The organism is Mesorhizobium sp. M2A.F.Ca.ET.046.03.2.1, assembly GCF_003952425.1.
GTDB lineage: Bacteria > Pseudomonadota > Alphaproteobacteria > Rhizobiales > Rhizobiaceae > Mesorhizobium.
The window spans coordinates 7,312,586-7,365,227 of the sequence record NZ_CP034449.1 but is presented as its reverse complement, the minus strand read 5'-3'; the positions used below and the strand labels follow the sequence as shown (position 1 = coordinate 7,365,227).

The 52,642-nt window shown below is 63.8% G+C and carries 60 protein-coding genes, 2 pseudogenes and 1 riboswitch (2 of these 63 cut by a window edge); of the genes and pseudogenes, 32 read left to right on the top strand and 30 right to left on the bottom strand.

Features of this window, described 5'->3' with window-relative positions; all coding sequences use genetic code 11:
• Both EJ072_RS35685 and EJ072_RS35680 read right to left on the bottom strand, forming a co-directional pair.
• On the bottom strand, positions 1–552 hold the 5' portion of the coding sequence (locus EJ072_RS35685; protein ID WP_245463250.1) for an OsmC family protein. Its footprint begins 27 nt before the window's first position; only the first 552 of its 579 coding nucleotides appear in the window; its start codon is at positions 550–552; its stop codon lies beyond the left edge, outside the window.
• Positions 553–796: 244 nt separating this feature from the next.
• Positions 797–1,045, bottom strand: a complete 249-nt coding sequence (locus EJ072_RS35680; RefSeq protein WP_189343174.1) for a DUF1127 domain-containing protein — start codon at positions 1,043–1,045, stop codon at positions 797–799.
• A gap of 459 nt (positions 1,046–1,504) precedes the next feature.
• On the opposite strand from EJ072_RS35680, the gene EJ072_RS35675 reads away from it, so the two are divergent.
• The gene (locus EJ072_RS35675) at positions 1,505–1,717 is read left to right on the top strand and encodes a hypothetical protein (protein WP_126083426.1); all 213 of its coding nucleotides are present in this window, start codon (positions 1,505–1,507) and stop codon (positions 1,715–1,717) included.
• Between the two features lie 98 nt (positions 1,718–1,815).
• Here EJ072_RS35675 and EJ072_RS35670 read toward each other — a convergent pair whose 3' ends face one another.
• The 3 genes from EJ072_RS35670 to EJ072_RS35660 are packed head-to-tail and all read right to left on the bottom strand — an operon-like array spanning position 1,816 to position 6,318.
• Positions 1,816–3,135, bottom strand: coding sequence for an HlyD family type I secretion periplasmic adaptor subunit (locus EJ072_RS35670; protein WP_126083425.1), 1,320 nt, complete (start codon positions 3,133–3,135; stop codon positions 1,816–1,818).
• Positions 3,136–3,138: 3 nt separating this feature from the next.
• The gene (locus EJ072_RS35665; protein WP_126083424.1) at positions 3,139–4,878 is read right to left on the bottom strand and encodes a type I secretion system permease/ATPase; all 1,740 of its coding nucleotides are present in this window, start codon (positions 4,876–4,878) and stop codon (positions 3,139–3,141) included.
• A 12-nt stretch (positions 4,879–4,890) separates the two neighbouring features.
• Complete coding sequence (locus EJ072_RS35660) at positions 4,891–6,318, bottom strand: family 16 glycosylhydrolase (protein WP_126083423.1); 1,428 nt, start codon at positions 6,316–6,318, stop codon at positions 4,891–4,893.
• Between the two features lie 460 nt (positions 6,319–6,778).
• Here EJ072_RS35660 and EJ072_RS35655 point away from each other — a divergent pair, with 460 nt between their 5' ends.
• Positions 6,779–7,222, top strand: a complete 444-nt coding sequence (locus EJ072_RS35655) for an SRPBCC family protein (RefSeq protein WP_126061566.1) — start codon at positions 6,779–6,781, stop codon at positions 7,220–7,222.
• 139 nt (positions 7,223–7,361) lie between these two features.
• Positions 7,362–7,601, top strand: coding sequence for a hypothetical protein (locus EJ072_RS35650; RefSeq protein WP_126083422.1), 240 nt, complete (start codon positions 7,362–7,364; stop codon positions 7,599–7,601).
• Positions 7,602–7,625: 24 nt separating this feature from the next.
• Here EJ072_RS35650 and EJ072_RS35645 read toward each other — a convergent pair whose 3' ends face one another.
• The 8 genes from EJ072_RS35645 to EJ072_RS36440 all read right to left on the bottom strand — a co-directional run bounded on the left by EJ072_RS35645 (position 7,626) and on the right by EJ072_RS36440 (position 15,337).
• The gene (locus tag EJ072_RS35645) at positions 7,626–8,330 is read right to left on the bottom strand and encodes an SDR family oxidoreductase (RefSeq protein WP_126083421.1); all 705 of its coding nucleotides are present in this window, start codon (positions 8,328–8,330) and stop codon (positions 7,626–7,628) included.
• A 314-nt stretch (positions 8,331–8,644) separates the two neighbouring features.
• The gene (locus EJ072_RS35640; RefSeq protein ID WP_126083420.1) at positions 8,645–9,898 is read right to left on the bottom strand and encodes a patatin-like phospholipase family protein; all 1,254 of its coding nucleotides are present in this window, start codon (positions 9,896–9,898) and stop codon (positions 8,645–8,647) included.
• Positions 9,899–10,142: 244 nt separating this feature from the next.
• Positions 10,143–11,405: a DNA polymerase IV gene (dinB, locus tag EJ072_RS35635; RefSeq protein ID WP_126083419.1), complete on the bottom strand. Its 1,263-nt coding sequence runs from the start codon at positions 11,403–11,405 to the stop codon at positions 10,143–10,145.
• 299 nt (positions 11,406–11,704) lie between these two features.
• Positions 11,705–12,265: a GNAT family N-acetyltransferase gene (locus EJ072_RS35630; RefSeq protein WP_126083418.1), complete on the bottom strand. Its 561-nt coding sequence runs from the start codon at positions 12,263–12,265 to the stop codon at positions 11,705–11,707.
• 159 nt (positions 12,266–12,424) lie between these two features.
• The gene (locus tag EJ072_RS35625) at positions 12,425–13,564 is read right to left on the bottom strand and encodes an epoxide hydrolase family protein (protein ID WP_126083417.1); all 1,140 of its coding nucleotides are present in this window, start codon (positions 13,562–13,564) and stop codon (positions 12,425–12,427) included.
• Between the two features lie 282 nt (positions 13,565–13,846).
• Positions 13,847–14,218 carry a hypothetical protein gene (locus EJ072_RS35620; RefSeq protein ID WP_126083416.1) on the bottom strand — a complete coding sequence of 124 codons (372 nt, stop codon included), beginning with the start codon at positions 14,216–14,218 and terminating at the stop codon, positions 13,847–13,849.
• 12 nt (positions 14,219–14,230) lie between these two features.
• Positions 14,231–15,031: an NAD(P)H-dependent oxidoreductase gene (locus EJ072_RS35615; protein WP_245463252.1), complete on the bottom strand. Its 801-nt coding sequence runs from the start codon at positions 15,029–15,031 to the stop codon at positions 14,231–14,233.
• 36 nt (positions 15,032–15,067) lie between these two features.
• Positions 15,068–15,337, bottom strand: a complete 270-nt coding sequence (locus tag EJ072_RS36440) for a hypothetical protein (protein ID WP_210211621.1) — start codon at positions 15,335–15,337, stop codon at positions 15,068–15,070.
• A 106-nt stretch (positions 15,338–15,443) separates the two neighbouring features.
• Between EJ072_RS36440 and EJ072_RS35605 the strand changes: the two genes are divergently transcribed.
• Positions 15,444–16,370 carry a LysR family transcriptional regulator gene (locus EJ072_RS35605; protein ID WP_245467126.1) on the top strand — a complete coding sequence of 309 codons (927 nt, stop codon included), beginning with the start codon at positions 15,444–15,446 and terminating at the stop codon, positions 16,368–16,370.
• A 1-nt stretch (position 16,371) separates the two neighbouring features.
• Here the strand turns inward: EJ072_RS35605 and EJ072_RS35600 are convergent.
• Together EJ072_RS35600 and EJ072_RS36435 are read right to left on the bottom strand one after the other, a co-directional pair.
• Positions 16,372–16,641 (bottom strand): annotated as a pseudogene (locus EJ072_RS35600) (helix-turn-helix domain-containing protein); the annotation flags it as partial.
• A 158-nt stretch (positions 16,642–16,799) separates the two neighbouring features.
• Complete coding sequence (locus EJ072_RS36435) at positions 16,800–17,531, bottom strand: tyrosine-type recombinase/integrase (RefSeq protein ID WP_210211620.1); 732 nt, start codon at positions 17,529–17,531, stop codon at positions 16,800–16,802.
• Positions 17,532–18,512: 981 nt separating this feature from the next.
• Here EJ072_RS36435 and EJ072_RS35590 point away from each other — a divergent pair.
• Positions 18,513–18,704 (top strand): hypothetical protein, encoded by a 192-nt coding sequence (locus EJ072_RS35590; protein ID WP_126083413.1) that lies wholly within the window; start codon positions 18,513–18,515, stop codon positions 18,702–18,704.
• A gap of 653 nt (positions 18,705–19,357) precedes the next feature.
• A complete protein-coding gene (locus tag EJ072_RS35585; RefSeq protein ID WP_126061553.1) occupies positions 19,358–19,588 on the top strand; it encodes a hypothetical protein in 231 nt (76 codons plus the stop codon).
• A gap of 80 nt (positions 19,589–19,668) precedes the next feature.
• Here the strand turns inward: EJ072_RS35585 and EJ072_RS35580 are convergent, their stop codons facing one another.
• Entirely contained in the window at positions 19,669–20,886 is a 1,218-nt protein-coding gene (locus EJ072_RS35580) for a pilus assembly protein TadG-related protein (protein WP_126083412.1), read from the bottom strand.
• A gap of 251 nt (positions 20,887–21,137) precedes the next feature.
• On the opposite strand from EJ072_RS35580, the gene EJ072_RS35575 reads away from it, so the two are divergent.
• The 5 genes from EJ072_RS35575 to EJ072_RS35555 all read left to right on the top strand — a co-directional run bounded on the left by EJ072_RS35575 (position 21,138) and on the right by EJ072_RS35555 (position 24,112).
• A complete protein-coding gene (locus EJ072_RS35575) occupies positions 21,138–22,433 on the top strand; it encodes a pilus assembly protein TadG-related protein (protein ID WP_245467124.1) in 1,296 nt (431 codons plus the stop codon).
• Between the two features lie 5 nt (positions 22,434–22,438).
• The gene (locus tag EJ072_RS35570; RefSeq protein WP_126083411.1) at positions 22,439–22,882 is read left to right on the top strand and encodes a TadE/TadG family type IV pilus assembly protein; all 444 of its coding nucleotides are present in this window, start codon (positions 22,439–22,441) and stop codon (positions 22,880–22,882) included.
• On the top strand, positions 22,872–23,303 hold the full coding sequence (locus tag EJ072_RS35565) for a TadE/TadG family type IV pilus assembly protein (protein WP_126083410.1): 432 nt from the start codon (positions 22,872–22,874) through the stop codon (positions 23,301–23,303). Before EJ072_RS35570 ends, EJ072_RS35565 begins: the two co-directional genes overlap by 11 nt.
• Before the next feature lie 23 nt (positions 23,304–23,326).
• Entirely contained in the window at positions 23,327–23,527 is a 201-nt protein-coding gene (locus tag EJ072_RS35560; protein WP_126083409.1) for a hypothetical protein, read from the top strand.
• 300 nt (positions 23,528–23,827) lie between these two features.
• The gene (locus tag EJ072_RS35555) at positions 23,828–24,112 is read left to right on the top strand and encodes a hypothetical protein (RefSeq protein WP_126083408.1); all 285 of its coding nucleotides are present in this window, start codon (positions 23,828–23,830) and stop codon (positions 24,110–24,112) included.
• Positions 24,113–24,182: 70 nt separating this feature from the next.
• Here the strand turns inward: EJ072_RS35555 and EJ072_RS35550 are convergent, their stop codons facing one another.
• Positions 24,183–24,476: a hypothetical protein gene (locus EJ072_RS35550; RefSeq protein WP_126083407.1), complete on the bottom strand. Its 294-nt coding sequence runs from the start codon at positions 24,474–24,476 to the stop codon at positions 24,183–24,185.
• 365 nt (positions 24,477–24,841) lie between these two features.
• On the opposite strand from EJ072_RS35550, the gene EJ072_RS35545 reads away from it, so the two are divergent.
• Positions 24,842–25,612: a hypothetical protein gene (locus EJ072_RS35545; protein ID WP_126083406.1), complete on the top strand. Its 771-nt coding sequence runs from the start codon at positions 24,842–24,844 to the stop codon at positions 25,610–25,612.
• A gap of 480 nt (positions 25,613–26,092) precedes the next feature.
• Here the strand turns inward: EJ072_RS35545 and EJ072_RS35540 are convergent, their stop codons facing one another.
• Positions 26,093–26,635, bottom strand: coding sequence for a J domain-containing protein (locus tag EJ072_RS35540; protein ID WP_126083405.1), 543 nt, complete (start codon positions 26,633–26,635; stop codon positions 26,093–26,095).
• Between the two features lie 637 nt (positions 26,636–27,272).
• Here EJ072_RS35540 and EJ072_RS35535 point away from each other — a divergent pair.
• A complete protein-coding gene (locus tag EJ072_RS35535; RefSeq protein WP_126083404.1) occupies positions 27,273–27,680 on the top strand; it encodes a hypothetical protein in 408 nt (135 codons plus the stop codon).
• A 274-nt stretch (positions 27,681–27,954) separates the two neighbouring features.
• Here the strand turns inward: EJ072_RS35535 and EJ072_RS35530 are convergent, their stop codons facing one another.
• Together EJ072_RS35530 and EJ072_RS35525 are read right to left on the bottom strand one after the other, a co-directional pair.
• Complete coding sequence (locus EJ072_RS35530; RefSeq protein WP_245463256.1) at positions 27,955–28,320, bottom strand: exopolysaccharide production repressor protein; 366 nt, start codon at positions 28,318–28,320, stop codon at positions 27,955–27,957.
• 265 nt (positions 28,321–28,585) lie between these two features.
• Positions 28,586–29,470 (bottom strand): DUF1236 domain-containing protein, encoded by an 885-nt coding sequence (locus tag EJ072_RS35525; protein ID WP_126083403.1) that lies wholly within the window; start codon positions 29,468–29,470, stop codon positions 28,586–28,588.
• Between the two features lie 223 nt (positions 29,471–29,693).
• Here EJ072_RS35525 and EJ072_RS35520 point away from each other — a divergent pair, with 223 nt between their 5' ends.
• Both EJ072_RS35520 and EJ072_RS35515 read left to right on the top strand, forming a co-directional pair.
• Positions 29,694–29,999, top strand: a complete 306-nt coding sequence (locus tag EJ072_RS35520) for a DUF1236 domain-containing protein (protein WP_126083402.1) — start codon at positions 29,694–29,696, stop codon at positions 29,997–29,999.
• 210 nt (positions 30,000–30,209) lie between these two features.
• The gene (locus EJ072_RS35515) at positions 30,210–30,431 is read left to right on the top strand and encodes a hypothetical protein (protein ID WP_126083401.1); all 222 of its coding nucleotides are present in this window, start codon (positions 30,210–30,212) and stop codon (positions 30,429–30,431) included.
• A gap of 167 nt (positions 30,432–30,598) precedes the next feature.
• On the opposite strand, the gene EJ072_RS35510 is transcribed toward EJ072_RS35515, so the two are convergent.
• Positions 30,599–30,946 (bottom strand): DUF982 domain-containing protein, encoded by a 348-nt coding sequence (locus tag EJ072_RS35510; RefSeq protein WP_126083400.1) that lies wholly within the window; start codon positions 30,944–30,946, stop codon positions 30,599–30,601.
• Between the two features lie 271 nt (positions 30,947–31,217).
• Here EJ072_RS35510 and EJ072_RS35505 point away from each other — a divergent pair, with 271 nt between their 5' ends.
• The 5 genes from EJ072_RS35505 to EJ072_RS35485 all read left to right on the top strand — a co-directional run bounded on the left by EJ072_RS35505 (position 31,218) and on the right by EJ072_RS35485 (position 33,565).
• Positions 31,218–31,517: a DUF1236 domain-containing protein gene (locus EJ072_RS35505; protein ID WP_126083399.1), complete on the top strand. Its 300-nt coding sequence runs from the start codon at positions 31,218–31,220 to the stop codon at positions 31,515–31,517.
• A gap of 128 nt (positions 31,518–31,645) precedes the next feature.
• A complete protein-coding gene (locus EJ072_RS35500) occupies positions 31,646–31,855 on the top strand; it encodes a hypothetical protein (RefSeq protein ID WP_126083398.1) in 210 nt (69 codons plus the stop codon).
• A gap of 108 nt (positions 31,856–31,963) precedes the next feature.
• On the top strand, positions 31,964–32,215 hold the full coding sequence (locus EJ072_RS35495) for a DUF2934 domain-containing protein (protein ID WP_126083397.1): 252 nt from the start codon (positions 31,964–31,966) through the stop codon (positions 32,213–32,215).
• Between the two features lie 385 nt (positions 32,216–32,600).
• Positions 32,601–33,050 carry a porin gene (locus EJ072_RS35490; RefSeq protein ID WP_245467122.1) on the top strand — a complete coding sequence of 150 codons (450 nt, stop codon included), beginning with the start codon at positions 32,601–32,603 and terminating at the stop codon, positions 33,048–33,050.
• A gap of 17 nt (positions 33,051–33,067) precedes the next feature.
• Positions 33,068–33,565, top strand: a complete 498-nt coding sequence (locus EJ072_RS35485; RefSeq protein WP_126083395.1) for a porin — start codon at positions 33,068–33,070, stop codon at positions 33,563–33,565.
• Between the two features lie 33 nt (positions 33,566–33,598).
• Here the strand turns inward: EJ072_RS35485 and EJ072_RS35480 are convergent, their stop codons facing one another.
• The 3 genes from EJ072_RS35480 to EJ072_RS35470 form a co-directional block, all read right to left on the bottom strand.
• A complete protein-coding gene (locus EJ072_RS35480) occupies positions 33,599–33,808 on the bottom strand; it encodes a hypothetical protein (RefSeq protein WP_126083394.1) in 210 nt (69 codons plus the stop codon).
• Positions 33,809–34,008: 200 nt separating this feature from the next.
• Entirely contained in the window at positions 34,009–34,353 is a 345-nt protein-coding gene (locus tag EJ072_RS35475; RefSeq protein ID WP_126083393.1) for a hypothetical protein, read from the bottom strand.
• Between the two features lie 97 nt (positions 34,354–34,450).
• Entirely contained in the window at positions 34,451–35,539 is a 1,089-nt protein-coding gene (locus tag EJ072_RS35470) for a GSU2403 family nucleotidyltransferase fold protein (RefSeq protein WP_126083392.1), read from the bottom strand.
• A 196-nt stretch (positions 35,540–35,735) separates the two neighbouring features.
• A riboswitch (TPP riboswitch) is annotated at positions 35,736–35,848 on the top strand.
• Between EJ072_RS35470 and EJ072_RS35465 the strand changes: the two genes are divergently transcribed.
• The 4 genes from EJ072_RS35465 (at position 35,839) to EJ072_RS35450 (ending at position 39,331) form a co-directional block, all read left to right on the top strand.
• A complete protein-coding gene (locus tag EJ072_RS35465; protein ID WP_126083391.1) occupies positions 35,839–36,447 on the top strand; it encodes a YkoF family thiamine/hydroxymethylpyrimidine-binding protein in 609 nt (202 codons plus the stop codon). It overlaps the preceding riboswitch by 10 nt.
• Before the next feature lie 238 nt (positions 36,448–36,685).
• Complete coding sequence (locus tag EJ072_RS35460; protein ID WP_126083390.1) at positions 36,686–37,555, top strand: ABC transporter permease; 870 nt, start codon at positions 36,686–36,688, stop codon at positions 37,553–37,555.
• Positions 37,552–38,319 (top strand): ABC transporter ATP-binding protein, encoded by a 768-nt coding sequence (locus tag EJ072_RS35455; protein ID WP_126083389.1) that lies wholly within the window; start codon positions 37,552–37,554, stop codon positions 38,317–38,319. The genes EJ072_RS35460 and EJ072_RS35455 overlap by 4 nt, the downstream gene beginning before the upstream one ends.
• A 1-nt stretch (position 38,320) precedes the next feature.
• The gene (locus EJ072_RS35450; protein WP_126083388.1) at positions 38,321–39,331 is read left to right on the top strand and encodes an ABC transporter substrate-binding protein; all 1,011 of its coding nucleotides are present in this window, start codon (positions 38,321–38,323) and stop codon (positions 39,329–39,331) included.
• A 61-nt stretch (positions 39,332–39,392) separates the two neighbouring features.
• Here EJ072_RS35450 and EJ072_RS35445 read toward each other — a convergent pair whose 3' ends face one another.
• From EJ072_RS35445 to EJ072_RS35435, 3 genes are read right to left on the bottom strand one after another with little or no spacing between them, the layout of a single operon-like run.
• Positions 39,393–40,160, bottom strand: a complete 768-nt coding sequence (locus EJ072_RS35445; RefSeq protein WP_126083387.1) for a hypothetical protein — start codon at positions 40,158–40,160, stop codon at positions 39,393–39,395.
• 23 nt (positions 40,161–40,183) lie between these two features.
• Positions 40,184–44,551: a tetratricopeptide repeat protein gene (locus tag EJ072_RS35440; RefSeq protein ID WP_126083386.1), complete on the bottom strand. Its 4,368-nt coding sequence runs from the start codon at positions 44,549–44,551 to the stop codon at positions 40,184–40,186.
• A 52-nt stretch (positions 44,552–44,603) separates the two neighbouring features.
• On the bottom strand, positions 44,604–45,248 hold the full coding sequence (locus EJ072_RS35435) for a S24 family peptidase (RefSeq protein ID WP_126083385.1): 645 nt from the start codon (positions 45,246–45,248) through the stop codon (positions 44,604–44,606).
• Between the two features lie 80 nt (positions 45,249–45,328).
• On the opposite strand from EJ072_RS35435, the gene EJ072_RS35430 reads away from it, so the two are divergent.
• From EJ072_RS35430 to EJ072_RS35400, 7 genes are all read left to right on the top strand, one after another.
• A complete protein-coding gene (locus EJ072_RS35430; RefSeq protein WP_245467121.1) occupies positions 45,329–45,640 on the top strand; it encodes a hypothetical protein in 312 nt (103 codons plus the stop codon).
• Positions 45,637–45,939 (top strand): hypothetical protein, encoded by a 303-nt coding sequence (locus EJ072_RS35425; RefSeq protein WP_126083384.1) that lies wholly within the window; start codon positions 45,637–45,639, stop codon positions 45,937–45,939. The genes EJ072_RS35430 and EJ072_RS35425 overlap by 4 nt, the downstream gene beginning before the upstream one ends.
• Positions 45,940–46,050: 111 nt before the next feature.
• A complete protein-coding gene (locus tag EJ072_RS35420) occupies positions 46,051–46,851 on the top strand; it encodes a GcrA cell cycle regulator (protein ID WP_126083383.1) in 801 nt (266 codons plus the stop codon).
• A 241-nt stretch (positions 46,852–47,092) separates the two neighbouring features.
• Positions 47,093–47,785 (top strand): hypothetical protein, encoded by a 693-nt coding sequence (locus EJ072_RS35415; protein ID WP_126083382.1) that lies wholly within the window; start codon positions 47,093–47,095, stop codon positions 47,783–47,785.
• Positions 47,706–48,083: a hypothetical protein gene (locus EJ072_RS35410; RefSeq protein WP_126083381.1), complete on the top strand. Its 378-nt coding sequence runs from the start codon at positions 47,706–47,708 to the stop codon at positions 48,081–48,083. The genes EJ072_RS35415 and EJ072_RS35410 overlap by 80 nt, the downstream gene beginning before the upstream one ends.
• A 172-nt stretch (positions 48,084–48,255) precedes the next feature.
• A complete protein-coding gene (locus tag EJ072_RS35405) occupies positions 48,256–48,852 on the top strand; it encodes a DUF6456 domain-containing protein (RefSeq protein ID WP_126083380.1) in 597 nt (198 codons plus the stop codon).
• 43 nt (positions 48,853–48,895) lie between these two features.
• A complete protein-coding gene (locus EJ072_RS35400) occupies positions 48,896–49,411 on the top strand; it encodes a hypothetical protein (RefSeq protein ID WP_126083379.1) in 516 nt (171 codons plus the stop codon).
• Between the two features lie 49 nt (positions 49,412–49,460).
• Here EJ072_RS35400 and EJ072_RS35395 read toward each other — a convergent pair whose 3' ends face one another.
• The 3 genes from EJ072_RS35395 to EJ072_RS35385 all read right to left on the bottom strand — a co-directional run bounded on the left by EJ072_RS35395 (position 49,461) and on the right by EJ072_RS35385 (position 51,877).
• Entirely contained in the window at positions 49,461–50,708 is a 1,248-nt protein-coding gene (locus EJ072_RS35395; RefSeq protein ID WP_126083378.1) for a DUF763 domain-containing protein, read from the bottom strand.
• A gap of 305 nt (positions 50,709–51,013) precedes the next feature.
• Positions 51,014–51,328: a hypothetical protein gene (locus tag EJ072_RS35390; protein WP_126083377.1), complete on the bottom strand. Its 315-nt coding sequence runs from the start codon at positions 51,326–51,328 to the stop codon at positions 51,014–51,016.
• Between the two features lie 228 nt (positions 51,329–51,556).
• Positions 51,557–51,877: a hypothetical protein gene (locus tag EJ072_RS35385; RefSeq protein ID WP_126083376.1), complete on the bottom strand. Its 321-nt coding sequence runs from the start codon at positions 51,875–51,877 to the stop codon at positions 51,557–51,559.
• Between the two features lie 260 nt (positions 51,878–52,137).
• On the opposite strand from EJ072_RS35385, the pseudogene EJ072_RS35380 reads away from it, so the two are divergent.
• Positions 52,138–52,642, top strand: a pseudogene (locus tag EJ072_RS35380) (AI-2E family transporter) (it continues 1,537 nt past the right edge of the window).

Sequence of the window (52,642 nt, the reverse complement as noted above, 5' to 3'; positions counted from 1 at the left end):
GACCGGCACGCCCTTGGTCAGCACGTCGAAGACGGCCGAACGGGCACGCGACTGCTCGACCAGCTGCTGGAGCTTTTCGGCCGGCGCGTCGCCTTCGATCTCGAACGACACATGGATGTTCTGGAAGCCGTTGCGGACCTCATCGGAGATGCCGAGGATGCCGCGCAGGTCGATGTCGCCGTCCACCGAGCACTTTACCTTGGTGAGCTTAATGCCGCGCGCGGCGGCGATGTTGGCGACGCCGGCCATCAGGCAGCCAGCCAGCCCGTGCAGAAGCCACTCGACCGGGGTCGGCGCATTGTCGGCGCCGCACAGAATCGCCGGATGGTCGGCGTCGGCATAATGCGGCTTCTCGTGCTTCTGCTCGTTGCCAGCGCCGAAGAAGCCATGCATGACGGTCTTGCTGTGCGTGCCCTCGATCCACTCATTGTGGGCGCGGAACTGGAACTTGGCGAGCTCCGGCTGCCCGGCGACGAAATTGATCGTCGCCATCAGGTTCGGCGTGTCGACGCCATTGAGAGGAAGCCGTGCAGGTTTGGTGTTGGGTTGCATCATCATCTCCAAAGGTTGCTTTGCGGCTTGGTTGCCGTGACGGCCTCTGTTTGCCGTTGGAGCGTTTGAACGAGAGTGGATGCGACCGTGGAATTTTTCATACGCGCACCGTGGAAATTGGCATGGACGTATCGTTTGAAACGAGGTGGCTCACCGCTTGAGCCGATGCGCCGGAACGCAAAACCCCGGGCGTTGGGAAGCGCCCGGGGCTTGTCGACGGCGTGGCCGCGATCGCTATTGGCGGTTAGCCGATGGTGCGGATGTCCATCCCGCCGGTGCCGGAGGCAGCGCGGCCCGTCGAGGTGTAGTAGTCGATTCCCGAACGCGTGATGCCCATGTCCTTGAGCAGATAGTCAGGCATGGCATGCAAGGCGGCGCGGTCGCTGCGCATCCTCATCGCATGATAGAAAAGCCGCAGCGCCCGGCTGGCAAAGCCGATCGGGCCGACGCCCGACCGGCCGGTTTCATAGGCGGTATGCTCCAAACTCGTCATCGTCGTCTCCATTTTTGCGGCGCGACCATTTCGCGTCGGCGATGGCAGGACTGTCGCTGACGACCGGGGGAGCCAGCGTTGGAGCGGGCGTCGAAACTGCCGTGGAATCTGGCGATTTCTCAGTTTGAAATATCGTTCTTGGCACGGAGCACGTCCGCCTCGAAGCCTGGCGCGATCGCTTCGTCTTCGCGGGGCCTGCGGCCCGCGACCGGATCGAGGGGTGGCTTTGCGGGCCCGCAAACGAAGACACGGGCGGACATCGGCAATGAGGCTGGCGGTTCGCACCCTCGCGTATCGCCGAAACCCATGCCGGCAGGCAAGCCGCCCCTAGAACCGGTTCAGCAGCGAAAACAGACGGGAGGAGCAACCAGATGCCTGTCCCGGCGTTGAGTGACAGCAGCCGGCTCACGAGGCCGCAAGCCGTGGGCCGCCGCGAAATGCTCTTTGGGAGCCGCGCTCATGCCTCCACTGGTGCTCTTTGTTATCAAGAACCTCGCCATCGGGGCGATCATCGGGTTGGCCGTGGCGTGCTGGCTCCTGGCTTTCGGCACACTCGGCAGCCATCTGTCGTCGGGCGCGGGCGACTATGTGGCTGCCGGGATGATCGCCTATTCGATGGCGTCTTGCTTCGGGATGGGATTCCTGGCCACGGCCTTGATGTTTCTGGAGTAAGCCGTCTGCCCAACGCCGATGCCCCGAGGGCAACTACCCGGCGCCTGGCCATAGGCCTGCCGCTCACCGCAACGGCCGCCGGTAACTGCCCTCCGCCCCTACCTTTCCGCAAACGCCCTTGCGAACGAATCCATCATCGGCCGCACCAGATATTCGAAGAAGGTCCGGTCGCCAGTGCTGATGAAGGTATCGACCGGGGCGCCGGGATAAAGCTGTTCTCTCTTCACGCCGGGCGGCAAGGCATCGGCGATCTTCAGCCTGGCGCGGAAATAGGGCTCGTGGGTGGTGTCGTCGATCAGCCGGTCGGCTGAGATCTCGCTCACCGTGGCCGGCACCTCTGGCGTGAGCCGCGTGTTGAGCGCCGACAGCCTGAGCTTCGCCTTCTGGCCGACATGCACCTGGTCGATGTCCCTCGGCCTGAGCTTTGCGTCCACCACCAGACCCGATGACGTGGGCAGGATCTCCATGATCTTCTCGCCGGGCGCGACCACGCTGCCTTGCGAATTATAGGTGGAGGACACGACGATGCCCGCCGCCGGCGCGGTGATCGTCGTGCGCTTCAGCACGGCTTGCGCCGCGCGCATCTGCTCGTCGATGTCGGCAAGGTTGGTGCGCACGTCGTCGAGCTTGGTCAGCGCCTCCTCGACGCGCTGCGTGGTGGCGCGCTCGGTCTGCGCTTCGGCCTCCGCGATCTGCGTGTTGGCGGAGGCAAGGTACGCCGCCAGCGCGCCGGCCTGGCCGACAAGGTCGGCCTCCGAGCGCAGCAGCTGCGAATATTCGGTGCGGTTGGTCAGGCCCTTGCTGAGAAGGTCGGTCTTGATACCGAGTTCCTTCTTCACCACCTCGGTCTGCTGCTCGATGGCCGCCTTCTGCGCGTTCAGGCCCTTGACCGACTCGCGATGCATGGCGACCCGCTGCGCCAGGATCGACTGCTCCGAGCGGAAGCGCGCAAGCCTTGCGTCGAACTCCTTCTGCTGTTCGCGGATCAGGTTCTGGAACTCCGGCTGGAACGGCGCCGGCGCGGGCTCGCTGATCGGCGCCAGCCGGTCCAGCCCGTCGCGCTCGGCCTCCAGCCGCGCGGCATTCGCCTTGAGCGCGATCCACTGCCTCGTTAGCCGGTTGAGATCGGCCTCCGGGGCGGTCCGGTCGAGCAGGATGAGTTCCTGGCCTTCGCGCACGCGGTCGCCTTCATGCACAAGCAATTGCCTGATGATGCCGCCCTCGCGATGCTGGATCAGGATGTTGCCGCCGGTCGCCGCGATCGTGCCTTGCGTGATCACCGCGCCCGCCAGCGGCGCGCTCGCTGCCCAAGTGCCGAAGCCGCCGGCAAGAAGCGCGATCGCCGCGTAGCCGGCAAAGGCCGTGCGCCGGAAATCGGTGCGCGGGCGGTCGTGGAAGCTGAGGCTTGGCGCGGACATCGCCTACGACCCGCGGCGGATGGTCTGCGAGGCGCGGATGACCGGGGCGAACGATCCCGTCACCACCGTGCTCCGCTGCGCGCCTGGTTGCCGCAGCACCTCGGCGCTCGGTCCGAACGCCTCGATGACGCCGCCGCGCAGGACCATCACGCGGTCGCAGGCCGCTGCGATCGAAGGGCGATGCGTGATGACGATCGTGGTGACGCCCGCCGCGCGCGCGGCCGCCAGTACCGCTTCGAGCGCCGTTTCGCCGGCGCCATCGAGATGCGTGCTCGGCTCGTCCAGCACCAGGATGCGCGGATTGCCGTAGAAGGCGCGCGCCAGCCCGATCCGCTGCCGCTCGCCGCCCGACAGCGTCCCGGCGACCATCGTCTGGTAGCCGTCGCGCAGCGAAAGGATCAGCTCATGCGCCTCGGCGCGTCTTGCCGCCTCGATGATCGCCGCGTCGTCCGCGCCTGCCTCGAAGCGGGCAATATTCTCGCTGACCGAGCCGGGGAAAAGCTCCACCTCCTGCGCCAGATAGCCGATATGCCGGCCAAGCTGGCTCTCGTCCCAGGTCCTGAGCTCGGCGCCGTCGATCCGGACCGAGCCGCCGCTCGGCTGGGTCGCCCCGACAAGCAGCCGCGCCAGCGTCGATTTGCCGGCGCCGCTCGGGCCGACGATCGCCACTGCTTCGCCGGGCTGAATCGCGAAGCTCAGCCGCTTCAGGATCGGCTCGGCGCCGAACGTCGCATTCGGCCCGATGAAGAAAAGATCCTGCGCGGCAATCGCGCCGGCCGGATCGGGCAAGGTTAGTTTGCTTGCTTGTGCCGGCTGCGCCGCAAGCGCGACCTGCAGCCGCGTCCAGGCGCGCCTGGCCTCGCCGATCTGTCGCCACGAACCGATCAGCTGGTCGAGCGGCTGCAGCGCGCGCGACGACACCAGCGAGGAGGCGAAGATCATGCCGGCCGTCATCTCGCCCTTCAGCACCAGCCAGGCGCCGGCGCCGAGGATCGCCAGCTGCAGAATCATGCGCAGCGCCCTGGAAGTGCCGCTGAAGATCGCGTTGGCGCTGGCCGAGCGGTCATGCAGCACGAGCGCCTCCGCCACATGCCGTCCCCATGCGCGCGCGGCGTTTTCCACCATCCCCATGGCGCGCAGCGTCTCGGCGTTGCGGGCAAAGGCCTGCTCGGCCCGGCTGGCCAGAGCCGAGCGCTCCGCGGAGAGCGCATCGTTCCTGCCGATGGCAAGCTGGTTGGCCACGACCAGCACGACCAGCAGCGCGGTGCCGCCGAGCGTCACCCAGAACAGCACCGGATGGATGAGGTAGAGCAGGCCGAGGAAGACCGGCGCGAAGGGCAGGTCGAACAGCACCGCCACACCGCGCGAGCGGATGAAGGCGCAGACCGCGGCGAGGTCGGCGAGCGGCGACGGCCCGCTCCGGTCGCCGAGCGAAGCGGCGAAAACCGTCGCGCCCAACCTGTCATTGACGGTGGCGGCGATGCGCTGCGTGTAGACGGCGCGGACGGCGTCGAGAAAGCCGAGGAAGCCGAGCGCCGCGACTGCGATGACCGACAGATAGACCAGCGTTTCGACGCTGGAGGAGGGCAGCACCCGGTCATAGACCTGGAGCAGGTAAAGCGGGACCACCAGCAGCAGCAGGTTGATCAGCAGCGAGAACAGGCCGACATCGCTGACCGCGCGCAGGAACACGCCGCGCAGGGAAACGGGCCGCAAGCTGGTCGGAGGGCGCTCTCGCGACATTGCCCTGGACGCCTAGGCTGTGTGTTCGGCCGTGACGTTCAAATGGCTCTGCTGCAGTTCGTCCAGCGTGTAGGCGTGAATGTAGTCGATCTTCATCTGGGCCGGCGTGGCGAGATGATCCGGCGGCGCGCCGGCCTGGCCGCCGACCGCGAGATCGACCAGCATGTACATCGGCTTGTTCATGTCCGACGGGGTTGCCGCTTGCGCGACCTGCACGCCGTCATAGGTCCAGACCAGCTTGTCCGGCGTCCACAACAGGCCGTAGGTGTGGAAGCCGGCGGTATCCATGACGTTCACCGTGGATCCGACCGTCGTGTGCTGGCCCGTCTCGAGGGTATGCCCCGTCATCAGCAGCGAATTCGGCTTTTGGCCATACATCTCCACCACGTCGAGTTCCGGCGGCCACGAACCGTCTTCCGGCAGCAGCCAGAAGGCCGGCCAGGCGCCGGCGTTTTCCGGCAGGTCGGCGCGCATTTCGAAATAGCCATAGGTCTGCGAGAACGAGTCATGCGTGGTGAGCAAGCCGGAGGTGTATTCGTAATTGTTGATCAGCGGCTTGATGTCGGCCGGCGCCTGCGCCGCGGTGATGGTGAGCACGCCATTGTCGATGCTGAACGGATGCACCGAGCTGGTCGGCGCGTAATTGGCGTCGATATACCATTGCAGCTCGTTGTTCCGGGTCAGCGTGCTGCCGTTCGCCGCGCCCCACCAGAAGTTGGTGTCCCAAGTGCCGCCCTGGCTATTGTTGAGGTTCAGCGTGTTGAACTCGTCGCTGAAGGACAGCGTCATGCCGGACTTGTCGATCGGCAGCTGGAACTGGCTGGGCTGGAACTTGTCGATGGTCGTGTTCTTGAATTCGAGGATCTCGCCCGATCCGAGGTTCAGCACCACATTCGGCCCCGCCTGGATCATGCTGTCGTGGATGGCGGCGAAGGTAGTGAAGCCGTAGCCATCGAGCCGCACGGTGTCGTTCGCGGCGAAATTGACGATGGAGTCGCTGCCATTGCCCTTGGCGATGATGAAAGTGTCGGCGCCGCCGCCGCCGCCATCGATCAGCACATCGTTGCCCGCGCCGCCGTCCAGGGTCTGGCCGCCGCCCTTGGCGGTGATGATATTGTCCAGCGCATTGCCGAAGGCATAGTTGTGGGCGTTGGTGACGACGAGGTTCTCGACATTGTTGGGCAGCGTGTAGCTCATCCATGTGTTGATGGTGTCGACGCCCTGGCCGGCGTACTCGACCACTTTGTTGCTCGCCGAATAGAGGTAATAGATGTCGTCGCCTTGGCCGCCATACATGGTGACGTTGACGCCGCTGGAGGCCCAGATGGAGTCGTTGCCGCTGCTGCCGTTGAACGTCCCGGGCGAGGACGCCGAAAACCAATGGTTGGAAGCGCCGCTATAATAAAGAGGAACGCCTATCGCGTTGACGACGAAGCTCATCGGACACTCCTTCCTGGGTGGTGGCTGACTTTCAGGCCAACCTGCAAAGCCGGCCTATGGTTCCAAGGAATCGCGTCACAGTACAGTAAAAATTGCCATTCATCGATTAATGATTAGAAATGATTATGATAAGGTGTATCTAATGCAATTTAAGCGCGATAATTACACCTCGAATTACCCAATTTTACTCAATATTGCGAGACTCATGCCAAAATATTGGGCAGAATGCTGCTCGTGATCGCAATTGACCAGCGCGGCGCCCGCGATGAACGAGGGTTGAGTCGCCAAGCGCGACGGTGGACATTCGAGCCGGAAACCCGATCGCAGCACCAACGTCCTATCCCCGTCACAAAGCGGCACGGTAGCCGCGGGGCGAAAAATTTGACAGTCTCTGTCGGATCGGCTGGAGGTCGCCCGTCCTTAGGGCATCGATCAACGAAACCAGAGAGGATATCGAGACATGCCGAGCACCATCCACCTGCACCGCGTCCTGGCGACCAAGCCGGAGAAGGTCTACCGCGCATTCGTCGAGGCCGACGCGCTGGCCAAGTGGCTGCCGCCGAACGGCTTCACCTGCACGGTGCATGAGTTCGAGGGCAAGGTCGGCGGCGCCTACAAGATGTCCTTCCGCAACTTCACCACCGGCGGCAGCCATTCCTTCGGCGGCGAATTCGTCGAACTCGTCCCAGGCGAGCGCCTGCGCTACACCGACCGCTTCGACGATCCCAACCTTCCGGGCCAGATCGAGGTGACGGTGACCTTGAAGAAAGTGTTGGTCGGCACTGAGATCAACATCACCCAGGCCGGCATCCCGGACGCCATTCCCGCCGAGGCCTGCTATCTCGGCTGGCAGGAATCGCTGCGCAATCTGGCCAAGCTCGTCGAGCCGGAGATCAATCAATAGTCTCGGGCAAACCGGCGCGGTTGCCGTGATCCTCCCGCCTGGAATTGCGTCAAACCGAAAAACGTGGCGGCCGGGTTCCCGGCCGCCGCGTTCCCCAAGGTAAGCAATATTTCACCAAGCGCTGATAAAAGCCGCTGCCATGGATCGCAACAAGAACAACGACCTCTTTGTCCTGATGGCCGCGCTTGCCGCCATCGCGATCTACAACATTGCCTGCGGCATCAAGATGGGCGAAGTCCGAGGCAAGCTGCACTGGGTCGCGCTCTCGGATGATCCGACACGGTTCTGGAATATCGTGGTCGGCAATTCGATCGTCCTGGTGGGCTCGATAGCCTTCCTATGCGTTCTGTGGGTGATCAATTCACGCAAGCCGGGATGATCTGAGGCGGCGTCCTCGCCACCCTCATATCGCCCTTGTGATGCCCCCATCCACGCGAATGTTCTGTCCCGTGATGTAGGCCGCCCCGTCCGAAGCCAGGAACGAGATCGTCGCGGCGATCTCTTCCGACGTGCCGTAGCGCTTCATCGGCACACTGTCGCGGCGCTCGTTCGTCGTCGGCAGGCTGTCGATCCAGCCGGGCAGCACATTGTTCATGCGGATGTTGTCGGCCGCATAGGTGTCGGCGAAGATCTTGGCGAAGGCGGCAAGCCCGGCGCGCGCCACGGCCGAGGTTGGGAACATCGGGCTCGGCTCGAACGCCCAGGCGGTCGAGATGTTGATGATGACGCCTGATTTCTGCTTCTGCATCACCGGCGTCACCAGCCGGGTCGGGCGCACGGCGTTGAGGAAATAGGTGTCGATGCCCTTGTGCCAGTCCTCGTCGCTGATCTCGATGATCTGCGCGCGCGGCCCGTGGCCGGCGCTGTTGACCAGCACGTCGATGCGGCCCCAGCGCTCCAGCGCGCCGTCCGTGAGGCGCTTCAGGTCGTCATTCGACTGGTTGGAGCCGGTGACGCCGAAGCCGCCGAGTTCCTTGCCCAGCGCCTCGCCCTTGCCGGAGGAAGAGAGCACGCCGACCTTGAACCCGTCGGCCGCCAGGCGCTTCGCCGCCGCCGCCCCCATGCCGCTGCCGCCCGCCGTCACCAGAGCTACTTTTTCGCCTGCCATGTCGCTGTCCACTCGTTGGAATTGTTGAAAGCGATCCTGTTAGCATGCGCGGGGCAGGTGATGAACCGGATTGGATTGCGCCAAGGCGATTAGCGAAAGCCGCGGAGCGCCTAATCTCCCTCCTTGTGGGGGAGATGGTCGGCAGACCAGAGGGGGGCGCTGTCCCGCCAGCGTATCAGCGGTATCCATGTCTCCACTACCAATAGGTGGGCGTCCAGGCATTGCCAGCGCCGCGTTCCTTCGCGCCCCCTCTGTCCTGCCGGACATCTCCCCCACAAGGGGGGAGATCAGCAGCTTCGGCGCCTCGCTCAAACCTAAAAAACACCCATCAGCGCCTTCGAAACCCTCGCGCAGCGCCCCGGCGTCACATCGCCCGGCTTCAAGGGCACGCCTTTTCCCGGCGCCACCGCCGGCTCGTACCAGCTCCGCAGCGCCTGGTCGGCTGCGCAATAGCCCCAGTTCACCAGGTCGACCGTCTCTTCGCTACCTAGGAAATGCAGTGAGGTGCCGATATCCGCCGGCGCGGTCGCGGCGGTCTGCACGAAATTCGGCTCGCTCGCGTCCGGCTTGCTGGCGATCGACCAGAAGACGCCGCGCGTTGCCGCATAGTCGGGCCGGGTCGTGTCTTCGGGCAGGCCGCGATCGTCGGCGTCCTTGGCCGCCTGGAAGCGCGCCACCAGGTCCCGTCGCCGCAGTGAGCGCACCTGGTTGTCGGTGGTGTCGAGCACGCGTTTGAGCTGCGAGAACCAGTTCCAGTAGCCCGCCTTCGAAGCCTGCCAGGGCGCGCCGGCGTCGCTCACCAGCAGCCAGCGGCAGCGCTTCAGCGCCGGCTCGATGCCGTGATTGTCGTAGACGCCGCCATCGGTGAGCACGGCGCGGGAAGGCGGAACCGGCGCGCCGACCGAAGGGTCGAGCTTATCGTTCTTCCACACGAAGGGCGTGAGGTCGAGCCGAAGCGGCGACAGGAAAGGCGGGAAAGCCGAGGAGGCAGCCACCGCGAGAGCCACCGGCAGGTCGGCGTTGTACGCGACGCCAATGCGATAGTCGGCCACGTAGCGCCGCGACAGGCGAAACAGCGAGCCGGTGCCGAGATTGCTCGAGCAGAACACGAACCAGGGCTTTTCCGGCAGGCTCTTCAACATCGGCCTGGAGCCAGCGAACAGGCGCCGCTCATAGCAGGCGGCGACTTCTCGCGCCGCGCTCGAAAACGGGTTGAGCAAGCCCTTGAAGATCGACGGCGCATCGACGAAGACCTGCGAGAACTCCAGGATCCTGTGCAGATAGATATCGAAATTGCTGGCGACGCCGGCCGCGAAGACGAAGCGTGGCCAGAGCACCGCCAAGAGCCCGGCCGCAATCGAGCCGCCCGAAACCGAGCTCACCATGTCGAGCTTCTGGAGCAGTCCCGCCTCGTTGAGACGGCAGAGCGCGCCGGCGTGGAACAGCATGGCCCGGTAGCCGCCGCCCGACAGGCAGAGGCCGAGGTCGTAGCGCTCGGCCTTGCCATCGATGCTGGCCGCGCCGCCTGGCGCCGCCCCGGTACCGCGCGCTGCCGTCACACTGGCCATGAATGCTCCCCTCGTTCAGGCGCGGCTGTTCCGGCGCCTAATCCAGCCCAGCGCGGCCATTCTGGCAAGCGGCGGAATCGCGGAATTTCGGGGTTGGGAAGCTTGGGGTTCCTCGCCTCCACGAAGTGGGGGAGAGGTGTCCGCGAAGCGGACGGAGAGGGGGACTTCGTAGGGCGCTCCCCCTCTCCGTCTCGGCTTCGCCGAGCCACCTCTCCCCCACTTCGTGGAGGCGAGGTACTCTCCCTCACAGCTCCTTCTCGGCCAGTTCCCTGAATCCATCCGGCACCGAGCGCGGGCCTTCCAGCGCCACCGTGCCGTAGCCGACGGCTTCCTTGCCGAAGCGCTGGCGGATCTTGTCGATGGCGCGGTCGGCGCCGAAGCGGGCGAGACCCTTGCGGCTGCCGGGCTTCCTCTTCTCATCCATCAGGCCAAGCGGCAGTTCGAGCTGCAGCTCGGCATGCTCCTCCAGATGCGAGACGGAGATGGCGAGCAGCGATATGTCGCGCTCGCCGGGATTGGCGGCGAGCACGCCGCGCACCAGCTCCTCGGCGATCTCGGCCAGCATCACTGTCGCCTGGATCGGCTGCTCCAGCGTCACCGAGCGGGTGACGGCGCGCAGATCGGCGAAGCGCACCCGCACCGTCACCGTGCGGCCGGGCCGGTCCTTGGCGCGCAGGCGGCTCGCCACGCGGTCGGCCAGATGCAGAAGCGTCGGCACGAAGACGCGCGGCACCGCCGGCTTCCTGCCAAGCGCCGATTGCGCGCCGGCCGAATGCGCGCGGCGATGCGTCTCGAGCTTGCGCGGGTCGCGGTTCCAGGCGAGCGCGGCGAGCTTCTGGCCGGCGGCGTGGCCGATCAGCCGCTCCAACGCGCCGCTATGGGTGCGCGCCAATTGCCCGATGGTCTCGACGCCGATCTCGGCCAGCCTCGCCTTGGTCGCCGGGCCGACACCCCACATCAGCGTGACGGGCAGGTCGTGCAGGAAGGCGAGCTCGGTGCCGGGCTCGACCACCACCAGCCCGTCGGGCTTGGCCACCTGCGAGGCGATCTTGGCGAGGTGCTTTGTCTGCGCCACGCCGATCGAGATCGGCAGGCCGAGCTCGGCCTTCACGCGCTCCCGGATTTTCCGCGCGATCTCCTGCGGCGGCCCGAACAGATGCGTGCAGCCGGCGACGTCGGCGAAGGCCTCGTCGATCGAGATGCGCTCGACCACCGGCGTGAAATCGTCGAGCACCTTGATCGCGGCGTCGCCGAGGCGCTGGTACTCGGAAAAATGACCGCCGACGAAGATGAGCTGCGGGCAGAGCTCGCGCGCCTTGCGGCCGGGCATGCCGCCGCGCACGCCAAACACCTTGGCCTCATAGGAAGCCGCCAGGACCACGCCGCCGCCGACGGCGATCGGCTTGCCGCGCAGCGAGGGATCGAGCAGCTGCTCGACGGAGGCGTAGAAGGCGTCGAGATCGGCATGCAGAATGGTGGCGGCCGCGGCGTTATTCGTGGCGGCCATCGCGCGCTCCCGTGGCCATTTGTGTGGCATTGCAGCATTAGCTGCGTCTTTTGTAAGGGGAATTAATAGAACATAAAGAGAACAAAAGAAGATCGCTGTCAAGCCGCCACGCTTGAGCGTGCAAGTTTCCACAACCAGAAGCCACAGCCGCCGATAGAGCTCAGCTTGCACGATCGCCCGTGAAGGAAATCGTGCGAACGGGAAGGATTGTAGGTGCTCTGCGACCGCCCGAGCTTCGGGAATAGAGATTTGATCTGATGTTTGCGACAAGCCGGCAAGCGCATGAATGTGGCTGACACTCAGCCAACGGTGGAGTTCAACTGCTTTTCCATAACAACAAGTTCCAGGTCGGGGCGCAGCGGACGACCGACCGAAGGGTCGTCGTAGGGGAATGCTAGAGTTTCGCCCGTCAGCTCGTATCCACGCCGGCGATGCCAAGCGATCAATGCCTCACGCTGCCGGATCACCTCCATTCGCATCCGTGGCGCCCCAGCCGCCGCGGCCTGTCGCTCGACCTCCTGCTTGATCAACTTTCCGATGCCAGCGGTCTGCTCGTCCGGAGCCACGGCGAGCATCGACGTATGCCACGCGCCATCGTCGTCTATCGCGATGTTGATGCAGCCGGAGATCGCGCCATCGGTCAACCGGCGCAGCAGAAGAATGCGTCCCCGCGCGATGAGCGCACGAACGCCCTCCTCGCCGATGCGCGGTCCATCAAGCAACCCACGCTCGTTGGTCCATCCCTCAACTGCGCCATTGGCTCTGTATGCCCGGTTCACGACTGACACTATTGCAGCGGCATCGCCCGTCACGGCATCAATGAAACGCAATTTTTCTACTCCTGTCGAAACGTTCGTCATTGCAACTGCGATCACCGTTGGGGCGCCCCAGCATCCGGTTTTGGGGTCACGCCGTCTTCGCACCAGCAGGAGCCGGCGACGTGATCGACGCCTACCTCGCTTGTTCGCCCGTCGTAAAGCCTCGGTTACGATGAATTTGGTTCGGAGATATCTCCACCTTCAGGAGCGCGCTCCCGACACCGTCGCGATAAAGGCGCGCAGGTCGGCCAGCATCAGTTCCGGCTCTTCCAGCGCGGCGAAATGGCCGCCCCGCGGCATGTCGGTCCAATGCACGATGTTGTAGGTCTTCTCCGCGAACGAGCGCGGCGGCGGCAAGAACACCGGATCGGGGAGGGCCGCAACGCCGGTCGGCACCTGGATGCGGGTGCCGGCCGGAAGCATTAGCGACTTCTCAAGCCGGCTGCCGTAGTAGATCCAGGTTGCAGTCACGAACGATGCCGGCGCGATGTAGAGCATGATGTTGGTGAGGAGTTCCTCCTCGGAAAACTTGCTCCAGATGTCGGGGTCGCCATTGGCGGTTGTCGGAAGATCGGCCCACTTGCCGAACTTTTCGAGTATCCAGCCCGCCGCTCCGACCGGGCTGTCGGCCATCGCGATGCCGAGCGTCTGCGGACGGGTTTCCTGCTCGTGAAAGTAGGCGCTCTCCTGATCGGCAATCGCGGCCCGCTTGGCGGCGAAGGACTTCTCCTCGCCGGTCGTCGGAGCGGCGTCCTCCGCACGCACGGTCATCATGTTAATATGGATGCCGAGCAGAGCGTCCGGGCGATCATGCGCTGCCCAGGCCGCGATGCCGTGGCCCCAATCGCCCCCTTGAATGAAATACCGCGCGTCGCCGAACAGTTGAATCATCAGCCCATGCACGAGCGCAGCAGCCCGCCGCGGGCCGATCGGGCGCGTGATCGGGTTGGAGAACGCGAAGCCCGGAAGCGAGGGGACGACAACATCGTGCCCGTCCGCTGCGAGCGGCTCCAACAGCCGCTCGAACTCGAGATACGAGCCCGGCCAGCCGTGGAGAAGCAGGACGGGCGGCTTGGAGTCGTCGCCTTTCACATGAATGAAGTGGAGGTGCTCGCCTTCCACGTCGGCCGTGAAGTTGGGCAGCGCGTTGAGGCGCCGTTCGACCGCACGCCAGTCATAGCTGTCCCGCCAATAAGCGGCGAGTCGCTTGAGGTCATCAACCCTGACCCCCGCCGACCAGCCTCCCGCATCCGGCAGCTGGCTCCAGTCATAAGCCTCGACCTTGGCTCTGATCGTGGCGAGCCGTTCGTCAGGGACGTTTATTGTGTAGGGTGAAATCATGATGTTCTCCGCTTAAGCTGGGATGCGGTTCCAGGAAGAGGGTGTCCACGAATCCGATATTGTCGATCGATGTTCTGAGAGCCGAAGACTACTCGGCATACTGCTCGGTATGTAGCCGAGGTTGAAATCGAACCTTCTGATCTCCGTTTCCGAAGCGCGGTGCGTGGCGCTGGCGACGCATAGCCTTTGACCGCAGCCTGTGGACGAGCCGCTGGTCGCCGGAAGCCAGTACGTGCCATTTCGCTATCACCGCAGCTCTCACCGCCGCCTTCCTGTTCTGGCCTACACGGTCGAAACCACAATACTGAGATACCAGTGCGAGGGCTTTCCCGATTGGGAAGGCCCAGCGGGACGATGATGCGTCCCGCCAGCATCGCGCCATAGCCGGACGCGAAGCCGCTCAAGAGATTGCCGAGCGCGAACAGCAGCATCAATCCAACCGCTAGCGGCCGGCGCGGCAGATGCCCCGACTGACGCCGTGACCGTGGGGGCACCGGCCGTCACGGCGAGGGCATAGCCGGAAACGAGCAGACCAGCCGCCGGGAGCGTTATCCCGAGATCGCGCCCGATCCCGGGAACCAGGCCGATGATCACGAACTCAGTCGTGCCAATGGCAAATGCTCCCGCGGCCAGCGCGATCAGCGAAGGCTTCATGATCGTCGTGCCTCACGCGTCAACCGTCTCGACCACCCTTTCGACATGCGCGACGATGCCGGTCTGGCCCGGCGCGACGTCATCCGCCATGGTGTGGCGATCGGGGAAATCGCCTCCGTTCTGCGCACGGAACGGGATTGGCGCGTCCGTGAACAGCCCGGCGAGTCGCGCGCGCCAGCCCGCCTTGATCGCCTCGACCTCTTCGGCGGTGGAGACATGGCCGGCGCTGTAGACAGCGTGCGTGGGCAGCACATCCATGCCCGGATAGAAGAGCGCGCCGTGGGTCAGCGGAAAGAGCAGCTGCTCAATCGGCGCGTTGATCCCGCGCGGGCCATAGTCCACCACAGGTCCACCGGCCTGAACATTTACCAGCGCGCGCTTGCCCTTCAGGATGCCGTTCCCGAAGCGAAACTCGTTGGTGCCGTTCTGGTAGCCATAAGCGAAACCAAAGGCATAGACGCGTTCGATCCAGCCCTTCAGGATCGCGGGCACGCTGTACCACCACAGCGGGAACTGCAGGATGACCGCGTCCGCGGCAAGGAGTTTGGCCTGTTCGGCGACAACATCCGGCGTCTGGTTGCCGGTCGCATAGGCATGGCCGGATTCCATGATGAACGACAGCCGGTCGGGATTGGTGCGGACGGGAAAGTCGTCGGCGTCGAACACTGCTTTCCACTTCATGCCGTAAAGTTCGGATTGCACGATCTCGTGTCCGGCGGCGCCAAGCGTCTCGACAGTAACATCGACCAACTGCCGGGTGAGCGAGGTTGGTTCGGGGTGCGCAGATACAATCAGGATATTCTTCATCATCATGCTTCTCTGTCTCTATCGTGGAGTGGGGGGTGCGCTTCAGCGCTCGCTGGGATGTACCCAAGCCAGCGGCTTCACCCGATCATAAAGCTCGGTATGGGCCAGCGCGTTGGTGAAGTTGGAGATGAGCTTGGCGGCAAGCCCTATCAGCACGTCGAGCGCCTGACGCTTGGTGTAGCCGGCATCGATGAATGCCTCTGACGGCGCCGCCAAGCAGGCCCGGGGCCAAGGGCACATGTTTCTCGACATGATGGGCAGCATCGAAGCGTGCTTGCTCAGTATTGGATAAAGAAAACTGACGATGACCATCCTTGCCTCCCGCGGGAGAGATTGGTGAAGCTCCCGCGTCGATGCTTGCAGGATGGAGGCTTTCCGGCCATATTTGAAATCGATTATATTTTGTTCGGGAATAAAGGTGGTAGATACCAGCCGCATCGACCTCAACCTTCTGGCAACGCTCGAAGTGCTGCTCGCCGAACGGAACGTCACCAAGGCGGCGGCGAAGCTGCATCTCAGCCAGCCGGCAGTCAGTGCGCAACTCGCGCGGCTGCGGGATTTGTTCGACGATCCCTTGCTTCTTCCCGCCCAGCGCGGAATGACCCCGACCGCCAAGGCAACAGAACTTGCCCCGCAATTGCGCGAGGCGTTGGATCGGGTGCGCTCGACACTGCAATCCCACAGGGACTTCGATCCCGAAACGGCGCAACTCGCTGTGTCGATCGCTTGCTCGGATTATGTCCAGGCAGCCGTTGTGATGCCGCTCGTCTTAGCGCTCCGGCGGATAGCACCAGGCGTGCGCGTGGCGGTTTGGCACCTGTCCCCCGCCCTCATGGAACAGCAGTTGGCGAACGGCGATATCGATTTGGTGATCGCCACACCCGATCCCGCGATGCCGCATCTACGTGCATGTCATCTTTACGAGGAAACATATGTCCTCATCGGCAGGCAAAGCCACCCGGATCTGAAGCCTGGTCTGACGATCGAGAACTATGTCAGGCTGGAACATATCATCGTCTCACGGCGAGGCGGCAATTTCGAGACACCAGTTGACGACGCCTTGGGGGTTCTCGGTTATCGGCGCAATGTCGTCATGTCAGCGGGCTCGTTCTTGTTCATTCCCGAAATTGTTTCCAGCAGCGATCTTGTCGCGCTCGTACCCAGGCGGCTGTTTCGTGCCCAATCGGAAAGGCTGACGATCATCGATCTGCCCTGGCTGAGCGAGCGGTTCGATATCGGCTTGATCTGGCACGAGCGTTGTCACGGCCATGCCGGGCAGCGCTGGGTTCGCGAATTGATCGGAAAGCTGATGGTCGAGGGCGAAGACGACGCGCCGCGCGGCTAGACTAATCGGGCAGCGACAGTTTCCCGCCATCGCCGAGGCTATCGAGTTCGTCGAGCTCGGCGGCGTGGCGGCGGCCCCATTTGCACAGGTCAAGTAGAACTGGCCTCAGGCTTTGGCCCAGCGGCGTCGCTTCATAATCCACTCTAGGCGGCACCTGCGGGAACACCGTGCGGCTCACGATGCCGTGCGCCTCCATCTCGCGCAATTGCTGGATCAAGACCTTCTGGCTGATAGCGGGCATCAGCCGGTTCAGTTCGGACATATTCGGCCTCGAGCTTCTGATATTCGGCGTTTAGCGCCCCAATGGTGGCGTTCTCCTCGGCAGTGAGGTCGAGCGGTTCGCCCTGCACTTAGCCCAGGAGAAACTCGGTCCACTCGTTCATCAGCATACGACGCCGGTCAAAAAAATCGGTGCGCCGATAGGCTGCTTCAACCGCGTTGGCGATGCGATGTGCCAAAGCCTTGTCTGCGACTTTCCTTCGGCACGTTGGTGCATTCGGCCACCCAATCGGTGAACGTGCTGCGAAAGCCGTGAACGGTCGCATTCCCAACCTTCATGTCCCGCAGAACCTTTAGCATGGTCATATCGCTGATCGGCTTGTCACCTGTGAAGCTGAACAGCAGGCTCTCCGGCTTAACCTCGCCGTGTAATGCGAGGTGACGCTGGTGCAGCGCGCGCAGCAGCTTGACCGTAGCGGGGGCGAGCGGAACGACGTGGGCTTCCTTCATCTTCATTCTGGCCGCGGGTATCGACCAGACCGCCTTGTCGAGATCGAACTCGGCCCAGGTCGCCTTGCGAGCCTCATTCGAACGCACAGCGGTCAGTACCGTGAGCCTGAGCGCGTCCCGACCGAGGGTTGAGGGAAGAGCGCTCAGCGTCTTCATGAAGGCGGGCGCATCCTCATGCGGCATCGCGGCGCGGTGGGTCGCGCGACGGGTCTGGCGCGGCAGACCGCGCGTCACCGATCGAAGCGAAACTTCGTCCGGCACCAGCCCTTTGATGTGCGCGAAGTCCATCACGGTGCCGATACGCTGAAGCACCCGCTTGGCTGTATCCGGGATGGTCAACCAGATCGGCTCCAGCACGGACAGCACCGCCGCGCTGTCGACCGCTGTAACGGCTTTGCCGCCAATATGCACGTGCCGCTCAAAGCTCGACATCCATGAGGCGTGTCGCTGGTCCTTCCAGCCGCCCTTATCGCGTCGTAGCAATCGCGCGTCACCTTCTCGAAGGTCGTGCCGATTTACGGGTCGCGCGCCGCCTGGAGGTCGGATCAATGCCGGCGCGTACCGCCCTGCGCAGGTCTGCCGCGAGTATCCGCGCGTCGGCCAGTGGTACGTCGTGGGCGGGTCCCAGACCGAAATCCCGCCGCTGCCCGGCATGCTGCATCCGGAGCACCCACGATCGCGTTCCGCTTTCGCGCACAAGCAGATATAGCCCGTGCAAGTCGGCGTGCCTGCCGGGGCCAGCATGTTTGACCTTGAGAGTAGTCAGCGCCATCGAAACCTCGTTCTGAAGTCCCACATCGCGTCCCACGTTTCGATCCGGATTTTGTGACAAACTGTGGGACGAGCTGGACCGACAGTTTTCAAGTATTTCTCGCTAGATCAATAGGTTGAGACGTCCTGAAGGTTGCTGAGATTTCAGAACGGTATCCTTCACAGGAGTCGGTCCGCGCGCCCGCCAAGACGCGTGTCGAGATCGTGCGGCTGCCGGGCTACACGTGGTTTCCCTCCCATGTGAAGCGGCGCCTGACGTTGCGATCGTCGGCGACGCCGTCTAATTCAAACACCTTATTATGAGTGATTGCTAATATAATTGGGCGCTCCCGGCGGTCGGAGAATTTTTGGAAGATTTCTTTGCGCCTTATCCGAAGTTAATGCGGAACCTTGTCGCAGGTGCTTTGCTCTTCTTGCGCTGGCACGGCGGTGGTTGAGGGACCATCCGTTTTCGCCCGACAGGGAGAATTCGATGCGACCCTCGGCAACAATGAAGGCGATATCATCGCGGTCTCGTGCGTTCCCCCATCAGCATCATGCCGAACCTGTTCCAGCGCTGGCCGAGCGCCGCGGCGGCACGACATCGCCGGCGAGGGAAGAAGCCTTTGGGCGGGGATAATCGACAACCACCAGGAGGAAACCATGCTTGATCAGGCCGTCAAAGCCTATTCGCGTCCGCCGGTCATTGCCGCTCGCCGCGGGTCGCCGGCGCTTCGCCAATGCTGCGACAGCTACATCTGTCCGGTCTGCACGCAGGTCGTCGAACTGACGGATTATCGCCAGGTGCTTTGGCACCAGCAGCCCGGCCATCAGCCGATGGACCTCGAGGACTAACTCTACCTTGAACTTGGAAGGAGCAGTTGGAACGGCCAGTCAAAAAGGCGGACCCGTCAGCACGCCGTGTCTTCTCTCCTTTCGCCGATTTCAATGGCCGGGCAACGGCAGCTGAAAGCGATTGTCCGGCCCTTGGGCGACGGTCCGAAGCGGTTTTCAGACTGAAGTCTCAGCCGCCGAACGCAGAGGCCCGAGTCGCCGATTTTCAAGAAACAACAGCGCCATCAATTCATTTGGTTAGCAAGCCGCCGGACAAGTCCCTTCATCGGCGGTCGACCGAAGCGTGCCCGCCATTCCTGCGATATGACGGGCACGCCTTTCCCTTCAATCGCTCCTGGAGTTGCTGGCCGTGCAACCCGGCAACATGATCGCGAACCTGTTGCGGCACTGCTCCTGGCGCTGATGATCGGCGGCGTCTTCCTTCTCTTTGACAGGCCGCTCTGGCCGGCACGCCACGCTCGGATAATAGTCCTTCTTCCAATCGACACCATGACAACCGGATCGGTGCGCAAGGCCTGTGTCGAGCCATGCCTGCCGGCCCGCTTCGACCTCAAGCTCGCGCCGGCAAGGCCGCAGGGATGAAGCCGGCCTGGGAACCAGTCCGCGCCACACGCCGTTGACAGGGCGAAGGGATGGCCGCAGCGGAGGCCGCCATGGATCATTTCGAACTCATCGATCTTCTGTGCGTCATCGACGCATGCGTGAGCGACCGTTCGGCCGGGCGCGTCGTGCCTATGTCGAGGGCCGTCGAGGAACTGCGCGTGCTGACCGGCGATTTCGTCTCGTCGGACGAGGATGCGACCACCGCCTTGACGCAGGTTGCGCTGGAGCGCGGCTGCGCGGTGCTCTTCGACGAGCAGCCGGGCGCCGACATCATCGCGTAATTCGGCGTGGCGGCCGGGCCATCGATTTTCCATCAGGAGATCGGTCACCGCGGCCTTGCGAGCCGCTGCCGCTTTCCGTCTCACCTCGCCAGGGTGACCATCCGGCCCGCATACATCTCCCGGTTCCCCAGTTCGGCCGTGCAGTTCGACTTCACGGCGGAGTTTCCCGTCATTGCCACGGTGTCGCCCACCAGCCGCAGGCAACTGCCCTGGGCGCTCATGTCCGAATTTCCGGTATAGGTGATAGCCGCATCCGGCGCGTAGATGAAACCGCTCACCAGCGAGCCGGATCCGCCGTTCAGCGTCAGCGCCCGTGTGTTGCCATGCGCCTGGTAGATGGTGATGCCGGCATAGGGGCCGCTGGTGGGCGGCGAGAGGTTCACCTGCTCGTTGGCGTTGATGTAGAGCTGCGAGTTCTCCATCAGGAAGATCGTCACGCCCTGGCCGCTCAGGCTGCCATTGCCGCCCGGCTTTATGACGACGTTGCGCATGATGTAGGTGCCCGGATTGAGCGTGATCTTTCCCGACAGGGTCTTGTCGCAATAGGTGCCCGGCGAGAGCGTTATCGTCTTGCCGTTGGGCACCGGCAGGCAGAGCGTGTAGGCGGGCGGAACAACGTCGGCCAGCGGATCGAACGAGGCGTACTGGTTCTCATGCGGCGTGCCGCAGGAAAGCGTGGCGCTGGGCGGCGTCAACCCTTGCGTGGCGCCGACCGTCGAGACGCAAGCTGCGCTGACTACCGCCGAGCCGCCGCGGTTGACGGAGTCGGCGGCGTCCGAATTGGCCGCGATCACGCAGCCGGCCATCGCCACATTGGTCGAGCCCTGCAGGTTGACCGCGTTGTCGGCATGCTGGTTGAGCGCCAGCACGCAGGCCTGCGCGCCGGGCTTGATCTTGACCGAGGCGGTGCGCGTCGCCTGCCAGGCCGGCATGGCGCCGAGGAAGGCCGGCCGGCTGATGCTCGACGACGCCGAAATGAAATAAGCGCCCGGATCGCCGCTGGCGGAGGCTTGGAAGGCGGCGAGGCTGCCCGACAGCTCCTGCGCGTCGGCGGCGCTCATATTGGCCGCGAAGAAGGTCTGGCCCAGTTGCCGCAGGTCGCCCGCCGACATGCCCGGCTGGTATTTGGTGCCCATCGCAAGGCCGGCGGCGTCGAGGGAATTCTGCAGCTGGGCGGCGTCGTCGCTGGTGCCGATCAGGTCGATGGATGCTGCCAAACCAAGCATCAGCGGCACCATGGCAACCGCCGTTGCGACCGCGAAGTTGCCGCGCTTCGAAACCCAAAACCGTCCAAGCATGGCGCCCGCCCTCGTCGTATTTCACAGAGTGTTATGCGTGTGGTCTCTACGGGCGATTTCCAAAAAAGTTAAAATGCAGAAAGTGCTAAAATATTAGGTTTTACCGATGGTTACATCTTAAGTCCTAGGGCGGGTAGGCCTTAAGTCTGAGTATGCGCGGCGTAAGTTGGAGGCGGCGTCCCGCTGCGGTCCTACCGGCTCAACTCGACCGAAATAATTAGGCATTCGTTCATACGGCAATGATTGATGTGATGGCTGGGATAGCTTGGGCGCGCTCGGCCATGGCCTCTTCAGGTCGGTTCTTCAGACATCTTTTTTTCCGGCGCTTCATTCGACGCTTTTGCGAAGGCAAGGGCGGCAATGTCGCGACCATATTCGCTCTAACCCTGCCGGTCGTCGTCGGCGGGGCGGGGCTCGGCGTCGAGACCTCCTACTGGTATTATTCGAGCCTGAAGCTGCAGTCGACGGCGGATGCGGCGGCTTATGCCGGCGCAGTGGAAAAGTCCTGGGGCTCCAACACGGCTACCATCACCGCGGCCGCCACGACATCGGCGACTTCGAACGGGCTGGGCACAGGCACCATCACCGTGCACACGCCGCCGACATCCGGGGCATACACGGCCAAGAAGGCGGTCGAGGTGATCCTCAACCAGCAACTGGACCGGATGTTCACCTCGATCTTCACATCGAGCAAGGTGCCTGAGCGGGCGAGGGCGGTGGCCCTGATCAACGACGCCTCCTACGCTTGCATCCTGGCGCTCAACAACTCGGCCGCGCAGGCGGCGCTCTTTTCCGGCAGCACCACCGTCAATCTTAACGGCTGCTCCGTCATGTCCGATTCGACCGCCAGTGATGCCATCAAGGTGCAGGGCTCGGCGAGCCTGAAGGCCGACTGTCTGATCACGGTCGGCGGCATGGTGCTGAACAACCCGGTGACCACGAAATGCGCGTCGAAGATCACACAGGCCTTGCCGGCCGCCGATCCTTTCTCCTCCCTGCCGGCGCCCGCGGTCACGAACCCGTGCAGGAATGTCAACGCCAGCAAGACGACGCAAACACTACAGCCTGGCACCTATTGCAGTGGCATGAACCTCAACGGCAATGTCGCGCTCTCTTCCGGGACCTATGTCGTCCAGGGGAATTTGAAGATCAACGCGGGTGCGGTCATCACCTGCGCCGCCCCTTGCACCAACGGCGTAACCATCTTCATGTCCGGCAGCAACACCGTCAGCATGAACGGCAACGCCACAGTGAATCTGAGCGCGCCGACCTCGGGCACCTATTCCGGTGTGCTGTTCTACGGCGACAGGACTGGCGTCTGGGCACAGAGCACCTTCAACGGTACCGCGACCTCCTTGCTGACCGGCGCCATCTACTTCCCCAAGCAGCAGGTCAACTATCTCGGCAATTTCTCCGGCAAGGGTGGCTGCACGCAGGTCGTTGCGGACACGGTTCAGTGGTCAGGCAATTCCACCATCAATCAGGACTGCACGGCCTATGGGATGGATGGCATCACGGCCGCAACGTCCATAGTGCTCGTCGAGTAGCGGCCATGCAGCCACCGGCGATCCGTTTCCGCAGAGACCGATCCGGCGCCGCCGCGGTCGAATTCGCGCTTGTGCTGCCGGTGCTGTGCGTCGCCCTGCTGGGCACCGTCGACGGCTGGTCCTACGTCACCAACTCGCTTTCGATGCGCGCCGGTGTGAAGACGGCGGCAAACCTGGTCCTGGCGGGATCCGGCGACGACAGCAGCACGCGGGCAGCCGCGCTGGCGAGTTGGGAGAAAAAGCCTACGGACGCGGCGGTCACCGTCAATCGCGTCTATAAATGCGGGACGATCGTAGTGGCGTCGGCGTCGACCATGTGCGCGGGATCGAAAGTGCCCACGATCTTCGTCGAGATCCAGGCCTCGGGCACCTGGAGTCCGCCCTTTGCCTTCGGCCCCTTTCCGCACGACACCGCGATGGGCCACCAGCAGGTGATCCGTGTCCGCTGAACAGAGAGCCAAGGCGTTTACCGCCAACGCCTCTGGCGGCGCCGCGATCGAGTTTGCGCTCATTGTGCCTTTCCTGATCATGCTGCTCTTCGGCATCTTCGCCTTCGGCTGGTCGATGAACTCCGAGTCCAGCGTGCGCTATGCGCTGGAGGCCTCCGCCCGCTCGCTGCAGCTCAACAACACGCTGACCCAGGCCGACATACAGGCGATCGCGACCCAGAAGCTGCAGGCGCTCGGCTTGCAGAACGTCAACGTCACGATCACCACCGATCCGGCGAGCGGCGGCTTCTGCATGGCGCATGTCAACGCCAGCTACGCGTTCGTCATCAACTTCCCCTATTTCAGCGAGTACCCGGTCAACTATGCGACCACGGTGAACGTGCCGCTGCTCAACAGCGTGCAAGGAGCTTGCCCTCAGTAACAGTCGGAACTGAATCGGCCAATTTGTGCCTTTTTGCGAAGCAGAAGCTGAAGGCGCTCGGCCTGCAAAATGTGAACGTCACGATCACCATCGATCCGGCGAGCGGCGGCTTCCGCATGGCCCATGTCAACGCCAGCTACGCCTTCGTCATCAACTTCCCCTATTTCAGTGATTATCCGATCAACTACACGACGTCCGTGACCGTGCCGCTGGTCGGCGGCTAGAGCAATTCCAGGAAAAGTGCGAGCGGTCAGGCTCGGCGTCTTCGCCGTAGCCTTCCGTTCGGAATTGCGCAAAAACAAGGAGATAGAGCGGTTCGCCGTTTCCGTGAAACGGTGAACAGCTCTAGAAGGGCAGGGGCAAACCGGGCATGAAACCCGTCTCCTCGGGTGGTGCCGGCGGCCTACGTGCCGTCCCATCCACTCCGGCTGATCGGCGCATCATCTTAGCAATCTCTAAAGTCGCAAGCTTGACGCCAGCCACGAATGCTAGGGATTTGCCATCGTCCTATCAGGAGCGCAGCCATGACCTCTCCCGTCGGAAGCCAGCATTCCGCTGGCCTCGTACATCATTCGAGCAAACCTCAGGGATCGTCGGAAACCTTCCCGGGCAAGAGCGCGGAAAGCGTCGGCCACCTTGCAAAGGCCTCGGTCTCCGAGACGAATGCGGGCGAGCCGAACGCGCAAGGAAAAGCCGCGTCCCGCATCGCCCGCATGGATCTGACGGTGCTCTCTCCGACCGGCTCGGGTGAGGAGTCGGATACCTCGCCCGAGGCGCCGGACACCGCCGGCGACGTGGACGCCGCGTGAAACGGTCCCCTCCGCGACCGCACTAAAACGGAGATAGGCGGTCCCCCGTTTCAAGAGACGCTGCAACGCCCTAGCAGCCTTCCGCTGTCGTCTTCATCTGCCCGGGAGCGTTCGATTTGGCGCTGGTGTCCTGTTGTCCAGGGGCTGCCTGCTTCGCGGTTCCGGTCGTCTGTTGTCCGGGGGCGCAATCCTTCGCCGAGTTTGGATTGGTCGAGTTCGTTTTGGTCTGATCCGTGTCCTGGCTGCTGGGCATCGTCGTCGTGGATGAAGAACCCGACGAAGTGCCCGACGAAGTGCCCGACTGCGCTGTCGCCAGACCCCCGGACAGAGCAAGCAGGGCGGCGGCAAGAAGAATGCGTTTCATGACGATTGGTCCTTTCAGGTAACGTCCCTTCAGTCATTTAATCCCGGCGGGGCAGGAGTGTTCCGAGCGCCCGAACGCGCTCGACCTGCGGGGCTTTCGCGTGCCCAATGGCGCCCCTAGGGACCATGGTCCGGCGAGACAAGGGCCCTCATTTTTCCAAACGGCCCAAAAGCGCTCGGCCCTTTGTATTTCTGTGTCATTTCAATGAGTTAACGGAATTTTTTGGAAGAGTGCGGGGCAATGACGGCGATGCTCTCATTTGGCGACCGCAATTGCCTAAAGTTTATCCGACGCCGTTAGGAAATTCTCATAAGACGCTGCCTAGCGGTTGGGCCACGGTAACGATTCATCTGCGGAGAAGTACAATGACATTGCGTAAGACACTTCTGGCATCCCTTGCCATTCTGGCGCTCGCGGCGGCCCCGGCGCTCGCCGGCAACGGCCATGGCGGCGGCAATGGCGGTAGCCACGGCGGCAATGGCGGCAATGGAAACGGCGGCGGCAATGCCGGTGGCAACGGCAAGAGCGGCGCAGAGCACGGCAAGTCGGCTTCTGCTCACGGCCACAACAAGGGCACCGACGACAGCGCGACCGACGACACCACGACAGCCGCCACGCCGAAGGAGAAGAACCTTCACGCCAAGCTCGGCCGGCTGAACTCGCTGCAGCGCAACATCAACGCCTATATGAATTCCAAGAGCAAGAAGTTCGCTGGCATCCAGGCCTATGTGACAGCGGCAGCGGCAGCTCAGAACGCGCAGGCTGCGCTCGACGCTGCTAATGCCCAGCTGACCACCGACCAGAACAAGCTCGCCGATCTCACCCAGCAGCTCGCCGATCTCAACGCGACTGACACGACGGGCTTCACGCCCGAACAGCAGGCGGCTCTCGATGCGCAGATCACCGATGTGCAGTCGCAGATCGATGCCCAGAACGCGGCGATCACCGCTGACACCCAGGCGGTCGCGGATGCCCAAACCGCGGTTACCAATACACCCGCCCCGGACGACGCGACGTTGGACGCCGCCCTGCAAGACATGGCCAACAAGCCGGTCGACCAGGAAGTGACGGACTGGGCCAAGGGCGTGCTTGCCGACAAGATCGACCAGGCCGCCGCAGCGACGACGACGCCGTAAGTCCAAACGAACCGACCAGAGGGTGGACGAAACGCCGCCGGGCCTCGCCCGGCGGCTTTTTTGTCCGCACCGCCTCGGCGTGAAGCCGTCGGCGCGCCAGGCCGGGCCTATTTCGGCGGCGCGTCAGACCTCAGTCGTCTTGCCTTCGGCGACGCACGGCGCCTATGTCATCGTTGCGCTCCCTGTTCTTGCCCCTCCATGGCGCATGGTTCGGGCTCCGCTCCCCCCAGCGGAACCGAGCCCAGATATGGGGAGTTCAGGAGACGACAGTCGATTCCCCCGGGATGTAGCTGCTCCTTCATCGAGCCCGCCACTGGTTCAGGCACCAGTCGGCGGGCTTTTGATGCCGGCCGGAGCAGTCCGGCCGAGGGCAGTTCCGGGAAATGTGAACGCTCGGCCCGGCGGTTTCGCCGCAACCTTCAGCCTTGTCCGATCGAACGGATCCAACGTTTCGCCTTTTCCCTGAAACGGTGAAACGCTCTAATCGGCGTGATCGAGCAGGCGGGTGGCGTCCGGGCGGTCCCGGCCTTGTTTGCTCCCGGCGTGGTCGATGCCCTCGACCGTGATGGCGAACGTCCCGTTCTCGGTCCTGCCGATGAAGCCCTTCGCCTTGAGGTACCACAGGTGGAATTCAAGGTGCTCGCGCGGGCAGCCCGACAGGCGTTCGAGCTCGTCGTCGCCGATGCCCGGATTGTTGACGTCGCGCCGGCGCCGCACATAGAGAAGCGACAGCAAATTGGCCTGGATGACGGCATCCCTGTCCATGCCGCCGCCGTCGCGCGCGCCATCCGTGAGTTCGTGGCGAAGGCCCAGATGCTCGCGGTAGAGGATGTCGTACTGGGCCCGCTTGACTGGATCCCGCAGCGTATTGTGGGCCTCGACGATCTCGCTGAAGCGCGATTCATTCCCTGTTTCCCGATTATCGGGATGATAGCGCATAGCAAAATAGCGGAAAATCCGCTCGATTGTCTCAGAATTGGCGTTCGGGCTTATTTCCAGAACTTCGTAGTAGTCAGTGAACATGTAATCGTGCTTCCGAAATTACGGAAACCACTCCCCGAATCCGAGCATTGCCCAAATGCCGCGCGCTTGCAAGGCGCCATCGGGCCGGTTCCGAACGGGCGCAAATGCCCGCCGCAACTGCGCGAACTCGAGCGGATTCGGGACGCTGAAGCGCATGCTGTTCGCACGCCTGCCAGCGGGGAAGGGATGTCCTGGTCGGCGCACAGGTTCGCGGGCGCCCGATCGGCGAAAGGCCTGCTCTGCTGTGCGGATTCGAAGCTTGCGGGACTGATCGGCGATCGCGGTGGAATAAATCCCGCACTCCGCTACGTTAGGCATGTCTGAAATTCAGGTGGTAACCTGGATGGGAGCCGATCTCAAGCCCGGCTCCCTTTTTGGCTCTCCTCGAAAGAAGCGAGCCATTTTTTCGCGAAGCCGCCTCGCGGGGCTTTCGTCCGACGACTTCACCGACCTAAAGCGCGTCGCGATCCTTTGGCTTTGCTCATGCGCGTCAGATCTTTGGTTTACGCATGTCTTTATCCCCAAACAGGTTCCCACTTTCGGGAGACATGCTTTAGGTGCGCCATGGCTAATATGGCTGGCTAGATATAGACTTCACAGAGTCGGGTCCACAGAGGCATTGGGAGGGACAACAGAAATGCCACGGGTATCGGAACTCTTCTTCAAGACGGCCATCGTCTTTCTCATCCTGGGCATCGGCGCCGGGCTGCAGATGGCGATTTCGGGCGATCACGGCGCCTTCCCGGCGCATGCCCACATCAACCTTCTAGGCTGGGTCACCAGCGCCATCTTCGGTGGCTATTATGCGCTCAACCCGGCCAAGGCCGAGCGCCGCATCGCCATGATCCATTACGGCCTCTATACGGCCGGCATCGTGATCATGCTGCCGGCGCTCTACTGGATGCTGGCGGCAGGCCATCCGGAGATCGAACCGGTCGTGGCGATAGGCTCGCTGATCGTCGCCGCTGCGGTGCTGGTCTTTGGCTTCGTCGTCTTCTCGTCGTCGGAGACGGTGCGCTCGGCCTCACCAGCCGCGGCACGCTAGCTTGCGCGCGAGCAGGGGCTTCGGCCTGGACGGGCTGGAGCCTCCAACCAAAGAGCACGGCAAGACGGCCGTTTTGCATCGCGCCGAATAACCTTTGTTGCGGACGGGCGCTGGCGACAATGCCAAACTGATCGCGCCTCGGAAGCATGACGCGGGGCTGGCCCGGGCTCGCTGCTGCGCTCGAACAGAGGCGTGCAATGTGTCGGGCGAAACGGATTGCCGCCGGCTTCCGGGGAAGCGACTGGCCGGCCATTCGCGAGCAGGCTACGGCCGGCTAAGGCAACAGCTTCGGAAACAGCAGCGAGATGAGAGCGTGGATGATGCCGTCCCGCTCGAACGGGCCAGGCAATTTGGCGGGCGAGACGGCGCCGTCGCTCGACTTGGCCTCGTCGGTCACGCGGGCCTCGCCATGCACCAGCCACAGCACCGCCGCGAAGTAGCCGGCCTGCAGAATAACCGCGGCAAGGACCGTCCAGCCCAATGCCGCCCAGACCGATCCGGTGGACGCGAATGTCCAGCCGAGGACCACCAGAAGCGTCGCCGCCATTCCCACAAGAAACTGCGGAAAATACATTTGCCCAACCGAGCGCCGCGACCATGTCCAGTCGTCGACGATCTCGCCCATGTCTCTACCCGTCATGACCCTTGCACCTTTTCCGGGTGGACCGCAAGCTTGAACAATCTGCCCGGCGGCCTTGTCGCACCATTGTCCGCTCCGACAGGGACCAAGGGAGCAGGACTTCCTTGTAGCAACCGGCAATTGCGCCGGATCGTTCCATGGGCCCCGGCATTCAAGCAACGTCTCATGGAATGCGTCGGCCGCGCGAGCTGTTTTCCGGGCTGCGGCGGCACTCGGACGACAAAGGCCCGCACTGGCGGGCCTTTCTCTCGTGATGCTGTTCTTGTCAGGTCAGGATAAGGACGATCTTGTAAGTGTCCGGGTCGACAATGACGATGCGTCCGTCGGCCAGCACGAAATACTCGTAGTACTCATAGGCAGGCACGATCTTGACGATGCGGGCCGGCAGGCGGTGCAGCCGCACCTTATGCCGCGGCACCTCGATGCCCACCGAAATGTCGAAGCTGACGTCGCGAACCGGTTCCACCTTGGTCTCGTGGATGATCTGGGTAACCTGGGTCCTCTGCTCGACCGTCACATTGTTGATCGAGGCCGTCTTGTTCTGGTCGGTCTCGACATTGGTGTTGCCCTGGGCATTCTGCTCGGTCTTGGTGCCGGTGTTGGTCTGAGCATTCTGCTCGGTCTGCATCTTGGTGTTGCCGCCCTGGGCGTTCTGCTCGGTCTTGGTACCGGTCTGAGCGTTCTGGTCGGTGGTGCCGGCCTTGCCCTGGGCTTGCTGCTTCTTCTTCAACTGTGTGTTGTCCTGGGCATTCTGGTCAGTCTTCGTGCCGGTGTTAGTCTGAGCGTTTTGCTCCTGCATCTTGGTGTTGCCGCCTTGAGCGTTCTGCTCGGTGGTGGCGCCGGCCTTGCCCTGGGCCTGCTGCTTCTTCTTGAGCTGGGTGTTGTCCTCGGCGTTCTGGTCGGTCTTGGCGCCGGCCTGGCCCTGGGCCTGCTCATCGGTCTTCATCTTGGCCTTGCCCTGGGCGTTCATTTCGGGTTTCGATTTCGTCTCGCCCTGTGCCTGCCCGCCTGCCTTGCCGCCGGTCTTACAGTCGGCCTGGCCCGAGGCGCAGTTGGCATCGCCGCTGGGCTGCACGGATTCGGTCTGCGCCATCGCGGCGCCGCAACCGACGCCGAGTGTGATCATGCTTGTGATCAGCAGATGTTTCATGGGATTTCTCCTCGGAAATAGTCGGTCCCTTCGGATTGGGTAACCCGGGCCGAAATGCATTGTTCCGAAACAGCCGCGCCGCGCCGTGACGTTTCGCGGAGAACGCCGGCGGCGTTTTTTTGCCGGAACAAGGCTTGCCAGATGGCGTTACGCACAGTGCCTATCGGCTGTGAGATCGCAGGCGCAGCGTGAGAGGCAATCGATCCATGCCAAGGAGAAGATCATGAAAATGCACCTCACAACCGCTGCCGCGGGCCTGCTTCTTCTGACCGGTATCGGCGCCGCCGCCGCTCAGGACGTCATCATCCAGCCCGAACAGGAAACAGTCATCCGCGAATATGTGCACAAGCAGCCGCTGGCTTCGGTGAAGGTTCCGGGCGTCGAGTTGAACATCGGCAGCACGGTTCCCGATACGGTCGAGCTGCACGAAGTGCCGAACGTCCAATACCGTTACGTGGTCGTCGACAATCGGACGGTGATCGTCGATCCCGGCACGCGCAAGATCGTCCAGGTGCTCGATAACCGCTAGCGTACCGAAGTTGAATGACCCGCCGCCGGCTTGGGCGGCGGGCCGCCAACCGAGTATTATTTTGTTACCATGTGCTAACGGAACCTTCCCCTCGCGTTTGAGTTAGCGGCTCTGGATCTCAGCTGTCTCATCAGCAACACAAATGCATGGCAGCATAAATTCGGGCGGCGGCGAACAGATACGGGCGGGCCGAGGAGGAGTTTTACGAACATGTCGAAACGAGAAATCGGAACATCCCGTTCGCTCGGGATGCGCGTCGCCGATCTCAAAGCCAGGATGCGGGACGCCCGGATCACCGAGCACGAGATGAAGACCTTCCAGAAGGTCGCGGCCATCATGGGGGGCGGCGAGGGCTCCCTACGCATCGAAGCGGACGACCTGATCGCCGCGTCCTTCGTCACCGAGGCGCTGGGCGAGTCGACGGCGACCTGACAGCGGCCACCAGCCGAAGAGCCCCATCGATCCAGTCGACCGTCAGCCCCGGCGGCGGTCCGCAGGGCAAACGGACGCAAGACGGCTCCACTTGGATCTCGTCGGCCAGCTCCTGAAACCTGCAGGGCAAGCCCAACGCGCAGCGGCCCCAATGCGCACCGGCTCTGTCAGTGCGCCGGCCGCTGCAGCGCCCGGCTCTCGCGTGCCCGGTTGCGCCTGATCTTGGCCTCGCGCAGCACCGCGACCGGATCGGCCCCGGTCCACTCGATCCCCGCCTTCCTCGCGAAGATCAGGAACGCCTGGCGCGCCTTGTCGAGATCGATCTCGCCGGCCCGCGCCGCCTCGCAGGCGCGCAGCGCCCTTGCGTGGCTTTCGCCCCGCGAAGCCGCCGGCCATTCCTTGAGAAAATTCTGCATCCCGGTGAGCGAGGCGATCTCGCGCTTGAAGCCGGCGCCGACGGCGATCGCGATGGGGGCGCGAAGTTGGATGTCGCTTCTGATGTAACCTTCTTGCATGACTGCGGCGCCCTTTGGATTTCAAAGTCTTGGGGAGTTTCAATGCCTTCCAATGCAGAGCCGATGCGAAGGTTCCGCCACCTCAAATTAGTCGTCGCTGACGGAACAACACCTCGCCGGGGGCGTTTGCCCCGGGAGCTCAACTATTCGACTTGCCGATGTTTCCGCCCCGGGCGGTGGCAGGGCGGAGCTCGCAATACGCGATCCGGAGGATCGTCGTGAACCAATACGCGATCCGAAGGGATCGTCGTAAATCCAACAGGAGAGAAACATGAAAACCACCCTCATTCCAGCTGTCGCCGGCCTGGCTCTGATGGCCGGCATCGGCATCGCGGCCGCGGACGAGGTGATCGTCACCCCCGAGCAGCAGACCGTGGTCAAGGAATATGTCCACAAGCATCCGATCGCCTCTGTCAACGTGCTCGGCCTCGAGCTCGGCGTCGGCTCGACCGTGCCTGATACGGTTGAGCTGCAGGAGGTGCCGGACGTGCAATATCGCTATGCCGTGGTCAACGACCACACGGTGTTGATCGATCCCGGCACGCGCCGCGTTGTCCAGGTGATCCAGTAACATACGGCCCCTGAAGAGCCCGATCCTCCCGCCGAAGCATCGGGAGGATCGGGCTCTTCTCGCATCAAGGGAAAGCGCCTAAAATAGCCGCCGGTTTGGGAGGCAACGAAGCGGAAGGAGTCGTTGCCATGCATCATCCACACGTCGAATCACCCAGTATCGCCGCCATGGTCGACAAGCTGCTAGCCGAGCACAGGACGGGCCTACTGTCCATGCAGGAGGCAATTTCGCTGCTGCGGAAGCGCACCGGGACCGACCGCTCTGACGCGGATTTGGCCGGATTGATCACAAAGAAGGCAGCGCATCTCGGCATCGCGGTCGTCACCGACGGCCACTGAGCGAATTTGCCGCCTAAGTCGGTCGAATATGCGTGATACCGAAGACGCCGCGTCAAAATTCCGCTAGTGTTCGCGCCGGGGAACCCGTCCCAACCTTAGGAGGCGACAGTGACGGACGACAGGCACGAACGCATTCGCCAACGCGCGCACGAGATCTGGGAGCAGGCCGGCCGGCCCGAAGGTGCTCACGAAGAGCACTGGAACCAGGCGACCGCCGAGATCGACGCGGCAGGCAAGCCGAAGAAAGCTCCGAAGAAGGCGGCTGTCGCCAAGGTCGAGAAGCCGAAAGCCGCCAAGGCGGAAAAGCCCGCCAAGGCCCCCGCCAAGGCAAAGGCTGCCAAACCGAAAGCCAAGGCCTGAGCCGTTTGGGCGGTCGTTTGCCGCCAAGCCTCTTTCGATCCGCCGGAAGGTGAGGGCGCGGCCATGTCGGGCCCTTCGACGATCCTGAGAAGCGTCGCCGATTTGCAATAGATAGCGATCATTTATATTAGAAATTGTTAATGTATAGACTTGGCAACGAGAGAGGTTTACTGACTATCCCGAACTATCTCTGTGTCATCCCGGCAACACTGAGTGTGTCCCTTCAATATACCCAATAAAAGTCGGACTTTGGTCGGACCGGCCGCTTGACTCGCCGCGCTTTGCCATGCGTTTTTCCGCCGGGCTTTCAACTTGGGGACTAGGTATGCGGGGCATCAACCGTCTAATTTCGTTTGCGTTTCTGGCCGGAACAGGCGGCTGGGCCATGCCGGCCTTGGCTGACGAACCGCATCCGGTCGAATATGTGCGCGTCTGCGATCAGTACGGCACCAACTACTATTACAGCCCAGGTACCGAAACCTGCATCAATACCCAGACGGGTGAGACGCGTCGCGAAACCGACGGCGGCACGGTCGTCGGTAAGACCGCGCTGGCAAGCAAGGTCGAGGACATAGATCACCGCATCCAGCGTGCCTTCGAGGGTGCCTCGGTAGCGTCGTCGCTGGCCAGCCCGGATCTGAACAAGGGCGAGCATTTCGGCGTCCGCGTCAATTGGGGCAATGCCGGTCAGTCCAACGCCATGGGCATCACCGGAGCGGCGGTGTTGGGCGAGGGGTTCATGCCTGGCGGCAACGGTCGGTTGGCCGGCGCCGCGGCCGTTGCTTTCTCCGGCAAGACGGTCGGCGGCAATGCCGGCCTGCAGTTGACCTGGTAAGAGCGGCCGGGGGCATCATGTTCAGATATCTTCTTGCGCCGGCAATGCTCGGCGCGGCAACGCTCCTTGCGTCGCCATCCGAGGCTGCGGTCGACTATCTCAGGTACTGTCAAGCCTATGGCATCAATTACTATTACAGCCCGGGCACCGAAACCTGCATCAACGCCCAGACTGGCGAGACGAAGCAAACGGTCGATGATGGTGAGGGCGGCACCACGACGGTCACCGGCAAGACGGCATTGGCCGCCCATGTCGACGACATCGACAATCGCATCACCCGCGCCTTCGAGAACGCCTCGATCTCGGCCGCGCTCGCCGCGCCCGATCTCGCGCAGGGCGAGCATTTCGGCCTGCGCGTCAACTGGGGCAATGCCGGCGACGCCAATGCCTTCGGCATCACCGGCGCCGCCGTGCTGAGCGAAGGCTTCCATGGCGGCCGCCTGACCGGCACGCTCGGCATCGCCTTCGCCGGCAGCCAGGTCGGCGGCAATGCGGGGCTACAGTTCAGCTGGTAGGAAGAGGAAGAAGAGGGAAGGCGCCGCCGATCGCTAGCGCCCTCCCTGCTTGCTGGCGTATTGCGCGACCGCGCAGAGAAGGGCAAGCGCCGCGGTATCGCAGGCGGCCCGCGAGGGCGACGGGCCCTTGGCGAAAAGCACCGCATCCGCGACAGGAACCGTCAGTCCGTGCTTTCTGGCAAATGAAGTGACTTCGTAGGGCTGGTCCTCGGGCAGTGCGCCGATGTCGATTTGCAGTTGCATCAAACGTGTTCCTCCCTGGTATGCGTCTATTCCTCCTTCACCCGACAGGAATTAACGCCCGGCCGCTCACCCGCGTCCACCAATTGGCGATTGTGTGAAACGATGCATTTGCCGGGGCGATGAGCCGAGGGTTGCAACCGGCCGGTTGAGGGGTCTGCGGCGCGGGCTTCTTCGGTCCCCGCACGGGAAAAGGGAAGCCCTCACCAGGCATCGCTCGACTTGGCGAACCTCACCCCCGCCGCGATCATCGCGCTTTCGCACTCGCTGATCAGCCTGAGGTTTCGCAGATACCGCGCCATCGTCTCCGGCAGCCAGGCGGCGCAGGCCTCCACATAGGCGCGGCCGTGCACAAGCGCGCCGGTCGACAGCCGTTCGTCCTTCTCGGCGATCACCTTCAGATACTGCCGGATGAAGCGGATATCGTCGGCGATGTCCTGGCTGGCCATGCGCCAGGCGCCGGCGAGGCGCTCGCGCTCGGTGAGCGGCAGCGGTGACAGCAAAGGGCGGGAGAGGTCGGCAAAAGCGGCATGGTTCGCGGTGTTCAAGCAGATTCCCTCAAAGAAAGCATCGTACTTTATGTACGAAGTCAGGTCAAGCGCGGTTCGTACAATTTGAACGATATGCTTCGTCTTGAGGTTGAGATCAGGCAATCCGCATCGGAAAGCCTTCGAGCTGCACGCCGATTTCGCCAAGCGCTCGCCCCAAGATCGACTGGACCATCTCATGCCTGTCCGGCTTCAGCAGGCTCAAGCCCTTCCGCAATGCGTCCCGCCAGGCGTCGCCGCGCTCCCACGCTTCCGCGAAAGCCAGTGCAAGGTCATCCTGTCGGCGCGTCGTATCCAGCGCCTCGACCAGCAGGCCCGCCTGATGCAGGTCCTTCTCCCGCTTCGCCGCCGCGCCTCGCTCGCGGCGGGTCGCCACGATCAGCTTGTGAACGGCGAAGCGTTCGGGCGAGGGGACAAGCACCGGCACGCCGGAGCGATGCAGCAGCACCGTCCTCACCGGGTCGCGGATCAGGAAATCGAGGAAGCGCAGCGGCTGCGCCGAGGCGCCGCCGAGCGAAGGCATCAGGCTGGCGCGGTCGGCATGCTCGTCGCTGCCGCGGTTGGGGGTGAGGAACTCGATCCGGTAGCGCGAGGCGTTCTCGTACTGCGTCGCGCGGCCGGCATCGGTCCGGTGCGGGATTTCGCGAAACGTCGGATCGACTGCCTTCAGCACGTCGATGACCGGCGGCATGCTGTCTTCCACTTCGGCCGAAACGGAATGGAACTGTGCGAAATCGGCATCGCCTGTCTGCAGCGCGGCACCCGGCAATCGCACCCCGAGATGCCCGGCATAGGTCTGGAAAGCGACGGTGCCCACCAGCACCGCGCGCAGCCGGAAGAGCCCCGCCTTTTCCAGCGCCTCGACGACATCGCCGGTGAAGGTCTCGGGTGCGGTCAGGCCGGCATCGCGGACAAGCGTGGAGACCAGCTTGCGGCGGCTCTTGAGGTCGCCCTTGATCTCCCTGAAGGCCGCAACCCGACTGGCGATCTCGGGATCCTCGGCCGGACCGACATAACGCCTCTTTTTCTCGGGGCGGGTTTCCTCGAAATACCAGTAGTCGCGGCCCTTCACCGGCACGCGCACGAAATTGCCCGCCGTCGAGAAATCCGTCTCGAAGGAAGCATCGAGGCTGCGCTGCACCAACTCGGCGTAGAGGGTGCGGTAGGCGAGGTCGATGGTCTTCATGGCGCTGCTATTGTGCGTTATAAGATTCCTGAAATTTTCTTATAATTGCGCGCCGCCAAGTCGATTGCAAGTTCGTTATAAGAAATTCGTGAAAATCTTATAACCACCGGCATCTCCCCTAGGGGAGATGAAACTCGTGGCCCAATTGGCGTCGCAAAAAACCGCTTCCCCAACCTGGCAAACAGTGCTTTAACGCGCCCATCCACAGGGGTGCTCCGTACGGTCGGGGCTGAGATGGTGGCGGCAAGCCTCCGGACCCTAAAGCTGATCTGGATAATACCAGCGGAGCGAGGCGGGCCATGTTTTCCGGCGCACAGATTTCCCTTTATCCCATGGCCGACGATTTCGTCGGCGTCATCCTCGGCGCGTTGGGCGCGCTCGATCCTTACCGCGACAGGCTGAGGATCGAGACCGACGACATCTCGACGCTGCTGGTCGGGCCGCCCGAAGTGCTGTTCCCGGCGATGCGCGACCTCTTCGTGGCGGCGGCCAAAAGCGGCAAGCATTGCGTGCTGTCGGCCGCCGTCTCGCGCGGCTGCCCCGGCGAGCCGGACGACCCGATCTGCCGTTCCGACGAGATCGGCGGCCCGGCGGTCCCGCTCGACGAGCGCAAACGCGCGGCGCTCGGCGCCGTGCGGTCGACGCCCTCGACCGACCAGGCGGTGGCGGCGCAATTCTCGCTCTATGTGATGGGCACGGGCGATCACATGGACGAGATCTATGGCTGCATCGACTTCCTGAAACAGTCCGGCGTGTTCGACCGTTCCAAGAACTTCTGCACCAGGCTGCGCGGCGACGCCGGCGCAGTGTTTGCCACGCTCAACGAAGCCTTCTGCCGCTTCGGATCCGGCGCGGGGCATGTGACCCTCGACATCACCATCTCGGCCAACAGCCCGACCGCGGTTTGAGCGCAAGCTCGAGCTGTCTAGGAGAGTTATCGTGGCTGTTTGGTATGACCTATTGCATGGGGGAGAGGGCCCCATATCTGACCGCCTCTCTGAAGAGGGAGCGCAGCCTTCGGCCATTGGCGAAAGCCGAGGTGAAGGCCAATCTCCCCCCTTGTGGGGGAGATGCCTGGCAAGGCAGAGGGGGGCGCTGTCCCGCCGGCATGTCAGGCGTTCGCAAGCGCAGCCTTCGTCGGATGCTATGGGGCAAGTTTCGCAGGGAGGCGTTCCTTCGCGCCCCCCTCTGTCCTGCCGGACATCTCCCCCACAAGGGGGGAGATTGGCTCTCACGGCGACCTTCGCCAAAATCGCTCCCGCCGCCCTCGCGTTTGCGTTGCTGCTCCTCGCCTGGGAGCTCTACGCCCGTCTCGGCGGCCTTGCGCCCACCGTGCTCCCCGCGCCGTCCCGCGTGCTGGCGCAGGCCTGGGAGAACCGCGCGGCACTCGCCGAAAACACGCTTCCCACCATCCGCGCCACGCTTGCCGGCTTCGCCTGCTCGCTCGCCGCCGCCTTCGTGCTTTCGGCGCTGGTCGACTTCCTGGCCCCGCTGCGCCGCGCGCTGTTTCCGCTGCTGATCGCCAGCCAGACCTTGCCGCTGGTGGCGATCGCGCCGCTGGTGGCCTTGTGGTTCGGCTTCGGCCTCTTGCCGAAGATCCTGCTGGTCGCGCTGGTCACCTTCTTCCCGAAGATGGTGGCGCTGGTCGAAGGCTATGCCGCGACAAGCGCCGAAATAAGCCAGATGCTTGCCGCCATGGGGGCAGGGCGCTCGCGCATATTCTGGCTGGCGCGGCTGCCGTCGGCGATGCCCTATTTCTTCGCCGGACTGCGCATCTCCATCACCTATGCGGTGGTGGGCGCGATCTTCGCCGAATATGCGGGCGCCGCGAAGGGGCTGGGCATCTACATGCTCAGCGCCAAGAACAACTTTCGGCCCGACCTCGTGCTTGCCGCCGTTGCCGTCAGCTCGGCGCTGACGCTGGCATTGTTCGGCCTCGCCGTCCTGGTGCAGCGCCTCGCCATGCCCTGGGAGAGGGCCGACCGCAAGGCCGAACCCTCCGGGCACCGGCCATGACCCGGCTCGAGCTTCGCGATGTGCGCAAAAACTTCGGCGCGCTCGAGGTTCTTGGCGGCGTTTCGTTCGATGTCGGCGCAGGCGAGTTCGTGTCGATCCTCGGCCCCTCCGGCGCCGGCAAGTCGACGCTGTTTCAGCTCCTCACAGGCGCGATCCGGGGCGAGGGCGAGATGCGTTTCGACGGCGCGCCGCTCGATGGCGCCCGCTTCGCCTTCATGCCGCAGCGCGACGCGCTGATGCCGTGGCGGCGCGTCATCGACAACGCCACGCTGGGGCTTGAAGTGCAGGGGATGACGCGCCGGGCCGCGCGCGAGCGCGTGGCGCCCTTGTTCGCCGAATTCGGCCTTGCCGGCTTCGAGCGCGCCTGGCCGGCCGAGCTGTCGGGCGGCATGCGCCAGCGCGCGGCGCTGCTGCGCACCGTGGTGCAGCAGCGCGACATGCTTTTGCTCGACGAGCCGTTCGGCGCGCTCGATGCGCTGACCCGGGCGGCCATGCAGCGCTGGCTCGAAGGCATGTGGCGAAGCCACCGCTGGACGGCGCTGCTGATCACCCATGACGTGCGCGAGGCGGTGCTTCTGTCCGACCGCATCTATGTGCTTTCGGCGCGGCCCGCGCGCGTGGTGCGTGAGGTGGCGGTGCCGCTGCCGCGCCCGCGTACCGAAAGCGCCGCGCTCGCCCGCGAGGCGGCCGCGATCGAGGCCGGCATCCTCGACACGCTGCTTGGTCAGCCGACCCCAATTCCCGACCATCCGATGGAGAAATGAAATGACCGACTTCACCCGCCGGCAGGCGCTGTTCCTGGCCGCCAGCCTGCCATTTGCCGGGGCCGTTACGCAGGCCCGGGCCGCCGCGCAAAAAATCACCGTCGCGCTCGACTGGACCGTCAACACCAACCACATCGGCCTGTTCGTTGCCGGCGACAAAGGCTTTTACCGCGACGCGGGGCTGGACGTCGAAATCCTGCCTTATGGCGACACCGGCTCGGGCACGCTGGTGGCCAACCGCGTTGCCGATTTCGGCATTTCGGGTTCGCTCGGCCTGTTCACGCAAAAGAGCGCCGGCGCCGACCTGAAGGCCGTCTATGCCGTCGTCCAGTCGGAAACCGGCCGCGTCGTCTTCAACGCCGACCGCGCCGCCATCAAAAGCCCGAAGAATCTCGACGGCCTGACCTATGGCGGCTTCGGCAGCGCCTGGGAGAACGCGCTGTTGCAGACCATCATCCGCCAGGACGGCGGCAAGGGCGATTTTTCCACCGTGACGCTGGGCACCTCGGCCTACGAGGCGCTGGCCAATGGCGCGGTCGATTTCACGCTGGAAGTCTCGACCTGGGAAGGCGTCGAGGCCGAGCTGAAAGGCCTCAAGCAGCGCAGCTTCCGCTACGCCGATTACGGCGTGCCGGACGAGCACACGACGCTGATCGTTTCCAGCAACGCCTTCCTCGCCACCAATCCAAAGGCCGCCGCCGCCTTCGTCCAGGCGACGCGGGCCGGCTATGCCTTCGCCGTCGACCACGCGAAGGAGGCAGGCGAGCTGCTGGTCGCCGCCAACCAGGACACGCTCACCAACACGGCGCTGATCGATGCATCGCTGAAGGCGCTCAACGACGGCCATTTCCTGAAAAGTGCGGCCGGCGCCATCGGCACCATGGACAAGGCGAAGATGGAAGCTATGGGCGGCTATCTGTTCGCCTCGGGGATATTGCTCGACGGCAACGGCAAGGCGCTGAAGGACAAGCCGGATCTGGGCGCATACTTTACGAACGAGTTTCTGGAGTAGGGGCCAAGCGCCGAAGGAACGCGGCTTTGCGCTGGCCTTTGCGGGAAATCCGGTGCGGAGCCTAATTCTCGACGATGGCGCGAAGGAGCGCGGTTTTGATGTGCCACCCAGCTTCGCCTTGCAGCAACAGGGCGGCCTCATAGAATTTCGCCATGGCCGGACACAGGCCTGGAAAGTCCTGGTTGGCGTTTGAGATAGCCTCCATCTCTGCCGGCGTGCCGCCGATTTTTGTGAAAACGTCGGCGACCAGCGACCAATCCTGATCGCTGGGCACAGCCGCCGGCAGGCGGCTTCTTTTGGCGGCGCCGTAGGCGCGGAACAGCGTGGCGCCGATCCTGTCCAGGTCAGCCAGGAAATCGTGGCCGGGTGCATTGATCGCGTCCGGCCCGTTGCGCAGGTAATTGTTGCAGGTGGCCGGCGTCTCGCGCGCCATGACATGATTGAGCATGTCGAGTTGCGCCGAAAGCACTTCCGAAGCATTGCTGTCGGGGGTCGTGGGCAGGAGCGGCGCGTATCTATGCCTGAGATCGGCGACCGCCTGCCTGCTGATATTGCGCACTTCTGTTTGGTTTCCAGCCTGGGCCGCGGCAGTGATCTTACGCAGCATCGCATCGTAGTCGTCCGGAAATTCCCGGGCGATGGCCTCGAAGATCCCGAGATTCTGCTTCCGGATCTCGGCATCGATGTCGGCGGTGGCCAGCGCCCGGGGCGGCATCGCCACAGACTGATAGTGGTGATGTCCGCCGCCGAACGTCGTTGGCATCACGTCAGCCCCAACGATGCTCACGGGGATGACCGCCACCACTTGCAACCATTTCCAAGGTGACATTCGCCGGCCCTCCCGATCCCCGTTCAATTTCCCCCGAGGGTCAGCGCCTTCTTACGGTCGGCCTTGGCGCGTTTCAAATCGCCCTTGGCTGCCCAAGCCAGGCTTCGGGCGGTGTAAGCATCTGCATATCTGGGGTAAAGCTTGATGGCTTGATTGAAGCTGGTGATTGCCCCGTCCTGGTCGCCCGCTCGCGCCCGCAGAAGGCCTCTGCCGTAGTAGCCGCCGGGGCTGTTCCGGTCGATTCGGATAGCCGTCTCAAAGTCGGCCTGGGCTTGCTTCAAGTCGCCTTTGACTACCCACAAAATTCCACGATCGACATGCACCTTGGCAACGTTCGGATCGAGTTCGATGGCCTTGCCATAGTCTGCGATCGCGCCATCGTAATCCCCGATGATCATTCGGCTGATGCCTCGACCATGAAAGTTCGAGGCATAGGTGGAATCGAACTCGATCGCCTTGCCGAAATCGTCGATGGCACGTTTGTGGTCGTTCTTGGCCGTCCAGGCGAAAGCGCGAGCGGAATAATAGCTGCTGTTTTTTGGCTCGATCGCGATCGCGCTGCCATAGTCGGTTATGGCTCGATCGTAATTGTCCTTCTGTCCCCACGCGAGACCGCGATACCCAAAAGCCTCAGCGTTGTGAGGATCGATCGCTATGGCATGGTCGAATTTTGCGATTGCAAGATCGTATTGACCCTTGTTGTACAGGGCTATGCCGCTCTTGGTGGCGTCGTCCATCGCCGCGGCGTCGGCAGTCGTTGACTTGTATGAAGCCTTCGCCGCAGCCGCATCGTCGCGCTCCTTGCGGGCATTTGTGTAGTTTGGATCGAGACGCAAGGTTTCATCGAAATCCGCGATGGCGCGGTCGTATTGCTTCTTCCTGTTCCAGCAGAATCCGCGGTTGAACCATGCTTCGGCATTCGTTGGCTTCAGTCCGATCGCCTTTGTCGAATCGGCGATGATGCCCTCGCAATCGTGTTTTACAGACAGGGCTCGACTGCGCAGCACATAAGCGTCGACATTGTTCGGTTGCAACGAAATGATGGTGGTCAGATCCGCGATGGCGCGGTCGATCTTGCCCCTCTGTCGCCAGATGAGAGAACGATTGAAATAGCTGTCGGTAGACTTGGGATCGAGCTCTATTGCCTTGTTGTGGTCGGCCAACGCCCGGTCGGAATCGCCCTTCAGCGTATAGGTGAAGCCGCGCAAGGTATGGGCGCGGGCATTGGATGGGTCGGCGGCGATCGCCATGCCGTACTGCTCAAGCGCGCGGTCGAGTTGGTTTTGACCGCGCCAGATATCGCCCGCTTCGATAGCGTCTTCCGCTGCCTTGTTCGGAAGCCGGCCGGTTGGTTGGGAGGCTGCGGCCTTGCCTTTCGCCGCCAGTGCCAGTTCGCGGCCTTCGCGGGCAACCGTCATCTTCGGATCGAGCTTCAGCGCCTGGTCGAAATCGGCGATCGCCTGGTCGTAGTCGCCCTTGGCGGCGAAGGCGCCGCCGCGCCCGAAATAGGCCTGCGCGTCATTGGCGTCGAGCTCGATCGCCCGGCTCAAATCGGCGATGGCGCGATCTGGTTGGTTCTTTTTGGTCCACGCGACGGAGCGACCGATGTAAGCGTCCGAATAGTCGGGGTAGAGCCCGATGACCTTGTTGTAGTCCTTGATCGCCGCGTCGTACTTGCCTTTGTCGACAAGCGCGATGGCCCGTCCGACATAGGGCGAGGCATCTTGCGGATCGATCGCCATCGCCTTGTTGAATTCGGCGATCGCACGATCATATTTGCCCTTGTGGTAGAACGCATAGCCGCGATCGACGAAAGCCGCGAGTTCCTTCGAGGATGGCATGATCGAATTACCGCCCATGCCGCCTTTCTGCTGCGCGGCCGTGGCCGCCTTGCGCGCGGCGGCGTAGTTTGGATTGTGCGGGTCTAGCTTGGCCGCCTGGTCGAAGTCGGCAATGGCATCGGCGTAGTTTTTGGCGTCGACCCGCGCCATGCCGCGGCCATAATAGCTGGCGGCGTCTTTCGGATCGATCTCGATCGCCGATGAAAAGGCCTCGATCGCTCGTTTCGGGTCTCCGGTGCCGTACCAGGCCGCTCCAGTACAGAAGAAGGCGCGGCTTGCTTTCGGGTCGAGCCTGATAGCTTTGATGCAATCGTCAAGCGCGCCGTCCGCGTCGCCCGCCGCGCCCTTGGCCAGACCACGGCGCGTGAGGAGCGCGGCGCCGTCGGGAATAATGGCGATGGCCTTGTCGAAATCGGCGATGGCGCGGGCAAAATCCTTCTTGCCATCAAAAGCCTTGCCTCGACCGAAATAGGCGAGCGGGCTCTCGCGGTCGATCGCGATGGCCTCTTCATAGGCCTCGATCGCTTCGTCATAGTTTTCTTCGTGCAAGAGGCTGTCGCCCTTGGCCACCGCGACCAGGACGCGGGGATCGCTGGTGTCGATAAGCTTCGCCAACTTCGGATCGGCAGGCGAAAGATCGTCACTCGCACCTGGCTCGGCCGAAGCCGCGGTGTCAGCCGGAGCGACGACGGCGTCCGCCGCCTTCGACTGCTCCAAGTCCTGCGCCTGTTCAGCTTTGTCCTCATCGCCGGCAGCCTGCTCGTCGCAGCTTCCCGATCGCGCGGGATCCAGCTCCACGGCGCGCCGGCAATCGGCCGCCGCGCCGGCCTGGTCGCCTTTGAGCGTCCTGGCGCGGCTGCGGCCGAGATAGGCGTCGGCATTCTTGGGATCGAGGCCGATTGCCCTGTCGAAATCGAGCAGCGCGCCTTCGACACCGTATTTCGCCAGGCGCGCGCCGGCGCGTTCGACCAGTATCCTGGCGGCGGCCTGATCCTGGGCAGCCTGGTCCTGTGTCGTCGCGGCCGGAGCGGTTTGCTGGCCGGCCTTGAGCGCGGCGCACGCACCGGCGCGTTGCGGGTCGAGTTCGACAGCGCGCCGGCAGTCGCTCGCGGCAAGGGTGTCATCCCCGTTTGCGGCCGCTGCCGCCGCCCTGTCGTAAACAGCGTCGGCGTTGTCGGGGTCCTCTGCGATGGCCATGCTGAAGGAATTGATCGCCCCTGCAAGGTCGCCCTGTTGCTGCAGCTCCAGCCCTCGTCTGATCTCCCCGGCAGCAAGTTTTGAACGAACTTGCCTGCCGGTGGCCTCCAACTGCTTGGTCAAAGAGGAAAGATCCGACTTGGACGCCGTTTCCGCCACAGGCACCTCGGCGTCGGCTGGCCCCGCATCGCAACTGCCAATCTTCTTCGGATCGAGCGCGATGGCCTTGCGGCAGTCGGCCGCCGCGCCGGCGCTGTCTCCTTTGCGTGATCGCATCAGCGACCGGCCGAGCCACGCCCTGGCATCGGTTGCATCGAGCGCGATCACCTTGTCGAAATCGGCAAGGGCGCGATCGTCGTTGTCCTTGCTCGCCCAGGCGACCGCTCGCGCGTAGTAGCCATCGACGTTCCCGGCGTCGAGCTCGATCGCCTTGTTGGCATCGGCGATGGCGCGCGCCCAGTCGCTCTTGCCGATCCAGGCGGCGCTGCGGTTGGCATAGGCATCGGCGCTCCTGGGATCCACGGCCAGCGCGGCGTCGTAATCGGCAATGGCGCGGTCGAACTCGTCCTTGGCGGCGTAGGCGAGGCCGCGATTGACCAGCGCAATGAAATCGGCCGGATCGATGCGGATCGCCTTGTCATATTCCGCAATCGCCTTGTCGCGTTCGCCCGTCTTGCTCCAGGCGGTGCCGAGGCCCGTATGGGCGTCACCGTTTTGCGGATCGGCCTCGATCGCCTGCTGGAAATCGAGCATGGCCGCGTCGATCTTGCCCTTGCGAAGGAAGGCCGAGCCGCGGCTGGAAAAGGCGTCGCTGGCGGACGGTTCGAGGCTGATGACGATGTTGAAGTCCGCGATCGCGCGGTCGTAATCGCCCCTGTTGGACCAGTCGGTGCCGCGGTTGAACAGCGCCGAGGTCGCCTTTGGATCGAGCGCGATCGCCTGGTTGTAATCGGCAATCGCGCCGTCCCAATCCTCCTTGTCGTCCCGGGCGGAGCCCCGATAGAAATAGGCCTTGATCCGCTGGCGCTCCGCTTGCGTATCGTCTTCGGCAATCGCCGTGCAGGCAGCGATGCGCTGATCGACCGCGGCCTGGTCGACATTCGCTTCCTTTTGGTCACTGCCCTGACCGCCGCTTTCGTCGCCGAAGCAAAGGGCATAGTCCCCGGCAAAGGCGGGCGTGGCAAGCGCGCCAAGCACCGTCACCCCCGCCAACGCCAGCCCATGTGAGAGCACGGCGACGAATATGCGCGAGACCGCGCCGGTACGGCGAGACATGGTTTGATCCTCCCCCCGGAGATGCCGCGACCGCGGCTGGCAATTCCTATATAGTTCTGTTTTTGTTCTAAAATGCAAGCATAAATTGCAGCGGGCCGCCGAAGTCGATCTCGCACCGAGGGATCCACCCTCACATATCGATTATCGACCTTCTCACCCGGCCGATGATGGTGATCGCGCCCTCCAGTTCCGGCGGCGGGATATCCAGGTAGGAAGCCGGCTGGAACGGCGGGTTGTCATTCGGGCGATAGCGTTTGTAGGTGGCCCGTCCCGTCTCGTCCGAGATCACATAGCAGCCATTGGTCACCAGCCGCTTGTCGCGCAAATTGACGAAGATGATCGAATCCGGCGGCGAGATCTTGTTCATCGACGGACCGTCGACGCGCAGCGCGATCCATTCGCCTTCCTCGAGGTCGGCGGTGGGGATGGTCGGATAGTCGGAGAGGTTGACGACGCTGTCCTGGCTGCCGAGCTCACCGGCGCTGATCCACGACACGATCGGCACGTCTATGGTGACGGGCGAGGGCATGAGATTGACCGGCGCCGCTTCGGCGCTGTCGCCCCCCAAACTGCCATTGAACAGCAGCCAGCCGGGGTCGACGCCGAACAGCCGGCCGTACTTCTCGGCGGCTTTCCGCGACAGCGGCCGGTTGCCGTTCTCATGGCTGATGAGGGTGTTTTTGTTGATGTCGCGCAGCGCCCGCGCGGCATCGCTGGGCGAGGCATAGCCGGCCTGGGCGCGCGCCTGCTGCAATCTGTGCCGGGAATCCATCATCGTACAAAATGCCTGAAATTTATCGTCCAAATTGTACGATTTCGCTTGCGCATCATTCGTACATAACGTACGCTTAGCGCATGAATGAGCATCCCGCAAGCATTTCCGCATTACCAGTGATTCCTGCTTTGGCCGCCGGCATCCAGGGACTGCCCACGAGCGTCTCGGGGCTTATCGACCGCTGGGGCAGCATCGGCGCTTTCGCCGCCGATGTCGGCTGCGGCTACGAGGCGGCGCGGCAGATGCGCCGCAGAGGCCGCATCGCGCCGCAGCACTGGCCGCATGTGGTGGCGGCGAGCCGCCGGCTGGGCATTGCCGGCGTCAGCTACGAATGGCTGGCCGGCCGCGCGGCCATGCAACGCGCGGCCGTCATGCAAGGGGAGGCGGCATGAACGCGCTGCCGTCACCATTGGAATTCCAATCGTCCGGACTGTCTTCCTCCCCGGTCCGGGCGCATTCCGGGGCGCTTGCCCCGGATCCGGTCGAACCGCCCGCACCCCGGTTCACCGGAACGGCCGGAGCCGTTCCTCCCCCGGCTCCGGCCCCCAATCCGGGCATAAGCTGCATCCGCACCGAGGACGGCACCGTCATCCTGTTCGACCGCGCGTCGGGCCGGGCGGTGTCGGGCCTGACGCGGGCGGCGGCTGAAGCCAGGCTTCGCGAGCTGGAAGGGGCAGCACGCCCCGCCTGATCCCGACCCTTTTCCGAACCCCACCGACGGCCTCGCGGCCGAACCCTGGCGCTTGGGCTTCAGCCCGGCGCTTCCCAAGCCCACGCCCCTAGCAATCGACGGAATGAGAAGATGGCAGCCGCCTATACCGAAAAGGAAATCGACGAGATCGCCGCCTGGCTGAAGGAGGGGCTGTCGGCCTCGCGCATCGCCGGCCGCTTCAGCGCGCTGCGCGGCGCCCCGGTCTCGCGCAACGCCATCATCGGCATCGTCCACCGCAACGCCGGCCTGCGCGCCATCGGCTTCGCCAACCCCAAGGGCGGCCGCGCCGGCGGCAGGCCGAGGAAACATGCCCGGCCGGATCGTCCAGGCAGGCGGGGCAGGACGGTGATTGGAGGGCTCTCCGAGCCGGCCGCGCTTTCCAGGTTCGCCGAGTTCGTGGAAGGCGCCGGCGTCGCAACCGCCAATCTCCCCCCTAGTGGGGGAGATGCCCGGCAGGGCAGAGGGGGGCGCTGTCCCGCCGACCTATCCGCTTGTGACACCCCCACGCAAAAGGACATCGCCAAAGCCCCTGCCACCCCCAAGCCCAAAAAAACCAAACCCCGTAAGCCCGCGCGCGCCTTGCCGCCGGCCTGGCTTGCGCCTGGCGAGCGCCAGAAATCCGAAGCGCATCTCTACAAGCTCCCCGCGCCGCCGCCTGCGGTAAACCCCGGCCGCCAGCCGCATGTCGCGGCCATGCGCTTCCTCGACTGCCTGTTCGGCCGCTGCCGCGCGCCGCTCGACCTGGCGCTGCGCGAGGATGCCGAAGCCGATCCGCTCGGCGCGCGCCCGGGACCGGACATGCTCTGCTGCGGCCTGCCGACGTCGGCCACGCGCTCCTACTGCGCGCACCACCACGCCAGGTTTCACGGCCATCGCGGGAGGGGGATGTGATGGGCGGGAGACCGGAGCTGCCAATCTCCCCCCTTGTGGGGGAGATGCCCGGTAGGGCAGAGGGGGGCGCGAAGGAACGCGACGTCTCAGAACTGCCTTTCGCTATGGTTTGTTGTGGTGGGGTAAGGATCCCAAACGCCGATAGGCTGGCGGGACAGCGCCCCCCTCTGTCCTGCCGGACATCTCCCCCACAAGGGGGGAGATTGGCCAATCGCCAATGCCCCGCCACCGAGCCCACCCCATGAGCGGCACGATCTGGTCGAAATTCTTCTGGTCGGACTGGGAGTCCGATCCGAACCTGCGGCTGTGCTCGCTCGCGGCGCAGGGCCTTTGGATGCGCATGCTGTGCATTGCCGCCGCGCACGAGCCCATCGGCTATGTCGCGATCGCCGGCAAGGGGCTGGAGGAGACGGCCCTTGCCCGCCTTGCCGGCTGTGCGGAGGGGGAGCTTGGCGCGCTGCTTTCCGAACTGGAAGGCAACCGCGTCTTCTCGCGCGATCGCCACGGCCGCATCTATTCCCGACGCATGATCGCCGACGCCCGCAAGGCGCGCGCGGCGCGCAAGAACGGCTTGAAGGGCGGCAACCCAAGCCTTTCGAAGGAAAGGGCTTTTTCGCCCCCGGATAAGCGGCGGGCAAGGGCCGGGGATAAGGCGGGCGATAAGCCCCATAGTCCAGACTTCCAGAGTCCACAATCCATCGATCCATCAAAAGAAAACGCCCCGGCGTTTTCTTCCTCCGCTTCGCGGAACAGGAATGGAAAAGCAGTTTCGGATCGCCCGGCCGCGCCCGGACAAAAATGGCGTGGGCGCAAAACCCATGTCGATGCCGCCAACGCAATCATCGAGGAGATCAATGACTGCAGCCGAATTGCAGCAGGCGGCGAAGGCGCTAGCCGCGATGTTTTCCTGCTTCCCGCAGTCCGCGCTGGCTGACGCCGAGATGCAGCTGCGCGGCTATCTGGCCGCCGTGCAGGATGCCGAGCTTCAAGACGTCGAGGCCGCGATCCGGCGCTTCATTCGCGGCGAGGCCAAGATGGCCAACGCCCAGTTCTGCCCGTCGAGCGCCCAGCTTTCCATCGAAGTGCGCGAGAGGCGGCTGATGCGGGAGCTGACGGCGAAGCGGAGTGTCCAGCTAGGCGCCAGTTCCTCGCCCCCGCAATGCGGGGGAGAGGTGGCGCGGCGAAGCCGCGACGGAGAGGGGGACGCCCTCCGCGAAATCAAAGCCGGCTGAGAACCCGGCACCTCGCATCACACGCGAAGCCGAACGAGAACACCCACCGTACGCCATTGGCTTCGCGGAGGGCGTCCCCCCTCTCCGTCCGCTTCGCGGCCACCTCTCCCCCGCGTTGCGGGGGCGAGGAACCCAAGTTCTGCAACGTCCCACCCCACAAAGGACCGCACCCATGCCCCGCAAGCCCTCAAAGAAACCCCAACCCCCAAAGCTTCCCAAGGGCGAGGCCGCGCAGGTGCGCATCCGCCGCGAGGTCGGCCATGACTTCGCCCTCAAGCAGGACGCCTTCGGCCGCCAGCGGCTGACCGCTGGCACGGCCGAGGCGCGCCGCGTCTACGAAGTGTCGAACGGCGGCTACACCTCCACCGGCGGCATCGTGCGCCTGCGCAATGTCGACCCGCTCACCGGCATCACCTCGCTGACGCGCCAGCAGCGCGAGGCCGGCCAGCGCTTTCGCGACGATTTCGAGCGCGCCGCCCGGCACGGCCTGCAGCCGCAATCCTGGAGCGAACGCGTTGACGCCAGCCGCGTCGGCGGCGGCGTCCCCGACCGCGTCCTCTCAGCCGGCCGGGCGCATGCCCATGCAGCCGCCGCGCTCGCCCATTGGGAGGTGGCGGAGGTGGTGCGCAAGACTTGCCTCGAAGGCCTGTCGGTGAAGGCCATCGCCGAGCGTAGCGGCGAGGGAAGGGATGTAGTGGTGAAGCTGCTGAAGGTCGGGCTGGATTTGTTGGCGGTGCACTACGGGATGATGGGGAGGAAGGCGGGGTGAAGGTGGCCTAGTATATGTCACTCAAGGCGTTATTGTTTACCCCATGAACGACGAAACTGAGCAACTGCTTGCTTACCTAACTGCAGACCCAACTGGTCAGCTGCACGATGGCCTAGGCTTAGTCGACAGATACCTCGAAGCTGTCGAACGACAACATGCTTTGATGTTCGATGCGTGGCGGCAGAAGAGATACAAACGCGCGTTGGTAGAGTTGCACTTTTTTCTAATCGCTATCGACAGAGTGAAGGATGGAATTGTCTTAGCGTCAAATGTCTTGGGCGCCGAAATGGCTAGCCATGTTGGGGCTTTGGATCTCTCAGCATACAAGAGAGCAAGGGATCATTTCGAGCATATTGAAGATCGGCTCTACGGCTCGCGAAAGAACGCACTGAAGAAGATCGAAGAAGCTGGGAACGAACGCACCATTCACTACGGCCTGTCTGCCGAAGACAAAAGCTTCCGATGGAGTGATCAGAAAATTGATGTCTCGGAAGAGTTTCTAAGTAGCTTTCTTTCTTGGGCGGCTGAGGCGAAAGCGATAGCCAATCGCTCCATTTAAACGTGAGGTGAAGCAGGCAGCGCGCAAGAGTCGTTCCCACGATTTTGCACTATTCCAACTTATCGCCCGCAGGCCCCTCCCACCCAAACACACTCCTACCCCCCAGCAGATGCGACTGGTCCATCTCGCCCGCCACGATCTCCTTCAAGCTCGGTCCGGTCACATACCGCTCCATCCGGCGTGACTCCCCGTCCAGCCTTCTTAGCGCCTCCAGCTCCTCGCCGCGCCCGAGCTTCGCCTTGCCCACCGCCGATTTCAGCACGGATATCGTCTCGTCATAGACCTTCAGCGGCACGGGGAAGGGGTGGCGGTCCTTGCCGCCGTGGGCTAGCGAGAAGCGGGCCGGGTCGGAGAAGCGGTAGGGCGCGCCGTGCACCACTTCGGAGACCATGGCGAGCGCCCGCACCGTGCGCGGGCCGACGCCGGGGACCAGCAGCAGCTCGGGGAAATCCTTCGGGCCGCTTTCGATTGCCGAGGCGATGTTGCCGTGCAGGCGGCGCATGACGATGTCGCTCTCGCGCACGTCGTGATGCGCGGGCATGATGAGGTTAGGCAGCATCGGCTGCGCGGCCGGTTCAGGCTCGGGCCGCGGCTCCAGCACGGCAAGCTCGTTCAGGATCTTTTCCGGGCTCATGGTCTTGAGCAACTCGACCTGGCTGCCGCGGGCTTTTTCGGCGCGCCGGTCGGTCAGGTTGACGATCTCGCCCTGGCGCTCGCCTTCGATTGCGGCATGCGGCTGGTCGACGAAGCTGGTCAAGCCTTCCGACAGCCAGTGATAGCGGCGCGCCTGGCGGGCATCGCCGTTCATGCCCTGCTGCACCACCACCCAGCGCCCGTCATCGGCGACGATGAAGCCGTGCAGATAGAGGTCGTAGCCGTCCTGCACGGCGGCGCTGTCCACCTTGGCGACCAGCCGGCTGGCGGTGGCAAGCGCATCGCCGTCCAGGCCGACATGCTCGCCGATGGCCAGCAATTCGCCCGGCGTCTTGCGCGAATGCGCGCCGCGCCCGCCGCAGACATGGATGCCGAGCTCGCCGGCCATCGGGTTCAGCCCGCGCTTCAGCGCGCCGATGACGGAAGTGGTGATGCCGGAGGAATGCCAGTCCATGCCCATCACGGCGCCGAAGGACTGGAACCAGAAGGGATGCGCCAGCCGCCGCAAAAGCTCGTCGCGGCCGTAATGGTGGATGATCGCCTCGCACAGCACCGCGCCGAGCTTGGTCATGCGCTCGCCCAGCCATTTCGGGACCCGCCCGCCATGCAGCGGCAGGTCGGCGCTGCCGCTTCGCTGCGTCACGTGATTCTCCTGGATGCCGGTGATTTAGATGGCATTTTGGCGGGGATTTGCAAGGCGCTGCGCGAAGCTGGCGAAAGAGGCCCAAACCATCTTCGTCATCCTTGGGCTTGACCCAAGGATCCATGCCGTGACGTGGGCCGAGGAATGCCACGGATCAGAATTCTGCGCCGTGGCAGCACTGCATGGATCCTAGGGTCTGCGCGCGTCGCTTCGCTCCTTGCTCCGCCCTAGGATGACGACCGCGAAGCGCGGCCACGCTTGCGTCTGGTCAATGCCGCTTCTGCCGTGCGCCAGTCGCCCACCGCCTAGTACTTGTAATAGTACCCGTGGTGATGCCTGTGGTGGTGCCTGTGGTGGTGCCTGTGATGGTGCCTGTAGTGGTGCCGGTAGTAATACCTGTGGTGCCGGTAGTAGCTGGGATAATAGTCGTCGTAGTAGCGCGGGCCGTAGTAGCGGCCGCCATAGTCGTAGAACGGACCGCCATACATCGGACCGCCGTAGAACGGAGAGCCGCCGAACGGACCGAAACCGAGACCGAGGAAGCCGTGCGCATCCGCCGGCGCTACCGTGGACGCCGCCGACGCGACTGCGATCACCGAAGCAAGTAGAAGTTTTTTCATGGCAACCTCCTCCTGAAGGCTGATTATCGGGTAACGCGCGGCGGGAGGCCTATGTTCCCGATCGCTAATATTTCCCGGAGTATCGAGGAGGAGAAAGCCGCCGCCAGCGGCATGGAGCGTTGCCACGGCGCGGCGACCAGAGGTTCTACCCGGTATTGCCCAGGGTCGACGCCATTGCTGTCGCGTCCGGCCCATCTCCCCACACGGGAGTTGGGCCGGTGCTGCGGGTCAGCGCTCGCAGATACGGATCTTTTCAATGACGCGGTGATGATGTCGCCAGTGCTTCACGATCCTGACCCGGCAATTGTCGTCATACCGGTTGTGATACCGAACCACGTAACGACGATGGTATGGGGTGTAGTAGTCGTCGTCATAGACGTGCCGGTAATACCGGTGATGGCGATAATATGGGCTGTAGTCATCGTTGTAGTAGTCGTCATCATAGCCCGGACCGATGCCGATACCGAGTTGCACGCCGCCGGCGCTGGCCGGCGCGATCGCAAACGCCGAGGCGATGGCGATCATCGAAGCAAGCAGAAGCTTTTTCATCGCTGCCTCCTTGAGTTTCAAGGCCCCTTCGGCAAGACAACGATTTCGCGCGGTCCATGTTCCCGGCGAGTTGCCAGGGTTGGCAGCCCGGACAGGGCATGGGCAGGACCAAGGCGGCGAATCCAGCGCCTTACTTCGTCCCCGCAACTTCATGAACCCGGATATTTATTAGAGCAGCTGCAACCGACCGGGCTTCGGCGCGTTGCACGCCGGCGAAGTATCTGGGATCATTGCCGGACAGACGGCATGGAGGCTCGATGGTGGCGGCCAATCGCGGGAACGGGGCGTCGGAGCCGAGGCTGGAAGGCCTGCTCGCAGCGTCCAGGGGCCATCCGCGCACGGCGCTGCCGACTGTGGCGAGCGTGGTGGTCACGGTGGCCGCGCTCTATTTCGGGCGCGAGGTGTTCCTGCCGATCGCCGTCGCGCTTCTGTTGACCTTCGCCATCGCGCCTGTCGTGTCCTCCCTGAAGCGCGCGGGGGTTCCGCGCATCGCGGCTGTCATCGCCAGCGTCGCCGGCGCCTTCGCCGCCCTTTCGCTGTTCTCCTTCGTCGTCGCCACCCAGGTCAGCGACCTCGCCCAGAACATCCCCTCTACCAGATCAACATCCTGACCAAGGTCCGCGCGCTGAAGGAAAACGGCCTCGGCGGCGGCATCATCTCGCGCCTCGGCGGTGTCATCGAGCGCGTCGGCCAGGAGATCGACCGCCAGGAGCCGCAGCTGCCCTCGGCCGCCCAGGCGCCGAAGCGCGAGCCGATCCCGGTCGA

What these genes read in the sequence shown, in the direction of transcription:
- EJ072_RS35435 (WP_126083385.1), bottom strand. Translation starts at nt 45,248, where the DNA reads ATGATGGATTCCCGGCACAGATTGCAGCAGGCGCGCGCCCAGGCCGGC.
- EJ072_RS35625 (WP_126083417.1), bottom strand. Translation starts at nt 13,564, where the DNA reads ATGATTTCACCCTACACAATAAACGTCCCTGACGAACGGCTCGCCACG.
- EJ072_RS35590 (WP_126083413.1), top strand. Translation starts at nt 18,513, where the DNA reads ATGCTTGATCAGGCCGTCAAAGCCTATTCGCGTCCGCCGGTCATTGCC.
- EJ072_RS35470 (WP_126083392.1), bottom strand. Translation starts at nt 35,539, where the DNA reads ATGAAGACCATCGACCTCGCCTACCGCACCCTCTACGCCGAGTTGGTG.
- EJ072_RS35415 (WP_126083382.1), top strand. Translation starts at nt 47,093, where the DNA reads ATGAGCGGCACGATCTGGTCGAAATTCTTCTGGTCGGACTGGGAGTCC.
- EJ072_RS35675 (WP_126083426.1), top strand. Translation starts at nt 1,505, where the DNA reads ATGCCTCCACTGGTGCTCTTTGTTATCAAGAACCTCGCCATCGGGGCG.
- EJ072_RS35620 (WP_126083416.1), bottom strand. Translation starts at nt 14,218, where the DNA reads ATGAAGCCTTCGCTGATCGCGCTGGCCGCGGGAGCATTTGCCATTGGC.
- EJ072_RS35520 (WP_126083402.1), top strand. Translation starts at nt 29,694, where the DNA reads ATGAAAATGCACCTCACAACCGCTGCCGCGGGCCTGCTTCTTCTGACC.
- EJ072_RS35405 (WP_126083380.1), top strand. Translation starts at nt 48,256, where the DNA reads ATGCCCCGCAAGCCCTCAAAGAAACCCCAACCCCCAAAGCTTCCCAAG.
- EJ072_RS35540 (WP_126083405.1), bottom strand. Translation starts at nt 26,635, where the DNA reads ATGTTCACTGACTACTACGAAGTTCTGGAAATAAGCCCGAACGCCAAT.
- EJ072_RS35640 (WP_126083420.1), bottom strand. Translation starts at nt 9,898, where the DNA reads ATGGCCAGTGTGACGGCAGCGCGCGGTACCGGGGCGGCGCCAGGCGGC.
- EJ072_RS35575 (WP_245467124.1), top strand. Translation starts at nt 21,138, where the DNA reads ATGGCTGGGATAGCTTGGGCGCGCTCGGCCATGGCCTCTTCAGGTCGG.
- EJ072_RS35515 (WP_126083401.1), top strand. Translation starts at nt 30,210, where the DNA reads ATGTCGAAACGAGAAATCGGAACATCCCGTTCGCTCGGGATGCGCGTC.
- EJ072_RS36435 (WP_210211620.1), bottom strand. Translation starts at nt 17,531, where the DNA reads ATGTCGAGCTTTGAGCGGCACGTGCATATTGGCGGCAAAGCCGTTACA.
- EJ072_RS35555 (WP_126083408.1), top strand. Translation starts at nt 23,828, where the DNA reads ATGACCTCTCCCGTCGGAAGCCAGCATTCCGCTGGCCTCGTACATCAT.
- EJ072_RS35615 (WP_245463252.1), bottom strand. Translation starts at nt 15,031, where the DNA reads ATGATGATGAAGAATATCCTGATTGTATCTGCGCACCCCGAACCAACC.
- EJ072_RS35665 (WP_126083424.1), bottom strand. Translation starts at nt 4,878, where the DNA reads ATGTCGCGAGAGCGCCCTCCGACCAGCTTGCGGCCCGTTTCCCTGCGC.
- EJ072_RS35510 (WP_126083400.1), bottom strand. Translation starts at nt 30,946, where the DNA reads ATGCAAGAAGGTTACATCAGAAGCGACATCCAACTTCGCGCCCCCATC.
- EJ072_RS35385 (WP_126083376.1), bottom strand. Translation starts at nt 51,877, where the DNA reads ATGAAAAAGCTTCTGCTTGCTTCGATGATCGCCATCGCCTCGGCGTTT.
- EJ072_RS35645 (WP_126083421.1), bottom strand. Translation starts at nt 8,330, where the DNA reads ATGGCAGGCGAAAAAGTAGCTCTGGTGACGGCGGGCGGCAGCGGCATG.
- EJ072_RS35570 (WP_126083411.1), top strand. Translation starts at nt 22,439, where the DNA reads ATGCAGCCACCGGCGATCCGTTTCCGCAGAGACCGATCCGGCGCCGCC.
- EJ072_RS35545 (WP_126083406.1), top strand. Translation starts at nt 24,842, where the DNA reads ATGACATTGCGTAAGACACTTCTGGCATCCCTTGCCATTCTGGCGCTC.
- EJ072_RS36440 (WP_210211621.1), bottom strand. Translation starts at nt 15,337, where the DNA reads ATGGTCATCGTCAGTTTTCTTTATCCAATACTGAGCAAGCACGCTTCG.
- EJ072_RS35650 (WP_126083422.1), top strand. Translation starts at nt 7,362, where the DNA reads ATGGATCGCAACAAGAACAACGACCTCTTTGTCCTGATGGCCGCGCTT.
- dinB (WP_126083419.1), bottom strand. Translation starts at nt 11,405, where the DNA reads ATGGCCGCCACGAATAACGCCGCGGCCGCCACCATTCTGCATGCCGAT.
- EJ072_RS35630 (WP_126083418.1), bottom strand. Translation starts at nt 12,265, where the DNA reads ATGACGAACGTTTCGACAGGAGTAGAAAAATTGCGTTTCATTGATGCC.
- EJ072_RS35455 (WP_126083389.1), top strand. Translation starts at nt 37,552, where the DNA reads ATGACCCGGCTCGAGCTTCGCGATGTGCGCAAAAACTTCGGCGCGCTC.
- EJ072_RS35550 (WP_126083407.1), bottom strand. Translation starts at nt 24,476, where the DNA reads ATGAAACGCATTCTTCTTGCCGCCGCCCTGCTTGCTCTGTCCGGGGGT.
- EJ072_RS35585 (WP_126061553.1), top strand. Translation starts at nt 19,358, where the DNA reads ATGGATCATTTCGAACTCATCGATCTTCTGTGCGTCATCGACGCATGC.
- EJ072_RS35400 (WP_126083379.1), top strand. Translation starts at nt 48,896, where the DNA reads ATGAACGACGAAACTGAGCAACTGCTTGCTTACCTAACTGCAGACCCA.
- EJ072_RS35530 (WP_245463256.1), bottom strand. Translation starts at nt 28,320, where the DNA reads ATGACGGGTAGAGACATGGGCGAGATCGTCGACGACTGGACATGGTCG.
- EJ072_RS35480 (WP_126083394.1), bottom strand. Translation starts at nt 33,808, where the DNA reads ATGCAACTGCAAATCGACATCGGCGCACTGCCCGAGGACCAGCCCTAC.
- EJ072_RS35460 (WP_126083390.1), top strand. Translation starts at nt 36,686, where the DNA reads ATGGGGCAAGTTTCGCAGGGAGGCGTTCCTTCGCGCCCCCCTCTGTCC.
- EJ072_RS35465 (WP_126083391.1), top strand. Translation starts at nt 35,839, where the DNA reads ATGTTTTCCGGCGCACAGATTTCCCTTTATCCCATGGCCGACGATTTC.
- EJ072_RS35450 (WP_126083388.1), top strand. Translation starts at nt 38,321, where the DNA reads ATGACCGACTTCACCCGCCGGCAGGCGCTGTTCCTGGCCGCCAGCCTG.
- EJ072_RS35680 (WP_189343174.1), bottom strand. Translation starts at nt 1,045, where the DNA reads ATGACGAGTTTGGAGCATACCGCCTATGAAACCGGCCGGTCGGGCGTC.
- EJ072_RS35390 (WP_126083377.1), bottom strand. Translation starts at nt 51,328, where the DNA reads ATGAAAAAACTTCTACTTGCTTCGGTGATCGCAGTCGCGTCGGCGGCG.
- EJ072_RS35490 (WP_245467122.1), top strand. Translation starts at nt 32,601, where the DNA reads ATGCCGGCCTTGGCTGACGAACCGCATCCGGTCGAATATGTGCGCGTC.
- EJ072_RS35525 (WP_126083403.1), bottom strand. Translation starts at nt 29,470, where the DNA reads ATGAAACATCTGCTGATCACAAGCATGATCACACTCGGCGTCGGTTGC.
- EJ072_RS35655 (WP_126061566.1), top strand. Translation starts at nt 6,779, where the DNA reads ATGCCGAGCACCATCCACCTGCACCGCGTCCTGGCGACCAAGCCGGAG.
- EJ072_RS35445 (WP_126083387.1), bottom strand. Translation starts at nt 40,160, where the DNA reads ATGTCACCTTGGAAATGGTTGCAAGTGGTGGCGGTCATCCCCGTGAGC.
- EJ072_RS35535 (WP_126083404.1), top strand. Translation starts at nt 27,273, where the DNA reads ATGCCACGGGTATCGGAACTCTTCTTCAAGACGGCCATCGTCTTTCTC.
- EJ072_RS35485 (WP_126083395.1), top strand. Translation starts at nt 33,068, where the DNA reads ATGTTCAGATATCTTCTTGCGCCGGCAATGCTCGGCGCGGCAACGCTC.
- EJ072_RS35670 (WP_126083425.1), bottom strand. Translation starts at nt 3,135, where the DNA reads ATGTCCGCGCCAAGCCTCAGCTTCCACGACCGCCCGCGCACCGATTTC.
- EJ072_RS35410 (WP_126083381.1), top strand. Translation starts at nt 47,706, where the DNA reads ATGACTGCAGCCGAATTGCAGCAGGCGGCGAAGGCGCTAGCCGCGATG.
- EJ072_RS35420 (WP_126083383.1), top strand. Translation starts at nt 46,051, where the DNA reads ATGGCAGCCGCCTATACCGAAAAGGAAATCGACGAGATCGCCGCCTGG.
- EJ072_RS35505 (WP_126083399.1), top strand. Translation starts at nt 31,218, where the DNA reads ATGAAAACCACCCTCATTCCAGCTGTCGCCGGCCTGGCTCTGATGGCC.
- EJ072_RS35425 (WP_126083384.1), top strand. Translation starts at nt 45,637, where the DNA reads ATGAACGCGCTGCCGTCACCATTGGAATTCCAATCGTCCGGACTGTCT.
- EJ072_RS35500 (WP_126083398.1), top strand. Translation starts at nt 31,646, where the DNA reads ATGCATCATCCACACGTCGAATCACCCAGTATCGCCGCCATGGTCGAC.
- EJ072_RS35430 (WP_245467121.1), top strand. Translation starts at nt 45,329, where the DNA reads ATGAATGAGCATCCCGCAAGCATTTCCGCATTACCAGTGATTCCTGCT.
- EJ072_RS35580 (WP_126083412.1), bottom strand. Translation starts at nt 20,886, where the DNA reads ATGCTTGGACGGTTTTGGGTTTCGAAGCGCGGCAACTTCGCGGTCGCA.
- EJ072_RS35660 (WP_126083423.1), bottom strand. Translation starts at nt 6,318, where the DNA reads ATGAGCTTCGTCGTCAACGCGATAGGCGTTCCTCTTTATTATAGCGGC.